This window comes from Methylorubrum suomiense, assembly GCF_022179765.1.
GTDB classification, from domain to species: Bacteria; Pseudomonadota; Alphaproteobacteria; order Rhizobiales; family Beijerinckiaceae; genus Methylobacterium; species Methylobacterium suomiense.
In genome coordinates, this window is record NZ_BPRE01000006.1 from 281,360 (window position 1) to 336,197 (window position 54,838).

Annotated in this window: 54 protein-coding genes and 1 pseudogene (2 of these 55 cut by a window edge); 21 read left to right on the forward strand and 34 right to left on the reverse strand. The window is 70.3% G+C overall.

The genetic code is table 11. The annotated features are described in order from the left end of the window. From MFF26_RS11865 to MFF26_RS11875, 3 genes are all read left to right on the forward strand, one after another. A protein-coding gene (locus tag MFF26_RS11865; RefSeq protein WP_238308016.1) for an ATP-binding protein crosses the window boundary here: on the forward strand, positions 1 to 666 show its 3' portion. 1,443 nt of this gene lie to the left of the window's left edge; 666 of the gene's 2,109 nt are visible here — the last part of the coding sequence; the start codon falls outside the window, past its left edge; its stop codon occupies positions 664 to 666. A 233-nt stretch (positions 667 to 899) separates the two neighbouring features. After that, the gene (locus tag MFF26_RS11870; protein ID WP_137828693.1) at positions 900 to 1,103 is read left to right on the forward strand and encodes a DUF3311 domain-containing protein; all 204 of its coding nucleotides are present in this window, start codon (positions 900 to 902) and stop codon (positions 1,101 to 1,103) included. After that, positions 1,100 to 2,563: a sodium:solute symporter family protein gene (locus tag MFF26_RS11875; protein ID WP_137828694.1), complete on the forward strand. Its 1,464-nt coding sequence runs from the start codon at positions 1,100 to 1,102 to the stop codon at positions 2,561 to 2,563. Before MFF26_RS11870 ends, MFF26_RS11875 begins: the two co-directional genes overlap by 4 nt. Positions 2,564 to 2,676: 113 nt before the next feature. Here MFF26_RS11875 and MFF26_RS11880 read toward each other — a convergent pair whose 3' ends face one another. Both MFF26_RS11880 and MFF26_RS11885 read right to left on the reverse strand, forming a co-directional pair. Beyond that, on the reverse strand, positions 2,677 to 2,814 hold the full coding sequence (locus MFF26_RS11880; protein WP_171015435.1) for a hypothetical protein: 138 nt from the start codon (positions 2,812 to 2,814) through the stop codon (positions 2,677 to 2,679). A gap of 108 nt (positions 2,815 to 2,922) precedes the next feature. Then, the gene (locus tag MFF26_RS11885) at positions 2,923 to 3,918 is read right to left on the reverse strand and encodes a tyrosine recombinase XerC (protein ID WP_137828695.1); all 996 of its coding nucleotides are present in this window, start codon (positions 3,916 to 3,918) and stop codon (positions 2,923 to 2,925) included. A 103-nt stretch (positions 3,919 to 4,021) separates the two neighbouring features. Between MFF26_RS11885 and MFF26_RS11890 the strand changes: the two genes are divergently transcribed. After that, on the forward strand, positions 4,022 to 4,417 hold the full coding sequence (locus MFF26_RS11890; protein ID WP_137828696.1) for a VOC family protein: 396 nt from the start codon (positions 4,022 to 4,024) through the stop codon (positions 4,415 to 4,417). Between the two features lie 176 nt (positions 4,418 to 4,593). Here MFF26_RS11890 and MFF26_RS11895 read toward each other — a convergent pair whose 3' ends face one another. Continuing rightward, a complete protein-coding gene (locus MFF26_RS11895; protein WP_137828698.1) occupies positions 4,594 to 4,971 on the reverse strand; it encodes a hypothetical protein in 378 nt (125 codons plus the stop codon). A 64-nt stretch (positions 4,972 to 5,035) separates the two neighbouring features. Continuing rightward, positions 5,036 to 7,519, reverse strand: coding sequence for an ATP-dependent helicase HrpB (gene hrpB, locus MFF26_RS11900; protein ID WP_238308017.1), 2,484 nt, complete (start codon positions 7,517 to 7,519; stop codon positions 5,036 to 5,038). A 210-nt stretch (positions 7,520 to 7,729) separates the two neighbouring features. Between hrpB and MFF26_RS11905 the strand changes: the two genes are divergently transcribed. Together MFF26_RS11905 and mutS are read left to right on the forward strand one after the other, a co-directional pair. Next, positions 7,730 to 8,029, forward strand: a complete 300-nt coding sequence (locus MFF26_RS11905) for a hypothetical protein (RefSeq protein WP_137830937.1) — start codon at positions 7,730 to 7,732, stop codon at positions 8,027 to 8,029. A 288-nt stretch (positions 8,030 to 8,317) separates the two neighbouring features. Then, a complete protein-coding gene (gene mutS / locus MFF26_RS11910) occupies positions 8,318 to 11,014 on the forward strand; it encodes a DNA mismatch repair protein MutS (RefSeq protein WP_238308018.1) in 2,697 nt (898 codons plus the stop codon). Positions 11,015 to 11,122: 108 nt separating this feature from the next. Here mutS and MFF26_RS11915 read toward each other — a convergent pair whose 3' ends face one another. Next, complete coding sequence (locus MFF26_RS11915) at positions 11,123 to 11,572, reverse strand: response regulator (protein WP_238308019.1); 450 nt, start codon at positions 11,570 to 11,572, stop codon at positions 11,123 to 11,125. Between the two features lie 85 nt (positions 11,573 to 11,657). Continuing rightward, positions 11,658 to 12,761 (reverse strand): histidine kinase dimerization/phosphoacceptor domain -containing protein, encoded by a 1,104-nt coding sequence (locus tag MFF26_RS11920; RefSeq protein WP_137830940.1) that lies wholly within the window; start codon positions 12,759 to 12,761, stop codon positions 11,658 to 11,660. A 322-nt stretch (positions 12,762 to 13,083) separates the two neighbouring features. On the opposite strand from MFF26_RS11920, the gene MFF26_RS11925 reads away from it, so the two are divergent. Then, entirely contained in the window at positions 13,084 to 14,391 is a 1,308-nt protein-coding gene (locus MFF26_RS11925; RefSeq protein WP_238308020.1) for an AmpG family muropeptide MFS transporter, read from the forward strand. A gap of 219 nt (positions 14,392 to 14,610) precedes the next feature. Continuing rightward, positions 14,611 to 15,537 (forward strand): EcsC family protein, encoded by a 927-nt coding sequence (locus MFF26_RS11930; RefSeq protein WP_137830941.1) that lies wholly within the window; start codon positions 14,611 to 14,613, stop codon positions 15,535 to 15,537. A 3-nt stretch (positions 15,538 to 15,540) separates the two neighbouring features. Here MFF26_RS11930 and MFF26_RS11935 read toward each other — a convergent pair whose 3' ends face one another. Continuing rightward, complete coding sequence (locus tag MFF26_RS11935; protein ID WP_137830942.1) at positions 15,541 to 15,855, reverse strand: cupin domain-containing protein; 315 nt, start codon at positions 15,853 to 15,855, stop codon at positions 15,541 to 15,543. A gap of 53 nt (positions 15,856 to 15,908) precedes the next feature. Beyond that, a complete protein-coding gene (locus MFF26_RS11940) occupies positions 15,909 to 17,111 on the reverse strand; it encodes a hypothetical protein (RefSeq protein ID WP_137830943.1) in 1,203 nt (400 codons plus the stop codon). 80 nt (positions 17,112 to 17,191) lie between these two features. Between MFF26_RS11940 and MFF26_RS11945 the strand changes: the two genes are divergently transcribed. The 4 genes from MFF26_RS11945 to MFF26_RS11960 all read left to right on the forward strand — a co-directional run bounded on the left by MFF26_RS11945 (position 17,192) and on the right by MFF26_RS11960 (position 21,289). Then, entirely contained in the window at positions 17,192 to 17,797 is a 606-nt protein-coding gene (locus MFF26_RS11945) for an NnrU family protein (RefSeq protein ID WP_137830944.1), read from the forward strand. 118 nt (positions 17,798 to 17,915) lie between these two features. Next, positions 17,916 to 18,629, forward strand: coding sequence for a tetratricopeptide repeat protein (locus MFF26_RS11950; protein WP_137830945.1), 714 nt, complete (start codon positions 17,916 to 17,918; stop codon positions 18,627 to 18,629). 168 nt (positions 18,630 to 18,797) lie between these two features. After that, a complete protein-coding gene (gene der, locus MFF26_RS11955) occupies positions 18,798 to 20,141 on the forward strand; it encodes a ribosome biogenesis GTPase Der (RefSeq protein ID WP_137830946.1) in 1,344 nt (447 codons plus the stop codon). 230 nt (positions 20,142 to 20,371) lie between these two features. Then, positions 20,372 to 21,289, forward strand: a complete 918-nt coding sequence (locus tag MFF26_RS11960) for a sulfite exporter TauE/SafE family protein (protein WP_137830947.1) — start codon at positions 20,372 to 20,374, stop codon at positions 21,287 to 21,289. A gap of 171 nt (positions 21,290 to 21,460) precedes the next feature. Here the strand turns inward: MFF26_RS11960 and MFF26_RS11965 are convergent, their stop codons facing one another. The 5 genes from MFF26_RS11965 to MFF26_RS11985 all read right to left on the reverse strand — a co-directional run bounded on the left by MFF26_RS11965 (position 21,461) and on the right by MFF26_RS11985 (position 26,339). Next, the gene (locus MFF26_RS11965) at positions 21,461 to 22,600 is read right to left on the reverse strand and encodes a carboxylate-amine ligase (protein ID WP_137830948.1); all 1,140 of its coding nucleotides are present in this window, start codon (positions 22,598 to 22,600) and stop codon (positions 21,461 to 21,463) included. A gap of 168 nt (positions 22,601 to 22,768) precedes the next feature. Continuing rightward, on the reverse strand, positions 22,769 to 23,179 hold the full coding sequence (locus MFF26_RS11970; protein WP_137830949.1) for a dihydrofolate reductase: 411 nt from the start codon (positions 23,177 to 23,179) through the stop codon (positions 22,769 to 22,771). A gap of 179 nt (positions 23,180 to 23,358) precedes the next feature. Then, positions 23,359 to 24,102 (reverse strand): SDR family NAD(P)-dependent oxidoreductase, encoded by a 744-nt coding sequence (locus MFF26_RS11975; protein WP_137830950.1) that lies wholly within the window; start codon positions 24,100 to 24,102, stop codon positions 23,359 to 23,361. A 5-nt stretch (positions 24,103 to 24,107) separates the two neighbouring features. Beyond that, the gene (gene purF / locus MFF26_RS11980) at positions 24,108 to 25,583 is read right to left on the reverse strand and encodes an amidophosphoribosyltransferase (protein ID WP_137830951.1); all 1,476 of its coding nucleotides are present in this window, start codon (positions 25,581 to 25,583) and stop codon (positions 24,108 to 24,110) included. A gap of 153 nt (positions 25,584 to 25,736) precedes the next feature. Beyond that, positions 25,737 to 26,339: a CvpA family protein gene (locus tag MFF26_RS11985; protein WP_137830952.1), complete on the reverse strand. Its 603-nt coding sequence runs from the start codon at positions 26,337 to 26,339 to the stop codon at positions 25,737 to 25,739. A gap of 151 nt (positions 26,340 to 26,490) precedes the next feature. Between MFF26_RS11985 and MFF26_RS11990 the strand changes: the two genes are divergently transcribed. Together MFF26_RS11990 and MFF26_RS11995 are read left to right on the forward strand one after the other, a co-directional pair. Then, entirely contained in the window at positions 26,491 to 27,186 is a 696-nt protein-coding gene (locus MFF26_RS11990; protein WP_137830953.1) for a queuosine precursor transporter, read from the forward strand. A 254-nt stretch (positions 27,187 to 27,440) separates the two neighbouring features. Further along, the gene (locus tag MFF26_RS11995; RefSeq protein ID WP_238308021.1) at positions 27,441 to 28,766 is read left to right on the forward strand and encodes a hypothetical protein; all 1,326 of its coding nucleotides are present in this window, start codon (positions 27,441 to 27,443) and stop codon (positions 28,764 to 28,766) included. Positions 28,767 to 28,785: 19 nt separating this feature from the next. Here the strand turns inward: MFF26_RS11995 and radA are convergent, their stop codons facing one another. The 8 genes from radA to rpsF form a co-directional block, all read right to left on the reverse strand. Further along, positions 28,786 to 30,216 carry a DNA repair protein RadA gene (radA, locus tag MFF26_RS12000; protein ID WP_137830954.1) on the reverse strand — a complete coding sequence of 477 codons (1,431 nt, stop codon included), beginning with the start codon at positions 30,214 to 30,216 and terminating at the stop codon, positions 28,786 to 28,788. A 175-nt stretch (positions 30,217 to 30,391) separates the two neighbouring features. Further along, positions 30,392 to 31,480, reverse strand: coding sequence for an alanine racemase (alr, locus tag MFF26_RS12005; protein WP_171015542.1), 1,089 nt, complete (start codon positions 31,478 to 31,480; stop codon positions 30,392 to 30,394). Next, on the reverse strand, positions 31,480 to 32,292 hold the full coding sequence (locus MFF26_RS12010; protein ID WP_137830955.1) for a DUF29 family protein: 813 nt from the start codon (positions 32,290 to 32,292) through the stop codon (positions 31,480 to 31,482). Before MFF26_RS12010 ends, alr begins: the two co-directional genes overlap by 1 nt. 35 nt (positions 32,293 to 32,327) lie before the next feature. Further along, entirely contained in the window at positions 32,328 to 33,815 is a 1,488-nt protein-coding gene (locus MFF26_RS12015; protein ID WP_137830956.1) for a replicative DNA helicase, read from the reverse strand. Positions 33,816 to 34,279: 464 nt separating this feature from the next. Beyond that, a complete protein-coding gene (rplI, locus tag MFF26_RS12020; protein WP_137830957.1) occupies positions 34,280 to 34,852 on the reverse strand; it encodes a 50S ribosomal protein L9 in 573 nt (190 codons plus the stop codon). Positions 34,853 to 34,888: 36 nt separating this feature from the next. Beyond that, on the reverse strand, positions 34,889 to 35,911 hold the full coding sequence (locus tag MFF26_RS12025; protein WP_137830958.1) for a DUF2232 domain-containing protein: 1,023 nt from the start codon (positions 35,909 to 35,911) through the stop codon (positions 34,889 to 34,891). A gap of 134 nt (positions 35,912 to 36,045) precedes the next feature. Then, entirely contained in the window at positions 36,046 to 36,300 is a 255-nt protein-coding gene (gene rpsR, locus MFF26_RS12030; RefSeq protein ID WP_091948993.1) for a 30S ribosomal protein S18, read from the reverse strand. A gap of 2 nt (positions 36,301 to 36,302) precedes the next feature. After that, the gene (rpsF, locus tag MFF26_RS12035; protein ID WP_137830959.1) at positions 36,303 to 36,758 is read right to left on the reverse strand and encodes a 30S ribosomal protein S6; all 456 of its coding nucleotides are present in this window, start codon (positions 36,756 to 36,758) and stop codon (positions 36,303 to 36,305) included. Positions 36,759 to 37,140: 382 nt separating this feature from the next. On the opposite strand from rpsF, the gene MFF26_RS12040 reads away from it, so the two are divergent. Continuing rightward, entirely contained in the window at positions 37,141 to 37,380 is a 240-nt protein-coding gene (locus MFF26_RS12040; RefSeq protein ID WP_137830960.1) for a hypothetical protein, read from the forward strand. Between the two features lie 389 nt (positions 37,381 to 37,769). Here the strand turns inward: MFF26_RS12040 and MFF26_RS12045 are convergent, their stop codons facing one another. Both MFF26_RS12045 and MFF26_RS12050 read right to left on the reverse strand, forming a co-directional pair. Next, complete coding sequence (locus tag MFF26_RS12045) at positions 37,770 to 38,144, reverse strand: PH domain-containing protein (RefSeq protein ID WP_137830961.1); 375 nt, start codon at positions 38,142 to 38,144, stop codon at positions 37,770 to 37,772. Between the two features lie 126 nt (positions 38,145 to 38,270). After that, on the reverse strand, positions 38,271 to 38,954 hold the full coding sequence (locus tag MFF26_RS12050) for an ABC transporter ATP-binding protein (RefSeq protein WP_238308022.1): 684 nt from the start codon (positions 38,952 to 38,954) through the stop codon (positions 38,271 to 38,273). Positions 38,955 to 39,173: 219 nt separating this feature from the next. Between MFF26_RS12050 and MFF26_RS12055 the strand changes: the two genes are divergently transcribed. Both MFF26_RS12055 and thpR read left to right on the forward strand, forming a co-directional pair. Continuing rightward, positions 39,174 to 39,809, forward strand: coding sequence for an arylesterase (locus MFF26_RS12055; protein WP_137830963.1), 636 nt, complete (start codon positions 39,174 to 39,176; stop codon positions 39,807 to 39,809). A gap of 4 nt (positions 39,810 to 39,813) precedes the next feature. Further along, positions 39,814 to 40,395, forward strand: coding sequence for an RNA 2',3'-cyclic phosphodiesterase (thpR, locus tag MFF26_RS12060; protein WP_137830964.1), 582 nt, complete (start codon positions 39,814 to 39,816; stop codon positions 40,393 to 40,395). Between the two features lie 112 nt (positions 40,396 to 40,507). Here the strand turns inward: thpR and MFF26_RS12065 are convergent, their stop codons facing one another. The 6 genes from MFF26_RS12065 to MFF26_RS12090 form a co-directional block, all read right to left on the reverse strand. Then, a complete protein-coding gene (locus MFF26_RS12065) occupies positions 40,508 to 42,703 on the reverse strand; it encodes a PAS domain-containing sensor histidine kinase (RefSeq protein ID WP_137830965.1) in 2,196 nt (731 codons plus the stop codon). A 286-nt stretch (positions 42,704 to 42,989) separates the two neighbouring features. Further along, positions 42,990 to 43,838, reverse strand: a complete 849-nt coding sequence (locus MFF26_RS12070; protein WP_137830966.1) for a metallophosphoesterase family protein — start codon at positions 43,836 to 43,838, stop codon at positions 42,990 to 42,992. Further along, on the reverse strand, positions 43,835 to 44,773 hold the full coding sequence (locus MFF26_RS12075) for a diacylglycerol/lipid kinase family protein (protein ID WP_137830967.1): 939 nt from the start codon (positions 44,771 to 44,773) through the stop codon (positions 43,835 to 43,837). Before MFF26_RS12075 ends, MFF26_RS12070 begins: the two co-directional genes overlap by 4 nt. 74 nt (positions 44,774 to 44,847) lie before the next feature. Continuing rightward, on the reverse strand, positions 44,848 to 45,351 hold the full coding sequence (locus MFF26_RS12080) for a DUF3016 domain-containing protein (RefSeq protein WP_137830968.1): 504 nt from the start codon (positions 45,349 to 45,351) through the stop codon (positions 44,848 to 44,850). Continuing rightward, positions 45,348 to 45,563, reverse strand: a complete 216-nt coding sequence (locus MFF26_RS12085; protein WP_110351010.1) for a hypothetical protein — start codon at positions 45,561 to 45,563, stop codon at positions 45,348 to 45,350. Before MFF26_RS12085 ends, MFF26_RS12080 begins: the two co-directional genes overlap by 4 nt. Positions 45,564 to 45,732: 169 nt before the next feature. After that, positions 45,733 to 46,290 carry a ComEA family DNA-binding protein gene (locus MFF26_RS12090; RefSeq protein WP_238308023.1) on the reverse strand — a complete coding sequence of 186 codons (558 nt, stop codon included), beginning with the start codon at positions 46,288 to 46,290 and terminating at the stop codon, positions 45,733 to 45,735. Between the two features lie 301 nt (positions 46,291 to 46,591). Here MFF26_RS12090 and MFF26_RS12095 point away from each other — a divergent pair, with 301 nt between their 5' ends. After that, complete coding sequence (locus MFF26_RS12095) at positions 46,592 to 47,785, forward strand: patatin-like phospholipase family protein (protein WP_171015609.1); 1,194 nt, start codon at positions 46,592 to 46,594, stop codon at positions 47,783 to 47,785. Between the two features lie 16 nt (positions 47,786 to 47,801). On the opposite strand, the gene MFF26_RS12100 is transcribed toward MFF26_RS12095, so the two are convergent. From MFF26_RS12100 to MFF26_RS12120, 5 genes are all read right to left on the reverse strand, one after another. Beyond that, entirely contained in the window at positions 47,802 to 48,038 is a 237-nt protein-coding gene (locus MFF26_RS12100; protein ID WP_137831648.1) for a hypothetical protein, read from the reverse strand. A gap of 1,125 nt (positions 48,039 to 49,163) precedes the next feature. Further along, the gene (locus MFF26_RS12105) at positions 49,164 to 49,292 is read right to left on the reverse strand and encodes a TFIIS helical bundle-like domain containing protein (protein WP_137831649.1); all 129 of its coding nucleotides are present in this window, start codon (positions 49,290 to 49,292) and stop codon (positions 49,164 to 49,166) included. A gap of 71 nt (positions 49,293 to 49,363) precedes the next feature. Further along, positions 49,364 to 50,527: an MFS transporter gene (locus tag MFF26_RS12110; RefSeq protein ID WP_137831650.1), complete on the reverse strand. Its 1,164-nt coding sequence runs from the start codon at positions 50,525 to 50,527 to the stop codon at positions 49,364 to 49,366. 66 nt (positions 50,528 to 50,593) lie between these two features. Beyond that, positions 50,594 to 51,592, reverse strand: coding sequence for a l-ornithine N(alpha)-acyltransferase (olsB, locus tag MFF26_RS12115; protein ID WP_137831651.1), 999 nt, complete (start codon positions 51,590 to 51,592; stop codon positions 50,594 to 50,596). Positions 51,593 to 51,812: 220 nt separating this feature from the next. Next, complete coding sequence (locus tag MFF26_RS12120; RefSeq protein ID WP_137831652.1) at positions 51,813 to 52,205, reverse strand: DUF2267 domain-containing protein; 393 nt, start codon at positions 52,203 to 52,205, stop codon at positions 51,813 to 51,815. Positions 52,206 to 52,421: 216 nt separating this feature from the next. Here MFF26_RS12120 and MFF26_RS12125 point away from each other — a divergent pair, with 216 nt between their 5' ends. From MFF26_RS12125 to rpmA, 3 genes and pseudogenes are all read left to right on the forward strand, one after another. Continuing rightward, positions 52,422 to 53,966: a helicase HerA-like domain-containing protein gene (locus MFF26_RS12125; RefSeq protein ID WP_137831653.1), complete on the forward strand. Its 1,545-nt coding sequence runs from the start codon at positions 52,422 to 52,424 to the stop codon at positions 53,964 to 53,966. 331 nt (positions 53,967 to 54,297) lie between these two features. Further along, positions 54,298 to 54,606, forward strand: a pseudogene (gene rplU, locus MFF26_RS12130) (50S ribosomal protein L21); the annotation flags it as partial. Between the two features lie 121 nt (positions 54,607 to 54,727). Continuing rightward, positions 54,728 to 54,838, forward strand: partial view of a 50S ribosomal protein L27 gene (rpmA, locus tag MFF26_RS12135; protein WP_137831655.1) — the beginning only. Its footprint extends 156 nt past the window's final position; only the first 111 of its 267 coding nucleotides appear in the window; its start codon is at positions 54,728 to 54,730; the stop codon falls past the right edge of the window.

Sequence of the window (54,838 nt, forward strand, 5' to 3'; positions counted from 1 at the left end):
CGCTGCGGCGTGCGCGCCCGCCTGATCCTGCTCTCGCCCTTCGACCGGCGCGAATTCGGCGCGGTGAACGCGGCGGGTTTCGACGGCTACCTGATCAAGCCGGTGCGCGCCCGCTCCCTGTTCGACCGCCTGCTGGAGCCGGGAGCGCCCCCCGCGGAAGCCCCTGCGACCGCCGGATCTCCCCCCCGACCGGTCGCCCTCGTCCGCACCGACGCTCCGGTCGCGAGCATCGGCCATAGCATCGGCCAAGGCATTGTCTCGGCCTCCGCCGCGGGCGCGGGCGCGGGCCGCCGGGTGCTGCTCGCCGAGGACAATCCGATCAACGCGCTGCTGGCGACCAAGGCCCTGGAGCGACTCGGGGCGCAGGTGACGCTCGCCCGCGACGGCATGGAAGCGCTGGCGCTCGCGGCCGCCGAGGCGCCTTTCGACCTCGCGCTGATCGACATCCGCATGCCCGGCCTCGACGGTCTGGAGACCGCCCGGCGCCTCCGCGCCCGCGAGGTGGAGACCGGAGCCGAGCCTCTCCACCTCGTGGCGCTCACGGCCAATACCGGCCGCGAGGACATGGAGGCGGCCCATGCGGCGGGCTTCGACGGCTTTCTCGCCAAGCCGCTGAACCTGCGCGCACTGCCGGGGCTTCTGGAGGGGCGCAAGGCGGCGGCCTGACGCCCACCGGGGGCGCCGAGCCACGGTGAATCCGCGTGGACGCTCCGCGAGATGCCGCGTGGCGCTTGGGGAAACAGAAGATCCTTCCTCTCGCCCTGGCGCGGTTTCTGCCTCATGGTCCCGCCGGGAGCCGATGGGGAGAGCATGACGCGACACGCCTTGGGGGGCATCTCGGGAGATGCCGCGCGACCCGTGCGGGGATCCGTCCCCTCCGAGCCGGGGAGGGTCGGCCCGTGACGTCTCTGCGATGGCTCGCCCTGCTGCCGCCCGCGGGCATGCTGCTCGGCCCCTACTTCCTCAACCGGGTCGAGCCGATGGTGCTCGGCATGCCGCTGCTGCTCGCCTGGCTCGTCGCCTGCACGGTGGCGACCTCGGCCATCATGGCGCTGATCTACCTCACCGATCCGGCCAACCGCGATTCCGGGGACGGCGCATGAATGCGGCGCTTCCCGTCATCGCCCTCGCCTTCGCGGTGGCCCTCGGCCTCGGCCTCTGGGCCCGCGCCGGCCACGACATGGACATGGAGCAGTGGAGCGTCGGCAAGCGCGGCTTCGGCACCGTGCTGGTCTTCCTGCTGATGGCGGGTGAGATCTACACCACCTTCACCTTCCTCGGCGGCTCGGGCTGGGCCTACGGCAAGGGCGGGCCGACCTACTACATCCTCTGCTACCTCACGCTGATCTACGTAATCTCCTACTGGCTGCTTCCGCCGGCCTGGGCCTTCGCCAAGCGGCACAACCTGTTCTCGCAGCCCGATTATTTCGCCGCCCGCTACGACAGCAAGCCGCTCGGCTTCCTCGTCGCCCTGGTCGGCCTCGTGGCTCTGGTTCCCTACATGGTGCTCCAGCTCAAAGGGCTCGGCATCATCGTCTCGACCGCCTCCTACGGCGCGATCCCGCCGACGCTGGCGATCTGGATCGGGGCGGCGGCGGTCACCGTCTACGTGATGGTGTCGGGCATCCGCGGCTCGGCCTGGACCGCGGTGGTCAAGGACATCCTCATCCTCGCCGTGGTGGTCTTCCTGGGCCTGTACCTGCCCTACCATTATTACGGCGGCATCGGCCCGATGTTTACGGCGATCGATCAGGCCAAGCCCGGCTTCCTCGCCCTGCCCGAGCGGGGCCAGAGCGCGACGTGGTTCGCCTCGACCACGGTGCTGACGGCGCTCGGCGGCTGGATGTTTCCGCACATCTTCGCCTCGATCTACACCGCGAGCGACGCGCGCACCTTCCGGCGCAACGCGGTGTTCCTGCCGCTCTACCAGCTGATGCTGCTGTTCGTGTTCTTCGCCGGGTTCAGTGCGGTGCTGCAGGTGCCGGGCCTGACCGGCCCCGACGTCGACCTGTCGCTGTTCAAGATCGCGCTCGAGACCTTCCCGCCGTGGTTCGTCGGGGTCATCGGTGCCACCGGGGTGCTGACCGCCCTGGTGCCGGGCTCGATGATCCTGATCGCGGGGGCGACCCTCATCGCCCAGAACCTCTACCGGCCGCTGGCCAAGGACGCCACCGATGCCTCGACCGGGCGCCTCGCCAAGATCATGGCGCCGGTGCTCGCCCTCGCCTGCGTCGGTTTCACCCTCTACGGCGGCGAGACGATCGTGCAGCTGCTGCTGATCGGCTACGCCGTCGTCACGCAGCTGTTTCCGGCCTTCTTCTTCAGCCTGTGGCGCGAGAACCCGCTGACGAAGGCCGGCGCCATCGCGGGAATTCTCGCGGGCGTCGCCGTCGTCTCCGTGACGGTGGTCGGCGGCTACACGCTGGCGAAGCTGTTTCCGGGTCTGCCGGGGCCGATCCAGGATCTCAACGCGGGCGTCGTGGCCCTCGCGCTGAACCTCGCGGTCGCCTTCGCGGTGAGTCTGGCGGGCCGGGGGGCGCGGACCGCAGCCCGGTCCGCTTGATGGCGACGAAAGCCCGCCCCCTCATCCTGCCGGCAGGACGAGGGGGGGAAGGGCCGTCGAACGGTCGCCGCGCCGGGTGCGCGGCTGCGCCGGACGATCCGGCGCGGAGGATGTCAGGCCCGCGCGGTACGTCCGCGGGCGAGGGCGCCCTTGAGGGCGGTGACGGGGAGAAGCACCGTCTTCACGACGGCCGTGACGGCCAGGACGGCGAGGACCGGCAGGATCGCCACGCAGATTCCGCTGACGCGCATCGGTTGTTTCCTTGAGCGACTCGGGCGGCCTCGACCGCCGGCTGGAGCACAGTCCGCCACTCAATCGCGGCAAGACCAAGGTGAATTCGGTCCGTGAATGCGACAGCCTCACGGGTTTGTCGTGCTGGCCAACCGTCCGGCACGGGGATGGGCCGCGTCGAAGGCACTCATCAGGCGCGCCGCATCGACCTTCGTGTAGAGCTGCGTCGTCGAGAGCGAGGCATGGCCAAGCAATTCCTGGATCGCGCGCAGTTCCCCCTGGCGGGCCAGGAGATGGGTCGCGAAGGAATGTCGCAGGGCATGCGGCGTCGCGCTCTCCGGCAGGCCGAGGGCGCCGCGCAGGCCCGCGACGGCGTATTGCACGATCCGCGGCGAGAGCGGGCCGCCCTTCGTCCCGACGAAGAGCGGGCCCTCCGGATCGAGCGGGTGCGGGCAGAGGGCGAGATAATCGGCCACGGCCGCCGACACGGCCGGCAGCACCGGCACGTCGCGGACCTTGCCGCCCTTGCCGGTCACCCGCACCGCGTCGATCCCCGGCACCGGCGCGTCGCGGGCGGACAATCCCAGGGCCTCGGAGATGCGCAGGCCCGAACCGTAGAGGAGGGCGATCACCGCCGCGTCGCGGGCCAGCACCCAGGGCTCCCGCGTCGCATCGGGGCGGGTCTCGGGCAAGGTCATCGCCACGGCGGCGGTCACCGGCAGCGGACGCGGCAGGCGCCGCTCGACCTTGGGCTGGCGCACCGCGCCGAGCGCCGCGATGCTGCCGTGCCTCTCCCGCTCGAGATGGCGGGCGAAGGAGCGAAGCCCCGCGAGCATCCGCATCAGGGAGCGTCCGGAGATGTCGTCGGCACGCCGGGCCGCCATGAAGGTGCGCAGGTCCCGCGGCTTGAGGGCGATGAGGATCGGTATGGTCGGCGTGCCCGAGCGGGCGTCGAGATGGGTCAGGAACTGGCGCAGATCGCGCTCATAGGCCTCGACGGTGTTGGCGGCCATGCGCCGTTCCTGGGCCAGCGCCCGGCGCCAGCTCTCGGCGGCGGCGCGGAGCGCGGCGTCGCCGGGGAGAAGGAGCGGATCGGCATCGGCCTGTCGGGCGCTCGGGGACATGCGGCGAGCAAGCACCGCTTATGGTTGACGATCGGTTAAACCCCCTTTTCCCGAGGACGGACTGCGCCATCTGGCCGCCCATCATCCCCGAAAGAGAGCCCCGATGGCCAAGCCCGTTCACAGCATGATCCGCGTCCGCGACGAGGCGCGCTCGCGCGACTACTATTCCCGCGCCTTCGGCCTGGAACCCGCCGACCGCTTCGATTTCCCGGACTTCACCCTGCTCTACCTGCGCGACCCGGCCTCGCCGTTCGAGCTGGAGCTGACGGTCAACAAGGATCGCTCCGAGCCCTACAATCTCGGCGACGGCTACGGCCACATCGCCTTCGTGGTGGACGACGTCGAGGCCGAGCACGCCCGCTTCACGCGTGAGGGCTTTCCGGCCACCGACCTCAAGACGCTCAAGCACGGCGACACCCCGCTCGCGACCTTCTTCTTCGCCACCGACCCGGACGGCTACAAGATCGAGGTGATCCAGAAGGGCGGTCGCTTCGCCTGAGCGGGGACGCCCTCATCCAACCCATCCCCCTCATCCTGAGGTGGCGGCGCGAAGCGTCGCCCTCAAAGGAGGGCTCCAGAAGTCTCGGCGATCTCCGGAGGCCTCCCTCGAGGCCGCTGCGCGGCACCTCAGGATGAGGATGAGGGCGAGACGTAAACCGAAGATGGTGCCGTGCCTTACGGCGCCGTCTTCTCGAAACGCTCGAAGGCCGCGATGCCCTTCTCGCAGGCTGCGGGCGAGGGGGCCGGCAAGCTGGTTTCCAGGCGCATGGCGTCGTCGAGGGAGAGCAGGTAGCGCTCGTCGGTGAGGGCGCGGCCGACCGCCGCCTGCATCCGAGTCCGGCCGGCGGTGATCGCCGCATCGACCCGCTCGCGCGGTACGCCGCAGGCGAGCGCGCGCCCGAAGACCTTGCCGTGCCGCTCGCCCTCGGCCTGCGGGATCACCAGGGGCCTGCCCTGCGGCAATTCCTGGGGCTTGTCCTGAGGCCTCTCCTGCGCCGCGGCCGAAGCCGACCACAGCAGCGGGGCCAGACACAACGCCGCGCGCATCCGCATCACCACACGTCCTCCCTTTTGATGTCGTCGTAGCCGGCCCGGGGCGGCGCCGTCACGTCCCGGATCAGGCGCCTCTGGGCTTCGCCCGCCGGGTCGGCGCCTCGGCCAGGGGATCCTCCGGCCAGGGATGGCGGGGATAGCGCCCGCGCATCTCCGAGCGCACCGCGCTCCAGGAGCCGCGCCAGAAACCCGGCAGGTCGCGGGTGATCTGGATCGGGCGTTGGGCCGGCGAGAGCAGGTGCAGGACCAGCGGCACCCGCCCGCCGCCGAGCGCGGGATGCCGGTCGAGGCCGAACAGCTCCTGCACGCGGACCGCCAGCAACGGCTCGGGGCCGGATTCGTAATCGACCGGGATGCGCGAGCCCGTCGGCACCTCGACATGGCTCGGCGCCTCCTGCTCCAACCGGGCGCGCAGGGGCCAGGGGAGCAGCGCGTGCAGCGCCTGGCCGAGATCGTCGGCGGTGATCGCCGCGAGGGTGGTGCGCCCGACGATCCCCGGCGCAAGCCAATCCTCGATGGATGCCTCCAGCGCCTCGTCCGAGAGGTCGGGCCATTCCGCGCCTTGCGCCGCGCGCAGGAAGCGCACGCGGGCGCGCCACTGCGCCAGCGCCGGCGTCCAGGGCAGGCGCTCGAGGCCGAGCCCGGCGACGCCGCGGGCCAGAGCGCGCGCGGCATCCGCGTCGGCCGGGACGGGAAGCGTCCGCTCGTCGAGGCTGAGGGCGCCGAGGCGGCGACTCTCCCGCGCTCGCAAGCCCCGCGCCTGCGGATCGAAGGCGACGCTGCGCACGGTCGCGATGGCTCCGGCGAACAGCGTGTCGATGGCCTGCGGCGCGATGGCGGCGGCGGCGAGGATGCGGGCGTTGGCGGCGGTGCCGGTCAGGTCCGCCACCACGAGGAAGGTCTCGCGGGCGAGGGCGCTCGCCGGGTCGAGGAGCCCGGCCCGGCCATTCGCCATCAGCACCGCGCCCTCGCGACCGCGCGCCCTGGCGACCCGGTCGGGATAGGCGAGCGCTAGGAGCGCGCCGGGCTCGGCCAGGATCGGATCGGGTTCGAGAGGGGGCGTCCCGGCGGCGCGCTCGGCCTGGCGCGCCCAACCCTCGGCGAGACGGCGCATGTCGGCGGCCCGCCCGCCGCGGTCGCGCCCGAACCGGTCGAGGCGCTCCGACAGATCGACGGCATCGCCCCCGAGGCCGCGCTCCACCAGCACGGCGGCGAGGTCGGCGGCCCTGCGGGCATGCCCGGCCTCGGCGGCGCGGGCCACCATCCGGGCGAGCCGCGGCGGCAGCGGCAGCGCCCGCAGGGTCCGTCCGGTGGCGGTGAGCCGCCCATCGGCATCCAGCGCACCGAGATCGGCGAGCAGGGCGCGGGCCTCCGCCAAGGCGGGCGCGGGCGGCGGATCGAGGAAGGGCAGGGCGGTCGGGTCGGCGAGCCCCCAGGCGGCGCAGTCGAGGACGAGACCGGCGAGGTCGGCCGACAGGATCTCGGGGCGGGCGAAGGGCTCCAGCGCCGCGGTCGCGGCCTCGGGCCAGAGGCGCCAGCAAATCCCCGGCTCGGTCCGCCCGGCACGGCCCCTCCGCTGGTCGACCGAGGCGCGGGAGGCCCGCGCCGTGACGAGGCGGGTCATGCCGTTGCCGGGCTCGTAGACCGGCACGCGGGCGAGCCCGGAATCGACGACGATGCGCACGCCCTCGATGGTCAGCGAGGTTTCGGCGATCGAGGTCGCGAGCACCACCTTGCGCCGGCCCGGCGCCGCCGGGGCGACCGCCCGATCCTGCTCGCCCTGAGTCAGGGCACCGTAGAGGGGTGCGAGATCGGTGTTTTCGGGCAGGCGCCCGTCCAGCCGCTCCGCGGTCCGTCGGATCTCGGCCTGCCCCGGCAGGAAGGCGAGCAGGGAGCCCGGATCGGCCCGGAGCGCCCGCAGGATCGCGCCGGCCATCGCGTCCTCGATGCGCTCGTTGGCGGCCCGATCGAGATGACGGGTCTCGACCGGATAGGCCCGGCCCTCGGATTCGATCACCGGGGCATCGCCGAGGAGCCGCGCCACCCGCGCGCCGTCGAGGGTCGCGGACATCGCCAGGATGCGCAGGTCCTCGCGGAGCGCGCCCTGCGCATCGAGGGCGAAGCCGAGGCCGAGATCGGCATCGAGGGATCGCTCGTGGAACTCGTCGAACAGCACCGCGCCGATGCCGGCAAGTTCCGGATCGTCGAGGATCATGCGGGTGAACACGCCCTCGGTGACGACCTCGATGCGGGTGCGGGGCGAAACCTTCGAACCCAGCCGCACCCGGAGGCCCACCGTGTCGCCGACCCGCTCGCCCAACGTCTTCGCCATCCGCTCGGCCGCGCCGCGCGCGGCGAGGCGGCGGGGCTCCAGGAGGATGATCTTCCGGTCCCCGAGCCAAGGCTGGTCGAGCAGGGCGAGCGGCACCCGGGTGGTCTTGCCGGCGCCGGGCGGAGCGACGAGCACGGCGGCGTTCCGCGCCGCCAGGGCCGCGCGCAGGGCGGGGAGGGCGGCCTCGATCGGAAGAGGGGCGGGGTCGGTCGACATCGACGGGGAGGTGACCCGGTTCGGCTCGGCGCGCAACCCATTGTCACCGCACGCACAAGGACCGCGGAACAATCCGTTTAACCCCTGATCATCCTTATCAAACATTTTTTACTGGATTTCGTCCCAGTTTGCGGAACGGCCGCGCTCACGCCGACTTGAGGGCTCGACGTGCCGCACGGGCACGGACGAACCACGGACGGACGAGAGACTATGCGGATTGCCCTCACCCTCGCAGCCGGTGCGCTGCTCTGCGGCCTCGGCGCCGGCTCGGTCTCGGCCGCTCCGGCCATGCCCGCCCCCGGAATCGTCGCGGGCGACGCGGTCGAGACCGTGGTGTATGGCGGCCGGCACCATCATCGCGGCTATCACCGCCACCATCGCACCACCAAGATGGAGCGCCGGATGCGCCGTGAAAACACGATGCGCTACGGCAACCCGAACGCCCGCAACCCGGAGCGTCCCGGCTACCAGCAGCAGCTCGGCAACACCACCAACGGCCCGCGCTACTGAGCGGTTTCGGGGATCGGTGTCCGCACGGACGACGATCCCACGAGACGACGGATCGGACAGCCCGCCCGGCTTCGCGCCCGGCGGGTTTTTTCATGCGCGGGGCCGTTGCCTTGCGCCGCCTGGGGAGAGCGCACACTTGTCCACGGTGTTCGCTTTCCGTCTCCGGTGCCGCGATGCGGTGGGGCTGCTAGCCTCCTCCCCATGCGTTCCAGTCCCCAGCGTCCCAAAGCCCTCGAACGTCGCGCGAGCCCGGCGGATTCGGTGACCTCCTCGCCCGTCACTTCCCCCATGACCTCGCCGCTCGACACGCCCGGCGCCACGCCGATGATGGCGCAGTACATCGAGATCAAGGCCGCCAATCCGGACTGCCTGCTGTTCTACCGGATGGGCGACTTCTACGAGCTGTTCTTCGAGGACGCCGAGATCGCCTCGCGGGCGCTCGGCATCGTGCTGACGAAGCGCGGCAAGCATGGCGGCGCCGACATCCCGATGTGCGGTGTGCCGGTGGAGCGCTCCGACGATTACCTCCACCGCCTGATCGCGCTCGGCCACCGCGTCGCGGTCTGCCAGCAGACCGAGGATCCGGCGGAGGCCAAGAAGCGGGGCCCCAAATCGGTGGTGCGGCGCGAGGTGACCCGCCTCGTCACGCCGGGCACCCTGACGGAGGATCGCCTGCTCGATCCGGCCCGCGCCAATCTCCTGCTCGCCATCGGCCGCCGCAAGGTCTCGGACGCCCGCGAGGCCTACGGCCTCGCCGCCATCGACATCTCGACGGGGCGCTTCGCATTGAGCGAGGTCGAGGGCGCGGAACTGGCGGCGGCCATCGCCCGGCACGAGCCGCGGGAGATCGTGCTGTCGGAGGCGATCCATGCCGACCCGGCCCTGGCGCGGCTGTGGCGCGACACGCGCGCGGCGGTGGTGCCGCTGGCGGCGGCCGAGCTGGAGCCGGCCTCCGCCGAGCGGCGCATCCGCGAGCAGTTCGGCGTCAAGACGCTCGACGGCTTCGGCAGTTTCTCCCGCGCCGAGATCGCGGCGGCGGGCGCGGCCCTCCTCTACATCGAGCGCACGCAGTTCGGCGCGAAGGTGCCGCTCTCGGCGCCGTCCCGCGAGGCGTCCGGGGCGACGCTCGCCATCGACGCGGCGACGCGGGCCAATCTCGAACTCACCCGCACGCTGTCGGGCGAGCGCAAGGGCAGCCTGCTCGACGCCATCGACCGCACCGTCTCGGCGGGCGGTGCGCGGCTGCTCGCCGAGCACCTCGCCGGCCCGCTGACGAGCCTGCAGAAGATCGCGCGGCGGCACGATGCGGTGGCCTTCCTGGTCGAGGACGGTTCCCTGCGGGCGCAGTTGCGCGACGCGCTCAAGGCCGCACCGGACCTCGCCCGCGCCCTGTCGCGCCTCGGCCTCGGCCGCGCCGGCCCGCGCGACCTCGCCGCGCTCCGCGGCGGGCTGGATGCGGCGCTCGCCATCGCCGAGGGCCTCGGCGGGGCCGAGCTGCCCGAGGGCCTCGCCCGCCTCGTGCAGCGCCTCGACGCTGCCGACCGGGATCTCGCCACCGAACTCGGGGCCGCGCTCGCCGACGACCTGCCGCTCCACCGGCGCGACGGCAATTTCGTGCGCGAAGGCTACCATCCGGAGATCGACGAGGCCCGGCTGCTCGGCCAGGACTCGCGGAAGGTCATCGCGGCCCTGCAGGCGCGCTACGCCGAGGCCACCGGCTGCCGGACCCTGCGGATCAAGCACAACAACGTGCTCGGCTACTACATCGAGGTACCGCAGGCGGTGGGCGAGGCCTGCCTCAAGGGCCTGATGCGGGAATTCGTGCATCGCCAGACCATGGTCGATGCCATGCGCTTCACCAGCGTCGAGCTGGGCGAGCTGGAATCGAAGATCGCGGGCGCCTCCGACCGGGTTCTGGCGCTCGAAGCGCAGGTGTTCGACGGGCTGAGCCAAAGGGTGATGGAGCAGGCGGATCGGATCGCCGACATCGCCGACGCGCTCTCGGCGCTGGACGTGGCGGCAAGCCACGCCGAACTCGCGGTCGAGCTCGATTGGACCCGTCCGCAGCTCGACGAGAGCCTCGCCTTCGCGATCCAAGGCGGGCGCCATCCGGTGGTGGAGGCGGCCCTGCGCAAGGCGGGCGAGGCCTTCATCGCCAATGCCTGCGACCTCTCGGGCGAGGAGGCCGGGCGCATCCGCCTCGTCACCGGCCCGAACATGGGCGGCAAGTCGACCTTCCTGCGCCAGAACGCGCTCGTCGCCGTGCTGGCGCAGATGGGCGCCTTCGTGCCGGCCCGCGCCGCCCATCTCGGCCTGGTCGATCGGCTGTTCTCCCGCGTCGGCGCGGCGGACGACCTCGCGCGGGGCCATTCGACCTTCATGGTCGAGATGGTCGAGACCGCCGCGATCCTCAATCAGGCGACGCGCCGCTCGCTGGTCGTGCTCGACGAGATCGGGCGGGGCACCGCGACCTTCGACGGCCTGTCCATCGCCTGGGCCTGCCTGGAGCACCTGCACGAGAAGAACGGCTGCCGGGCGCTGTTCGCCACCCATTTCCACGAGCTGACCGCCCTGTCGAAGCGCCTGCCCCGCCTCGACAACGCCACGCTGAAGGTCGCCGAGCATCGCGGCGACGTGGTGTTCCTGCACGAGGTGGTTCCGGGCGTGGCCGAGCGCTCCTACGGCCTTCAGGTCGCCCGCCTCGCCGGATTGCCGGCGAGCGTCGTGGCGCGGGCCGGCACGATCCTCAAGGGCCTGGAAACCTCCGAGCGCGAGCGACCGGCCCGCGCCCGGATCGACGATCTGCCGCTCTTCGCGAGCCTCAGCGAGATCGCTCCGCCCCCGCCGGAGCCCGCGGCGCCGGAGCCCGACGACACGCTGGGGCGTCTCCTCGACACCATCGACCCCGACAGCCTCACCCCGCGGGAAGCGCTCGATGCGCTCTACCGGCTGAAGGCGGAGCGCACGGGGGGCAGCCGAGGATAACCCGCCTCCGTTGGTACGTTGGAACCCTCCCCCGACGCCGCCGCTTCGGGGCTGTCACCTCGGATTGACGGTGAAACGCGAGGGGCGTGCCCCGATCGCCGGGCCGATCTACCCGGCGGCCCCCGGCGCCAGACAGAACCCGTCGAGCGTCTCCGTCGACGGGACGTGGCCGGAGCGGAAGCGGGCGACGTAGTCCAGGGCGCTCGCCACGGTGCGCTCGGAATAGGGCTTGGCGATCACCCCGACGGCGCCGGCGAAATCCGGCGGGATCCGCTTGGCGTTCGCCGTCATGAAGACGACGGTGGTGCGCGGGTCGGCGCTGAGCGCCCGCGCCACCTCGACACCGGTCGGTCCGTCGGTCAGGTGGATGTCGACCAGAGCCACGTCCGGCGCCGTGCTCCGGCCGAGGGCGATGGCCTCCGCCGAAGCGCCCGCGACGCCGACGCTGACATGGCCGAGATCCTCCAGGAGGCATTCGAGTTCGAGGGCGATCAGCACCTCATCCTCGACCACGAGGATGCGCAGGGCCTCGCAGGAGGCCGGCTTCACCTCGGGCATCCCGCGCCTCCGTCCGACCCGTCTCGCGGCCCCGTCGACCCGCCTTCGTTCCATGCCACGAAGCGGCCGCCCGCGATACGGTGGGTCACGGCAAGCTGTTCCCCACGAGCGGTATCCGGATCGCGACCCGGGTCCCGGGACGCCCCTCCGACCACGCGATCGTGCCGCGCAGCTGCCGCACCACCATCTCGACCAGCATCCGCCCGAAGCCCGCCGGGTTGGGATGGGCCGCCGCCATCCCGATCCCGTCATCCTCGACGGCAAGCTCCATCCCGTCATCGGCGCGCCGCGCGCTCACCCGCACCCGGCCGGTCCGCGCGTCGGGAAAGCCGTGGCGGAGCGCGTTGCTGGCGAGTTCGTGCAGCATCAGGGCGAGCGGCGCCGCCATGGACGCGGGCAAGGCCAGCGCTTCCACCTCCGTCTCGACCCGCGCGCCGCAGGCTTCGTGCCCGGCGGCGATGTCGGCGATCAGGTCGTCGGTGAAGTCACGGAAATCGAAGCGGGCCGCGTCGCCCTCGGAATAGAGCATGCGGTGGGCGGTCGAGAGGGCACCGATGCGGTCGGCCATCGCCTGGAGCGCGTCGCGCGCCTCGCCCTCGGGGGTCCGGCGCGCCTTCAGCAGCATCAGCGAGGAAATGACCTGGAGGTTGTTCTTGACCCGGTGATCGACCTCGTGGAGCAGCGCCGTCTTCTGCTCCAGGGCCGAGCGCAGGTCGGCGGTGCGCTCGCCCACTTCCCGCTCCAGCGCACCGTTGGCGTCGCGCATGGCGATCTCGAGCCGGTGCTTGTGGGTCATGTCGGCCTGGGCCGAGAAGAAGTAGAGGATCGTGCCATCGGCATCGCGGACCGGGTTGACGGTCATGCCGTTCCAGAACGACGTGCCGTCCTTGCGATAATTGAGCAGCTCGCACTCGAACGAACGGCCCTGCGTGATCGCCTCGCGCAGGGCGTCCAGCGTGGAGCGGTCGGTGAGCGGGCCCTGGAGCCGGCGGCAATTGTGCCCGTAGAGCTCGTCGCGGTCATAGCCGGTCAGGGCCATGAAGGCGCCGTTGACCCAGACGACCGGATTGTCCGCCCGCCGGGGATCGGTCACGACCATCGGCGTCGGGCTCGCCTCGAAGGCTGCCGCGAAGACATCGACCGTGAAACCGGGCGGGAACGCCGTCACCTCTGTGGGAAAGCCCGTCATCCTCACGCCGACACAGGTGGGCCGCGTCGATGCAGCCCGCGAACCAGGGAATTTCGACTCCGCCTGCGGGCGGCCGGTCTACCCCCCCAACGGGTCCGGCACGCTCCCGTTCCGGCGACATCTTCACGCTTCCGTCAAGCTTGCCTATCCCGAGGGCGGCAAGGATGCCATGGGCAAAGAGTTCCAAACTCGCGCGCCCGCCGCAAGGGGGCGAGCCCATCGGGCTGTGGCCGGCGGCCCTCAGCCCGCCGCGATTCCTGCGCATAGGCCCGGTGGAACGGCGAAGGGGTGGGTGATGGCGGCAGCGAAGGGCCGGAGGGGCTTGCGGCCCCGGGACGTGGTGGAGGATCCCCGCCTCCTCCTGATGCTGGCGCTCGGCTTCGGCTGCGGCCTGCCGATCCTGCTGGTGTTCTCGACCCTCTCCGCATGGCTCGCCACGGCCGGGATCCAGCGGGCCAGCATCGGCCTCCTGTCCTACGTCTCCTTCGCCTACTCGCTGAAGTTCATCTGGGCGCCGGTGATCGACCGGGTCGATCTGCCGGTGCTCGCGCGGCTCCTCGGGCGGCGGCGGGCCTGGATGCTGCTGGCGCAGATCGGGGTGATCGCCGGCCTCATCGGCATGAGCTTCGGCGCGCCGAACGAGGATCTGTTCTTCATCGTGGTCTGCGCGCTCGTGACCGCCTTCGCGTCGGCCACGCAGGACATCGTCGTCGACGGCTGGCGCATCGACGCGGCCCCCACGGAACGTCAGGGGCTGATGCTCGGCAGCTACCAGCTCGGCTACGCCATCGCCCGGGCCTTCGCCGGCGCCGGCGCCCTCTACATCGCCCAAGGATACGGGTGGCAGATGGCCTACGAGGCCATGGCCCTGCTGATGCTCGTCGGCATCGTCGGCTGCCTCGCCGCGCCGCGCCAGGACCCGGTGGATCAGGCGGCGGGGCCGCGCGGCGTCGGCGAGACCCTGCGGATCGCCGTGGTCGAGCCCTTCGGCGACCTCATCCGCCGCAAGGGCGCACGCCTGATCCTGATCCTGTCGCTGATCATGCTCTACCGGCTGCCCGACATCATCTCCGGGGTGATGGCGCAGCCCTTCTACATCGAGCAGGGCTTCTCCCTGGTCGAGATCGCCAACGTCACCAAGGTCTACGGCGTGATCGTCGGCCTCGCCGGGGCGCTCGCCGGAGGCTGGGCGGTGATGCGCTTCGGCATCCAGGCCTCGCTGCTGTTCGGCGGGATCGTCGCGGCGGCCTCGAACCTGATGTTCGCGTGGCTCGCCGTCAGCGGGCACGATACGGCGCTCTTCGTCGCCAGCATCTCGATCGACAACTTCTCGGGCAACTTCGCCGGCACGGCCCTCATCGCCTACATGTCGGGCCTGACCTCGCCGGCCTTCGTGGCGACGCAATACGCGCTCCTCTCCTCGCTCTACGCCCTGCCGGGCAAGTTCATCGGCGGCTTCTCCGGCTTCATGGTGGACGCGCTCGGCTACCCCCAATTTTTCGTCGCCTCCGCACTGATCGGCATTCCGGTGGCGCTGCTCTGCCTCGCGCTGGCCGCCCTCGGCGAGGGGCGGGAGGAAGCCGCAGCCGCCCCCCCGCCGGAAGAGGAAGCCGTGGCGGCCAAGGCTTGACGCCGTCACGCGTTTTCGCGCTCCCGGCAGGAGGGGGACGGCGGGGGCGAACACGCGTCGGCGCCCGAGCCCGTCCGGCCGATCCGGGCCATGTCCGTCGATCGTTCCGGAACCTTCCCGGCGGCCTCCGTTTTGCTCCTGCCTACGGGCGGGCGACCCCGTCCGGACGAGGCGTTCCAAACGACACGGTCTCAACGACACTGCCAGGAGATCCTTGACGTGAACTCAATCGCGCTGAGCGGCGAGACCCTGCCGGTTCCGGTCGCCCCCACCGCCGTCCCCCCCCTGTCGGAGGCCGATCGCGCGGCTCTGCGCCGGGCGGTCGACGTGCTGGAGCGCCCGGGGCTCGCGGCGCGGCTCTCGGCGGCGGCGGGGGCGCCGCTCGACATGATCGGCCGGGCGCTCCCGGCCCCCGTCACCGAGGCGGTGGGCCGTTCGACGGAGGCCGCGATGCGGACGGCCCTGCGGATCGCGCTGGCCACCCTGCCGGACAAGGACGTGGCCCCGGCGGGCTCCGCCGTGGAGCGGATCGAGGAGGGGACGGGCCGCGGGCTCAGCCGCCTCATCGGCTCCAGCGAGACGCGCCACAAAGCCCTCGCCGCCGTCTCCGGGGCGCTGGGCGGCGCCTTCGGGCTCGCGACGGTGGCGATCGAACTGCCGCTCTCGACCACGATCATGCTGCGCTCCATCGCCGAGATCGCCCGGGAGGAGGGTGAAGATCTGAGCGATCCGGAGGGCGCGCTGGCCTGCGTGCAGGTCTTCGCGCTGGGCGGACGCAACGGCAGCGAGACGGCGCTCGCGGAGAGCGGCTATTTCGCGGTGCGGGCGGCGCTGGCCAAGACCATGGCCGAGGCGACCCGCTACGCCGCCCAGCGTTCCCTGCTCGATGCGGGCGCGCCGCCGCTGGTACGGCTCACTGCGCAGATCGCCTCCCGCTTCGGCATCGTCGTCTCGCAGAAGGTCGCCGCCCAGGCGGTGCCCGTGATCGGCGCGCTCGGGGGGGCGGCCGTCAACACCGCCTTCATGAACCATTTCCAGGGCATGGCGCGCGCCCACTTCACCGTGCGGCGACTGGAACGCGCCCATGGCAAGGAGACGGTGCGAGCCGCCTATCTGGAGGAGAAGGCGGCGCTCGGCATCGCCTGAGCGTCAGACCGGCAGATTCGACTCGACCAGCACCGTCTCGGTCTCGAACTGGGCGGCGTGCCAAGTGCCCGCGGGGAAGTGGAACAGGCTGCCCGCCGCGAAGGCGACGCGGCCCTGATCGGTCTCCAGCGTGCCCGACCCTTCGATCACCTGCACGAACTGCTCGTGGTCGTGGCTGTGGCGCGGCGCCTCCGTGCCAGCGGGGATCGTCACCCGCACGAGGCTCGCGCCCTTGCCCTCAAGGCTGCGCTTGCCCACCCCCGACGGGGCACGCGTCTCCGGCAGATCGGTCCAGGGCAGGCAGTGGCGGGCGGTCATCCTGGGCTCCTCGAGGGGCTCCGACATCGCCCGCGAGGTAGGCGCAGACGGCCTCAGGGCCAGACCTTGACGGCCACCGGCCGGCGCACGAGGTCGCGATCCGAGGTGACCGTGCAGCCCTCGACCCGGAGCGTCGCGTAGGTGAGGAGCGCCCGCTCGCCCACATCGTCGAAATTGCGGCCCGTCGCCTCCGGATCGAGGAGCGAGGGATAGGCGACGAGCCGTGGGCCCGCCTTGCAGGGATCGTCGTAGAGCGTGGCCGAGGCCATCAGGAGACGGGGCACGTCCCAGGTCAGGAGGTCGCGCGAGGCCGTCCAGTAGAAGCCCGATTCCGCGAAGGTCCCGCCCTTGGCCGCCATGAACACCGCGATCCAGGCCCCCGTGCCGCGCTGGCGCACCAGGGCTCCGACCGGGCCGGGGAACGGCCCGACCGGCCGGCAGGAATCGGCCAGCTTCGGCACCTTGCGGTAGGGATCCGGGAAGGCGGCGGTGAAGCCGGTGCCGGTCCAGGCCCGCCAGCGGCCGGGATCGGCGGGATCGTCCGAGCGGAACAGGCACACCCCGGCGGGCTGGTCGCTGCCGGGCCGGTCCCAGCCGGTGGTCGAGGCCAGGAAGTAGCGCCAGCGCCCGTCGCCGACGATGTTGGAGGGGTTGAAGAAGCCCCGGTGACGGCCCTGGCCCTCCTCCTGCCGGAACGGTGCCCCGGCCACCACCGCGGGCGGGCTCGACCGGGCGAACTGCGCGCCGCCGTCTCGGGAGGCGGCGGCGGTGATCGTGTTGTACCAGCACTCCATGTAGACCTTCGAGCGGCAGCGGCCCTCGTGCTCGTTGGCCTGGAACTCGTGATGGACCAGGGCCGCCACGCGGGTGCCGTCCTCGGTCCAGGTGGCGGTGATCCAGGAACGGTCGTCGTAGAGCGCCGGATCGCTCTTGCCCCCGGAATCGAGCACCACCCGGCAATCGATCTTGAGATGATCGAGATCGGGCCCGCGCAGGGCGCGGTTGCGGTAATGCAGGCCGAAGACGGCGAGGCCGCCCGTTGCGTCACGGAAGGCCCGGATCGGCGCGTCGGGTACGTCGGCCCCGTCGCAGGCATCGCGCGTCGCGGAGAAGATCACGCGCTCGGGCCCCGTCACGGTCAGGGCCGAGAGGGGTGGTTCGGCGGCAAGGCTCCCGCAGGGCCAAAGCCCCCCGAGCGGCACGAGGCCGCACAGGAGCGTGAGCGCCGCGCGGGACGGGCGGGTCAGCCTGGACATCGCCGCAGCTTTACGTTTTGAACCGTTATAAGAAGCTTGTCCCGGTCCTCGGGCGCTCGCGTCGTCCACAGGTCGCCCCCATGCTCGTCCTGATCCTCGGCCTCGTGCTGTTCCTCGGCACGCATGCCTTCTCCATGGCCAGGGCCAAGCGGGCCGAGGTGATCGGGCGCCTGGGCGAGCAGCGATACAAGCTCGGCTACACCCTGCTCTCGATCCTCGGCCTCGCGCTCACCGCCTATGGCTACGGGCTCTACCGGCAGGAGGGAATGATCCCGGTCTGGTCGCCGCCGGTCTTCACCCGCCATCTCGCGGTGCTGCTGACGCTGTTCGCCTTTATCAGCCTGGCGGCCACCTACCTCCCCGGCCATCTTCGCACGCGGCTGAAGCATCCGATGCTGCTCGCCGTGAAGATCTGGGCCACGGCGCATCTCCTGGCCAACGGCGATCTCGGCTCGATGCTGCTGTTCGGCGCCTTCCTGGCCTGGGCGGTGGCCGCCCGCATCAGCGCCAAGCGGCGCGCTCTGACGGCGGGGCAGGTGGCGGCGCAGCATGGCGGGCAGGCCGCGCCGGCCGGCTGGCGCAACGACGCCATCGCCGTGGTGGTCGGCCTCGTGGCGTGGTTCGTGTTCGGGAAGTATCTGCACCCGCTGCTGATCGGCGTCGCGGCCTGGCCCGGGCAGGCCTGAGGCGGCGGCCCGCGGCCCGCGTCTTTCGAACATCGCCAAACCCGAGGGGCTGTGCTAGGCGCGGGCTCGACGACGACAGGCGAGGCGAGGGCGGCCCGCGAGGGGCGCTTGGATTGAGATGGCCGAGAACAACGAGTTCTTCCGCGAGGTCGACGAGGATTACCGCCGCGATCGGTTCATCCAGATCTGGAAGCGCTACAACGCCCTGATCATCGCGGGCGCGATCCTGCTGGTGGCCGGCGTCGGTGGCTGGAACTACTGGCGCCATGCCGAGCTAGTGCGCGCCGAGACGACCTCCGCGCGCTTCGACACCGCCAACCGCCTCGCCAAGGATGGCAAGACGGCGGAGGCCGAGCGCGACTTCGCCGCGATCCAGGCCGACGGCCCGGCGGGCTACGCCCTGCTCGCCCGCTTCCGCAACGCCGCCGAGACGGGCAAGCGCGACGCCGCCGCAGGGGCCGCCGCCTACGATGCCCTCGCCGCCGACAAGGGCGCGGGCGATGCCTTGCGCGACCTCGCCCGCCTGCGCGCCGCCCTGCTGCGGCTCGACGGATCGGAGGCGGATGCCGCGCTCTCCCAGCTTCAGGGCATGGCGAGCCCGACCGGCACGTTCCGCCACACCGCCCGCGAGATGCTGGGCCTGACGGCTTTGCGCAAGGGCGATATCGAGGGCGCCGGCCGCTGGTTCGACCAGATCGCGGGCGACAACGACACGCCCCAGGGCCTGCGCCAGCGCGTCGAGATCTACGCCGCCCTCGTCGCGGGGGGGGCGGTCACGGTCACCGAGGCCAAGCCCGAGAACGCCGCGCCGCTCCCGCCGATCACCCGCTGACGCCTTCCACCATCGCGCGAGCGGAGCAATCCGGCCGCGCGACCATTCCGGAACGAGGCGACGCCGCGATCGGCTTCGCCCCCCTCGGGCGATGTTCGCTCGCACCGGAATGTCCTATCCTCACGAAGACCCGCGCGTCCCCTCGGCCGCGCCCAGAGACGTAACATCATGGACCTGCCGACCGTCGCGATCGTCGGACGCCCGAATGTCGGCAAGTCGACCCTGTTCAACCGGCTCGTCGGGCGCAAGCTCGCCCTGGTGGATGACCGCCCCGGCGTGACCCGCGACCGCCGCGAGGGTGACGGCTCCATCGGCGACGTCACCTTCCGGATCATCGACACCGCGGGGCTGGAGGAGGCGGATGCCGATTCCCTGCTCGGCCGGATGCGCGCGCAGACCGAGGCGGCGATCCTCGAATCCGACGCGGTCCTGTTCGTCATCGATGCCCGCGCCGGCGTGCTGCCCGCCGACCGTCCCTTCGCCGAACTGGTGCGCCGGGCCGGCATCCCCGTCATCCTCATCGCCAACAAGGCCGAGGGCGGGGCCGGCATGGCCGGCGCCTACGAGGCATTCTCCCTGGGGCTCGGCGATCCCATCCCCTTCTCCGCCGAGCATGGCGAGGGCCTGGGCAGCCTGCAGGACGCCCTGCGCGAGGTGCTGCCCGAGCCCGACGACGAGGAGGACGAGGGCGGGGAGGGCGGCAAGGGCCTGCGCGTCGCCATCGTCGGCCGCCCGAATGCCGGCAAGTCGACCCTGATCAACCGGATGATCGGCGAGGACCGCCTGCTCGTCGGCCCCGAGGCCGGCATCACCCGCGACTCGATCTCCCTCGACTGGGAGTGGCGCGGGCGCAAGATCAAGCTCCACGACACCGCCGGCATGCGGCGGCGCGCCCGCATCGACGACAAGCTGGAGAAGCTCGCGGTCTCGGACGGGTTGCGCGCGGTGCGCTTCGCCGAGGTGGTGGTGGTGCTCCTCGACGCGACGATCCCCTTCGAGAAGCAGGATCTGACCATCGTCGATCTGGTCGAGAGCGAGGGGCGCTCCCTGGTGATCGGCCTCAACAAGTGGGATCTCGTCGCCGACCAGCCGGGCCTGCTCAAGACCCTGCGGGAGGATTGCACCCGATTGCTGCCGCAGGTGCGCGGGGTCTCCGTCGTGTCGCTGTCGGGTCTCGGGGGCGAGGGCATCGACAAGCTGATGCAGGCGGTGGTGGACGCCTCCGAGGTCTGGAGCCGACGCGTCTCGACCGCCCGGATCAACGCGTGGCTCACCGACGCCCTCCAGCGCAACCCGCCGCCCGCCGTGTCGGGCCGGCGCATCAAGATCCGCTACGGCACCCAGGTGAAGAGCCGCCCGCCGCATTTCGCCCTGTTCGGCAACCAGCTCGACGCCCTGCCGAAATCCTACACCCGCTACCTCGTCAACGGCATCCGCGAGGCCTTCGACCTCCCCGGCACGCCGATCCGGCTGTCGCTGCGCACGACCAAAAATCCGTTCGAGAAGAGCTGAACGTCGCCCTTCTCTCCCCCTCCGCCCGGGAGGGCTTTGGGTGCGCGTGCCAAGGGAACTTCCTCTTGTCGAAACGGGATTGCGGCCGCTTCGCCAAAAATATCAATCTCCTCAAGACCCGTTCGATAGATCAACTTTCTTCGCATCCCAGAATCATTGGGATACGGCTCTCTTGCTCGGGCGTTCCCGACCCTTAGCTTCCCGGCTCCTCTCGAACGGGTGGTTTTCGGATGGCAGGAACGTCCTCGGCCGTGGCCGCACGGCTGACCAAGCTCGGTGAACCGCGCGCCCTCGCGGTCGCGGGTCTCGGCGGGCTCGCCGTGGTGGCGGTGGCGCTCCTCCTGGTGCGGTACGTGCCGGCGGATCAGGGCCGTGCGGCCCTGCACGCCCTGGCCGAAGGCCTGTCGAGTCGCGGCTTCTGGAGCGCGGCCGCCGTCGGCCTCGCGGCCCAGACCGTCGACGGGGCGCTGGGCATGGCCTACGGCATCACCTCGACGACCTTCCTGCTCTCGACCGGGGTGCCGCCGGCCGCGGCCTCGGCCTCGGTCCATGTCGCCGAAATCTTCACCACCGCCTTTTCCGGCGCCGCACATTGGCGCCTCGGCAACGTGAACGGCCAGCTGTTCCGCCGCCTGCTCATCCCCGGCGTGATCGGCGCGATGGCGGGCGCCTATGTCCTCACCGCCATCGACGGCGACGCGATCAAGCCGTTCGTCTCGGTCTACCTGCTCGGGATGGGCCTCTACGTCCTCGCCAAGGCCTTTCGAACCATCCGGCCGCGCCGGGAGCCGCCGAAGGCGGTCGTGCCGCTGGCGCTCACCGGCGGCTTCGTCGATGCGGTCGGCGGGGGCGGCTGGGGGCCGGTGGTGACGACCTCGCTGGTCGGCAGCGGCCAGGAACCGCGCACCGCCATCGGCTCGGTCAATGCCGCGGAATTCTTCGTGGCCGTGGCGAGCGGCCTGTCACTGACCCTGCTCGGCGGCCTGACCCACTGGACCACCATCGCCGGTCTCGTCGTCGGCGGCCTGTTCGCCGCCCCCATCGCCGCGACGCTGGTGCGCGTGTTGCCGGCGCGCGTGATGATGGCGGTGGTGGGCGCGCTGATCGCCTCGCTCAGCGCCTACAGCCTCGCGAAGCTCGTGACCTGAGACGCTGTTCGACCGGCGCCTCCATCAAACCACCTCATCCTGAGGTGCCGCGCCAGCGGCCTCGGCTGAGCGTCTCAGGACGAGGCTGGGGATTTGGCGGCAGGCGAGGGGGCGCATCGATCCGGCTTCGAGAGTGCCAGTGGACCTGACTTCGAGGGGAAGGCTCCTTGCCTAACCCGCCCGCGTCGTCTCGGCGAGCCAGTCCACCACCGCGTCGAGCGCTTGGCGGTTGCTGGTCTCGCCGCCCCGGGCCGCCTCGAAGGCGGCAATCTGGCGCTCGGCGCTGGTGCCCTCGGCGACGATCCGACGGGCATCAGCGACCTCCTCCGTGCAGCCGAGCGCCTCCGCATCCTCCGCGATCAGCGAGAGCAGCGTGTCGAGGGACGCGGCGAAGGGGAAGGCCTCTTCCGACGCCTCGTCGATCAGCTCCGCCTCGGTGCCGCTCCGCTGGGCCCGCCACAGGTTCTCGGCGGCGATGGCGCGGGACACGCCGGTGAGCCCCGCATGGATATCCGGCCGCCGCTCGACGAGGCGCACGAGGCACCGGAACAGGGCCGCGATGACGATGGCGTCGGCAAGCCGCGTGCAGGAATCGGCGATGCGCAGTTCGAGGGTCGGGAACTTGATCGAGGGCCGCAACGACCACCACAGGAAGCTCGCATCCTGGATCGAGCCGGCCTTGGTCATGATGCGCACGTAGCGCTCGTAGGCGGCGGCATCCCCCATCAGTTCGGGTAGGCCGGTGCGGGGCAATTCGCCGAAGGCGCTGAGGCGATAGGCGGAGAGCCCGGTCGGCTTGCCCTGCCAGAACGGCGAGGAGACCGAGAGCGCGAACAGCAGCGGCTGGAACGGCAGCAGCCGGTCCATCAGCCCGACGCGGGCCTCCGGATCGGCCACCTCGACATGGACATGCATGCCGCAGATCAGGCTGCGCCGCCCGGCGAGGCCGACATCGCGCAGGATGCCGCGGTAGCGGTCGCCCTTGGTCGGCAGTTGGCGCGCCCAGTCGGCGATGGGATGGGTGCCGGCGGCGAAGACGAGAAGGCCGTGCTCGGCCCCGATCTCGGCCAGTTGCCGACGCTGTTTCAGCAACGCGGCATGGGCCTCGGGGAATTCGGTCGAGGGCGGGGTGCAGACCTCGACCTGACATTGGAGGAGCTCGCGGCCGATCTCGGGCAGGCGCTCGCCGGCCTCGACATGGAACGGTTTGACGGACCGCCGGGGCGTGCCGCGCGTCTCCGCATCGGCGAGGAAATACTCCTCCTCGATCCCGAACCGGTACGGGACTTCCGAGGATTTCCGGGCACTCATCCGCCGTCTCCGAACCATGGCCGCGGACCGCGCGGGTGCCCTAATATGGTGCGGAAGGCGCGAGCGTTCCCTTGGGCGCGTTCGACGCAGCATCGAGCCCGGACATGCGCCGGGCGATCCGGTCCGAGATTCGCCTCTCCGAACGGGATGGTTCGATCCGGCGGGCGCTTACGCCGTCCGCAGCGGCCCACCGACCAGCCAGGCCGGATCGAACCAGCGATCCGCCTCACCGTCATAGGGCAGGCGGGTGACGTCCCAGTGCTGGATGTACTTCGCGTAGACGTTCCACACCGCGATGCCGCCGCCGACGAAGATGCGCCGGCCCGGATAGCGCTTGAGCACGTCCTCCGGATTCTCGTGCGAGCGGATCACGTCGATGGTGCGGTCCTTGAACGCGAATTCGGGCACCGAGGCCACCGTCTTCGGGCCGGCGATCAGCACGTGGCCCATGGTCAGCGCGAAGAACCGCGTCACGTCCTCCACGAAGAGCGGATCGGTGTTGCCCTCCCAGGGCAACTGCCCGTTCAGGCCGAGCTGGCCCCGCTGGCCGATGGCGCAGATGCAGCGGACGTCGATCATCGCGAACCTCGAAGAGAAACCGGAAGCGATGATCCCACATCATCGTCTTCTGCCCGCGCGACGGCGCGGCGGCGGTCATCCGCCGGACGCGTCGGTTTCGGTCGAAGACCGGGACCGACGCAATAGGGAACAGCGGGCTCCGCCCGAATCCCGCCGGGGCCTGAGGCCCCGGCCCCCCGTCACTCGGGGGCGCGGAAATTCAGAACCCGATCGCTCGGGAAATCGTAGAGGCGGCCGGTCTCGTTCCATGCGGGGGACGAGAGGCGCACGAAGTGGGGCGCCAGTTCCTCGGGCGTGCGCAGGGTCTCCGGATCCTCGCCCGGCATGGCGGAGCGGCGCATCGCCGTGCGCAGGGGCCCCGGATTGACCAGCATTGCCCGGATCGGTGTCGTCTCGGTCTCGGAGGCGTAAGTGCGCACCATCGCTTCCAAGGCCGCCTTGGTGACCGCGTAGGGCCCCCAATAGGCCCGCGCCTTGTGGGCGGCGCCCGAACTCACGAAGATCGCCCGGCCGGCATCGGACCGTTGCAGCAGCGGATCGAGCGAGCGGAGCAGGCGCCAATTGGCGGTCACGTTCACGTCGAGGGTTTGCTGCCACACCTTCGGGGTGATGTGGGCGAGCGGCATCAGCGCGCCGAGCACGCCGGCATTGCCGAGCAGAATGTCGAGCTTGCCGAAGCGCTCGTTGAGCGCCGCGCCGAGCCGGTCGATGGCGTCCCAGTCGGTCAGGTTCAGCGGCACCAGCGTCGCGGAGGAGCCCGCCGCGCGGATCGCGTCGTCGACCTCCTCCAGGGCGCCCTGGGTGCGGGCCACCGCGACGACATGCGCACCGGCCTCGGCCAATGCCAGGGCGGCCGCCCGACCGATGCCGCGCGAGGCGCCGGTGACGACCGCGACGCGGCCGTCGAGGACCTTGTCGGCCATCTTGCTCAATCCGCCTCGGCCAGCATCGCCAGCCGCTTCGGCCCGGCGATGGCGAGATCCGTCAGCGCCGTCGGGTACTGACCGGTGAAGCAATGGTCGGTGTATTGTGGGCAGGCCTCGTCGCGGGCGTCCTCGCCCATCGCCCGGTAGAGACCGGGGATCGACAGGAAGGCGAGCGAATCGGCGCCGATATAGCGGCGCATGCCCTCGAGATCGTGGGTCGCGGCGAGCAGCTTCTCGCGCTCGGGCGTGTCGATCCCGTAGAAATCCGGGAAGGTGATCGGCGGCGAGGCGATGCGGAAATGCACCTCGCGGGCGCCCGCATCCCGCATCATCTTGACGATCTTCACGGAGGTGGTGCCGCGCACGAGGCTGTCGTCGACGAGCACGATGCGCTTGCCCTCGATCGCCGCGCGGTTGGCGGAATGCTTCATGCGCACGCCGAGTTCGCGCACCGTCTGGGTCGGCTGGATGAAGGTGCGGCCGACATAATGGTTGCGGATGATGCCCATCTCGAAGGGCAGGCCGGCCTCCTGGGCGAAGCCGAGCGCCGCCGGCACGCCGGAATCCGGCACCGGCACGACGATGTCGGCCTGCGGCGCCGCCTCGCGGGCGAGCTCGCGGCCGATGGCCTTGCGCACGGCGTAGACGCTCTTGCCGTTCACCACCGAATCCGGCCGGGCGAAGTAGATGTACTCGAAGATGCACGGGCGCATCGGCCGCTTCTCGGCAAAGCGGATCGACTCGATCCCTTCCTCCGAGATCACGATCACCTCGCCGTTCTCCACGTCGCGGATGAAGCGGGCGCCGATGATGTCCAGCGCGCAGGTCTCGGAAGTCAGGATGTAGCGCCCGTCGAGTTCGCCGAGAACGAGGGGGCGGATGCCCATCGGGTCGCGGGCGCCGATCAGCTTCTTGTTGGTCAGCGCGACGATGGCGTAGGCGCCCTCGATCCGCTGCAGCGCGTCGATGAAGCGCTCGACGATGCGGGGTTTGCGCGAGCGGGCGGCCAGATGCAGGATCACCTCGGTGTCGGAGGTGGATTGCGTGATGGCGCCGTCCTGCACCAGTTCCCGGCGAATCGAGAGGGCGTTGGTCAGGTTGCCGTTATGCGCGACGGAGAGCCCGCCGCCGGCGAGTTCGGCGAAGAGCGGCTGGACGTTGCGCAGGATGGTGCCGCCGGTGGTCGAGTAGCGCACATGGCCGATGGCCGAGCGGCCGGCGAGGCGCTCGATCGTGCCGCGATCGGAGAAATTGTCGCCGACCAGGCCCTGGCGGCGCTCGGAGTGGAACACGCCGTCGTCGTAGGAGACGATGCCGGCGGCTTCCTGGCCGCGGTGCTGCAGGGCGTGGAGCCCGAGCGCCACGATGGCCGAGGCGTCGTCGTGCCCGTAGATGCCGAAGACGCCGCATTCCTCGCGAAGCGTGTCGCCGTCGATGTCCCAGTCGTGGGCATCGGCGCTCGCGCTGACTGCTGACATGTCGCTCTCGAAATCCTGGCGGCGCGGGCGGCTTGCGCGGCCCCGCATCCGGCACGGCGGGAACGGTCGGGACCGGACCGTTCGGGTCCGGGACCGTCGTGAAACCGTTACCTATGCGGGGATCGCACCGCAACCAAGAGCCATTCCAGCATATCAGCGTTTCGGCGCAGGCGCCGTCGGGCCCGCATCGCTGCGGCGCTGGGCCGGCAGATCGGTCTCGGGCGGGGGCTCCTCGGCGGGGGCATCCTTGGGTTTGCGCAGCTGCTTCAGGAAGCCTTCCGGATTGTCGGGAAGCTGCGCCACCAGCGCCTCACCCGAGCTCTCGAGCAACGGCTTGCTCTTCGCCTGGGCGGCCCAATCGGGCACCTTGCCCTGGACGAGCCAGGCCAGGAACACCCAGCCGATCACGCAGATCAGGAAGCCCCGGCCCGCCCCGAAGACGAAGCCGAGCGAGCGGTCGACCGCGCCGATGCGCGAATCGAGCACGAGATCGGACACCTTCACGGTGACCAGGGAGACGACGATCAGGGTGCCGATGAAGATCGCGCCGATCGAGGCGACGAGCGCCACGGTGTCGCTGGAGACGTGCTGCTTGACGGTCGGCAGCAGCATCGGATGCAATGTCCAGGCAAGGGCGGCCGCCGCCACCCAGGCGATGATGGCGAGTACCTCGCGGGTCACGCCGCGCACGGCGGCGAGCAGCGCGGATACCAGCACGATGCCGAGCACCACGAGGTCGAGGACGGAGAACGGCATCTGTGGATACGCTGGTCCGGGGCGGAAGACGAAGGCACGGCCGCGACGGCTCCCCCGGACCGCGCGCCCTCAGTCGTTTGTACCGATATACCCCGGCCGCACACGGTCGTCACCTTCGCTCCGGGTGCCCTCGCGCGGGGATCGCTAGGACGTGGATCTTCCCTCCGCCCCGCCCGTCACCCCGCCCCGTTTCCTGGTGCCGATCGCCGGTCTGTTCAGCGGGGTCCTGATCATCTCGCTGATCCTGGCGGGCAAGATCGCCGAAATCGGCGGTGTCACCTTCACGGCGGCCGTGATCGTCTTCCCGCTCTCCTACCTGTTCGGCGACGTCCTGACCGAGGTCTACGGCTACGCGAGCGCCCGCAAGGTCGTCTGGGCGGGCTTTGCCGTGCAGGTGATCTGGATCGTCAGCTACGGGATCGCCGCGGCCCTGCCGCCGGCGCCGTTCTGGACGCATCAGCAGGCCTTCGAGACGATCCTGGGTGCGACGCCGCGCCTCGCACTCGCTGGCATGGGCGCCTACCTCGTCGGCGAATTCCTCAACGCCTACGTGCTGGCCCGCCTCAAGCTGGCGCTGGCGGGCCGCTTCGTGGCTTTTCGTCTCATCGCCTCGACGGTGGTGGGACAGGCGGTCGATTCGGCCCTGTTCCTGACCTTGGCCTTCGCCGGCACCCTGCCTCCCGCCGAGCTGGTGCGGCTCGGGGTCTCGGTCTGGCTGCTCAAGGTCGGTTGGGAGATCCTGGCGCTGCCGCTCAGCCTGCCGCTGATCGCCTGGCTCAAACGGGAGGAGGGCCTCGACGCCGACGACCGGGGGACGGATTTCAACCCGTTCCGGCTGCGCGCGTGACGAGGCCGCGCGCCGTTCCGGTCCTGGAGCATCGGCCTTTTGCCGGAAGCCGGCTCTCACCTTTCGGGCCGATCCTCCAGGCCGTTCCCGTGATAACCCGGTCTCTCCGCGATCATGGGGCGACGATGCCGATTTCGAACGACACCCTCCGAACCGGTCCCGGGTTCTCGCTCCGCGGATGGCGCGGCCTCGGCCCTGCCGCGCTGGCCTTGTCGCTCGCATCGCTTCCGCTGCGCGCGGAACCGTTCAGGCCCGTGCCGCGGGGCGACGGCGCCCCCCTCGAGGTGCTCGACGGTCCCATCCCCGGCCGGATCCGCGACGGCCTCGCGATCCTGACGCCGGGGGGCATCGTGATGTCGAAAGGCCTGTCGCCCTTCGACGCGTCGATGGCCGGCATCAAGAATCCCGACGCCATCATGCTCGGCGTCGGCAACCGGATCTCGTTCTGCCCGGCCCTGTCCTGCATCCGGGGGCCGGCCGACGGGCGGATCGATCCGGCCTTCTTCGATCACCAGCGCACCTCCCTGCTGATCTCGGCCCGGACGAAGCTCGACAATGCCGCCGAGGAGCAGACCCTCGCGGTCACGACAACGATCGGCACCGGCCGGCAGAAGGCCTGGGCTGCCAGAACGCCGTTCGGCCTCGGCGACAACGTCTCGAACGGCAACGCCACCTACCGGGTCGTCCAGGCCGGAACCTCGGGACCCCGGAATCCGCTGCCCCCGTCGCGTCCCGCCTCGGCGCCGTTCACGGTCACCGACGGATCGGTCACGTGGCTCTGGATCAACGATGCGCACATCGCCGCGAAGGTGGGCAGCTACTTCGAGACCGAGGTGGTCGAGGGGGCGGGCGCTGCCTGGAACGCGGCGTTCAACTATCACCTGCTCACGCCGCCGATCGTGGGCGGATTCTATCCCAACGTGGAGTTCGATTACGGCAACGATTCCGGCCGCGACTGTCCGCTCGGCATCGATTGCACCAACCTGCGGGTGGCCGCGAGCGGCAAGTCCATCACGACGAACCTCGCCATCGTCGGCAACGAGACGGCGGCGAACGGGTATTCGACCCTCTGGGGAATGCGCCTGAACGGGGACGGGCTCGCCTCGCAATCGGCCATCGAGGTCGACGCGGCCTCGCCCGTCGGGATCGGCTTCGGCCTGTCCGGGCTGGGGGGACAGTCGCACGCGATCGCGACCATTCAGGACAGCTCCACGGGTCCCGTTTCCTACCTCGTCTCCGGCGCCCACACGACGGCGAGCTTCCTCGACGATTCGTCCGCCCCGGTCTCGCTCAGCATCGGTGGCGCGAAGTCGGTGGCCGGCATCCGCGAAGGCTCGCGGAGCCCGACCGGCATCGCCCTGCAGGGCAGCTACGGCGTGGCGCAGATCAGCGGGAACGGCTGGTCGGTCGATCCGCGCGGGCGCATCACCACCCGGGGCGGCGTGGTGGAGAGCGCGCCCGCAACACCCGCCAGCAGCGCGGCTCCCTGCACCGTCGGCGAGCGCGCCTGGGACGCGCAATTCGAGTATCGCTGCGTGGCGGCCAACCGGTGGAAGCGGGCGGCCCTGCAGGATTTCTGATCCGCGGGCGCCCCGCCCCCTACATCTCGTCGTCGTGGCGCACGGCCCGCGGCCGCCCGCCCCCCCGCCGCGGCGCGCCGGAGGCGATGCCGGCGACGAGATCGGCGATGTGGCGGAGCGCATCGGTCGGCAGCGCCCGGTCGCCGGTCTCGCTGCGCCCCTGCGGCGTCACCGCCTTGCCGAAGCCGAGCTTGAGCGCCTCCTTCAACCGGGCCGGCGCCTGCGAGACCGGACGCACCGCCCCCGACAATCCGAGTTCGCCGAAGAACACCGAGTCGGAGGGCAAAGCCGCCCCCGACAGCGAGGAGACGAGGGCGGCGGCAACCGCGAGGTCGGCGGCGGGCTCGGAGATGCGCAGGCCCCCCGCGACGTTGAGATAGACGTCGTGGCCGCCGAGGCGGATGCCGCCATGGGCCTCCAGCACCGCCAGCACCATCGACAGGCGGTTGGGATCCCAGCCGACCACGGCGCGGCGCGGCATGCCCAGCGACGAGGGCGCCACCAGCGCCTGGATCTCGACGAGGAGGGGCCGCGTGCCCTCCATCCCGGCGAAGACCGCCGTGCCCGGCGCGGCGTGATCGCGACCGGCCAGGAAGAGGGCGGAGGGGTTGGGCACCTCGGCGAGCCCCGCATCGGTCATCTCGAACACGCCGATCTCGTCGGTCGGGCCGAAGCGGTTCTTGACCGCGCGCAGGATGCGGAAATGGTGCCCCTGGTCGCCCTCGAACGAGGCGACCGCATCGACCATGTGCTCGACCACCCGCGGTCCCGCGATCTGCCCGTCCTTGGTGACGTGGCCGACGAGGATCACCGCCGTGCCGGTCGTCTTGGCGAAGCGGATCAGGGCCTGGGCGGACGAGCGCACCTGCGTGACCGTGCCGGGGGCCGATTCCACCGTCTCGGTCCACATGGTCTGGATCGAGTCGATGATGGTGAGCGCGGGCGGGTGTCCCTGCGACAGCGTCTCGACGATGTCCTCGACATTGGTCTGGGCCGCCAGCTCCACCGGATATTGGGCGAGCCCCAGCCGCTCGGCCCGCAGGCGCACCTGCCCGACCGCCTCCTCGCCGGAGATGTAGGCGACGCGCGCGCCGGTCTTGGCCATGGCGGCGGAGGCCTGCATCAGCAGGGTCGATTTGCCGATGCCGGGATCGCCGCCCAGCAGGATCACCGAGCCGCGCACGAAGCCGCCGCCGGTGACGCGGTCCAGTTCATTGATGCCGGAGGCCGTGCGCGGCGCTTCCTTGGCCTCGCCGGTCAGCCCTTCGAGGGGAAACACCCGGCCCCGCGCCCGCGACGGACGGGTCGCGGCGGGCCCGGATTGCGGGCCGGCGGCGGCGGCCTCCTCCTGGATCGTATTCCAGCCGTTGCAGGCCTCGCAGCGCCCGCGCCAGCGATTGTAGACCGCCCCGCAGGACTGGCAGACGAAGGTCTGTTGGATCTTGGCCATACGGGGCTCGAGGCAGGGGGCGCGCCGGATCTCCCACCCATTCCCCCTCATCCTGAGGTGCCGCGTAGCGGCCTCGAAGGAGAGCTCCCGTTCGCGCGCGATCCCTGGAGCCCTCCTTCGAGGCTCAGCCTTCGGCCGAGCACCTCAGGACGAGGGGGTGGGTGGGAGAGATCGATCACTCTACATAATTACGAACATAACGAGAACCCAGCCCGGTCAGGATCTCGTAGCCGATCGTGCCCGCCGTCTGTCCGACCGTATCGATGTCGAGCCGATCGCCGATCAGCGTCGCCGTGCCGCCCCGGCGGGCGGCGGGCGCGTCGGTGACGTCGAGGATGATCAGATCCATCGAGATCAAGCCGAGGATCGGGCAGGGCACGCCGCCGACGAGCGCACGGCCCCGGCCGCTCGCCGCGCGGGGATAGCCGTCGGCGTAGCCGAGGGAGAGGGTGGCGAGGCGGCGCGGGCCGGGGGCGGTCCAGCGGGCATTGTAGCCGCAGGTCTCGCCGGCCTCGACATGGCGGATCTGGAGGATCGTCGCCTCCAGCCGCACCACGGGCCGCATCGGGTTCGGACGGCCCGGCTCCGGATTGCCGCCGAACAGGGCATAGCCCGGGCGCAGCAGGTCGTAGCGCGTATCGCCCGCGAGCCAGGTGCCCGACGAGTTGGCGAGCGAGGCGCGCGCACTCGGGAATGCCGCACGAAGACGAGCGAAGTCGGCGGCCTGCCGGACGTTGATCGGGTCGGCGGGACACTCGGCACTGACGAGGTGGCTCATCACGAGGTCGATGCCGGCTTGGCCGATCACCGGATCGCCCGCGAGCTCCAGCGCCTGCGCCACGGACAATCCGAGCCGGTTCATGCCGGTATCGACGTGGAGCGCCGCCGGAAGGCGCCCGTCCGAGACGGCGGCCCATTCGGCCAGTTCCTCCCGGTCGCCGAGAACCGGGCGCAGGGCGTGCCCGGCGAAGGCCGCCCCCGCGCCGGGGGGCAGACCGTTGAGGACGTAGATCGCCGCCTCCGGCAGGAGCTTTCGCGCGGCGATCCCCTCGGACAGGTGGGCGACGAAGACGGTGCGGCAGCCGGCCCTGGCCAAAGCGGGGGCGACCGCCGCCAGGCCGCAGCCATAGGCATCGGCCTTCACCACGGCGCCGCACTCGGCGTGCGGGGCCCGGGCTGCCAGCGCGCGCCAGTTCGCGACCAACGCCGCGAGATCGACCGTCAGGCGCGCGCCGTGACCGGGGGACAGGTCCGAGGCGATGATTAGGCCTCCCCGCCCGGGAGCGGCCAGGGCACTGGCCGAGTCATGACGACATCGAAAGTGTAGGGGCACTCGGCGGGGAAGATGCTCTCGTCGAGGCCGGTCTCTCCGGCCGCATCGATGCGGGCACGACGATACGCCTTGGCAACGGCACCGGGCACCCTGCGGGAGAGACTCGGATGGCGCTCCAGAACGTCCTCGATGTCGAGACGGCCATTGCGAATCGATAGATGCCAGCTCCTGCTGCGCCGCTCCGGCTGATACTCCCACTTCAGAAGATGCATCAGCGTGATCCGCAGCGCGCTCTCCATTCGGTTGTAGATCGCGCCGCCCAAGTCCTCGATCTCCTCGGCCAGATTGAGCGCGTCGAGGGCGGAGAACTGCCCGCGCCGCAGGGCGAGGGCCTGCTCGTAGGCCCAGGCATAGAGATCCCGGTCAAGATGATCGGAACCCGAACGGGCGTGAGCAGCCTCGGCGAGCCGACGCGCGAGGGGCTCTGCGAACGCCGAAGAAGGAGCCTCTGAAGCAAGTGCGATGAGATAGCGATTGGCTGGACCACCGTCCGGCGCGACATCGCTGACCTTTGGCAAGACCGACACGGGCGAGACGGGGCGCCCCTCTTCAAGGAGGCGGCCCACAACCTCGAACACGCCGCGATGAAGGTTCTGGGTCCAATCCTCGTCGCGCAGGATCGCCGCGATCCGACCATGGGTCGTCGGATCGGCCAGCATCAGGCCCACAAGCAACCGCTCGGCCTCGAAAACCTCGTTGAGCGTCGGCGGCGCGGGCGGGCGCGCCTGCGTTGCGAGAGCCACGGGCTGCTCCGATCGATCAGGACCGAATGATCCTATCACATCTGCTCGGGCATCCGATCACTCTGCGCCAGGTTCGAGAACCGGGTGATGTTGGCGTCGAATTGCAGCTCCACCGTGCCGGTCGGGCCGTGGCGCTGCTTGCCGAGGATGACCTCGGCCTTGCCGTGGACGCGCTGCATCTCCTGTTCCCAGGCGAAGAACTCCTCCGTGCCCTCGCGCGGCTTCTTGTTGCCGACGTAGTATTCCTCGCGGAACACGAACATCACGACGTCGGCGTCCTGCTCGATCGAGCCGGATTCGCGCAGGTCGGAGAGCTGGGGCCGCTTGTCGTCGCGGTTCTCGACCTGACGGGAGAGCTGGGACAGGCCGATGATTGGCACCGCCAGCTCCTTGGCGAGCGCCTTCATGCCGGTGGTGATCTCGGTCATCTCCTGCACGCGGTTGTCGCTCTTCTTGCCGGAGCCGGAGAGCAGCTGGAGATAATCGATGATCAGCAGGTCGAGGCCCTTCTGCCGCTTGAGCCGCCGGGCGCGGGCCGCGAGCTGGGCGATGGAGATGCCGCCGGTCTGGTCGATGTAGAACGGGATGGTCTGCATGTCCCGCGCGGCGTCGGTGATCTTGTAGAAGTCCTCGGGCCGGATGTCGCCGCGGCGGATCTTGTAGGAGGGCACGCCGGATTGCTCGGCGATGATGCGGGTGGCGAGCTGCTCGGCCGACATTTCCAGCGAGAAGAAGCCGACGATGCCGCCGTTGACGGTCTGCATCGTGCCGTCGGGCTGCTTCTCGCCGCGATAGGCCTTGGCGATGTTGAAGGCGATGTTGGTCACGAGCGAGGTCTTGCCCATGGCCGGGCGTCCCGCGAGGATGATGAGATCCGACGGCTGCAGGCCGCCCATCTTGGCGTCGAGATCGGTCAGCCCCGTGGAAATGCCCGAGAGCTTGCCGTCGCGCTGGTAGGCCTTGGCCGCCATGTCGATGGCCGCCGTGAGCGCGTCGGAGAATTTCTGGAAGCCGCCGTCATACTTGCCGGATTCGGCGAGCTCGTAGAGACGGCGCTCGGTCGCCTCGATCTGGTCGCGGGGCCGCGACTCGACCGGGGCCTCGTAGGCGCCGTTGACCATGTCCTCGCCGATGGTGATGAGGCGGCGGCGGATGGCGAGATCGTAGATGGTGCGGCCGTACTCGCCCGCGTTGATGACGGTTGTGGCTTCCGCCGCGAGGCGGGCGAGGTACTGCATCGGCGTGACGCCGCCGAGATCCGCGTCGCCCAGATAGGTCTTGAGCGTGATCGGCGTGGCGAGCTTGCCGGCCTTGATCAGCGTAATCGCGACCTCGAAGATCTGGCGGTGGACCGCCTCCATGAAATGCTCGGGGAGCAGGAAGTCCGAGACGCGGTAATAGGCGTCGTTGTTGACCATGATCGCGCCGAGCAGGGCCTGCTCGGCGTCGATGTTGTGCGGCGGCACCCGGTACTCGGCCTGGACCGCTTCGAGCTTGGCCGCGAGGGCGTTGGGCAGGGCCATGGCGTCTCACGCTCCGTTGCCGCGGCCGCGATCGGCCGCTGGTTTCCATGCCCGCCGGACCATGCGCCGGGGTGGTGAATTTTTCTTGAGAATCATCTCGGATCTCGGATCCAAGACGATTCTCTCGATCTCTGTGCCGCATCGGCCTGTCCGAAAGCCGGTCCCCACCTTTCGGGCCGATGCTCTAAGCCACCGCCTGCGAGACGACTGCAGCACACGTGCCACGGTCCCTCAAACGCACGACGCCCGCGGCTCCCGGTGAGGGAATCGCGGGCGCCATGCTGGAACGAATTGAGAACAAGTCAACGCCGAAGCCCGGCGCATCCCCGTTCTCCACCGCCGAACGCATCGGTTTCGAAAGGACAGGTCCTTTCGTGGGTTCAGGTCAGAACCCTGGCTTGAAGGGGGACCGGGGCTCCGCCCCGATCCCCCGCCAAAGGAATGATCCTTCTGGAAACCCGAACTTAGCCGCGGTCGTCGGCGCCTTCGCCGGCATCGGCGAGGGCCTGGCCGACTTCGAGGCCGAGATCGTCGAGGTTGAACTGCTCGCGCTCGGTGACCGACTCGCCGCGGGCCTGACGCTCGGCCTCTTCCGGCGAACGGGCGACGTTGACGGTGACGTTCACCTCGACCTCGGGGTGCAGCGTGACCGGCACGGTATGCAGGCCCAGGGTCTTGATCGGCTGGTTGAGCACGAACTGGCCGCGCTCGACCGAGAAGCCCTCCTTGGTGACGACATCGGCGAGATCGCGGGTCGAGACCGAGCCGTAGAGCACGCCGGTCTCGCCGGACTGGCGGATCAGCACGAAGCTCTGGCCATCGAGCTTCTCGGCGACGGTCTGGGCCTCGTTGCGACGCTCGAGGTTGCGGGCCTCGAGCTGGGCGCGCTGGGTCTCGAAGTGCTTCTTGTTGTTCTCGGTCGCGCGCAGGGCCTTGCCGCGGGCGAGCAGGAAGTTGCGGGCGTAGCCGGGACGCACGTTCACGGTCTCGCCCATCTGGCCGAGCTTGGCGACGCGTTCGAGCAGGATGACTTCCATCTGACTTCTCCTTGAGTGGGTTGGAAGCTGGGGGTCTCAGGCGCCGCTGCGGGGTTGCGGGCGGCGCCGGTCGAGGGCGGTGTCGGCGATGCCGAACAGGACGAGCGCCAGCATGGCGATGCCCTGGGTCAGCAGCAGCACGACGTAGAGGCCGATCAGCAGGCCGAGCCGGCCCGGCCGGCCGCGGCTGCGATCGTGAAAGGCGGCGAGCCCTTGGAGGGCGAAGGCGGCGGAGAGCGCGCCGATCAGGGCGATGCCGAGCACGCCGACGAAGCCCGGCGCCAGCGACAGCGCCAGGGCGCCGACGAGGACGAGAAGCACGCTTCGCGGCATCGCGGTCGCAGGGATGTCCGGCCAGGGGCGGGGCAGGCGCCCGGAGATCTGGACGATGCGGGCAGCGGCCCAGAGGTAGAAAGTGAAGAGCACCGCGAGGCCCTGCGCGGCCAGGGCCGGGGCGAGGGTGGCCAGCGCGTCGGCGACCTCGCCGGCGAGATCGTCCGCGGCGGGCGGCGCGGCGTCCGGCGCCTCGGTTTTCGGCGCGTCCGACTTCGCGGCATCCCCTTCCGCGGCGTGGCCCTGGGCGGGCGGCGGAAGGCGCCCGCGCTGAACCTGCACCTGCACGACCCGCCGGCTCATCTGCCCGATCTGGGTACGGAAGGTGTCGTAATCGGGCGAGGCGATGACCGCGATGGCCACGAAGGCGAGGGCGGCGGTACCCGCGACCCAGGCCAGCAGGCGGCCGGTCGGATACCATTCGAGGGTGCCGTCCCGTCCCGGCCGGCCGAGCATCGCCAGATAGGCGAGCCACCAGGCGGGGATCGCCAGATAGGCCGCGAAGGCCAGCCCGAGATAAGGAGAGACGATGAGGGCGAGCGCGACGGCGCCGCTCGCCACGGCGGCGAGCCCGGCCCGATGGCTCCAGCCCAGGCCGACGATCAGGATCGGCAGGGGGGCGAGCAGGTAGAGAAGGATGGCGAGCGCGCTGGCCTTCAGGAGGAGGCCGAACAGGAGCGCGGCCACGAGGCCGGCGCCGACGCCGATACCGATGTCCTTGCCCATCAAAACCAGTCCGCTGTCCCGCTGCGTCAAGCAGGGTTAGAGGCGCATTCCGGCGCCCCAACGATCGGACGGCCCGCCAATCGGGTCGCCCTCACGAGATCGACCGGCCCGCCTGAGCGGGCCGGCGAAGAGTCCTACTTGATGACGTAGGGCAGCAGGCCGAGGAAGCGGGAGCGCTTGATCGCCTGGGCAAGCTCGCGCTGCTTCTTGGCCGAGACCGCCGTGATGCGCGACGGCACGATCTTGCCGCGCTCCGACACGTAGCGGGAGAGCAGCTTCACGTCCTTGTAGTCGATCTTCGGAGCATTCGCGCCCGAGAAGGGGCAGGTCTTGCGCCGACGGAAGAACGGACGACGGCCACCGCCGCCGCCACCAGCACCGAAAGCCATGATCAGTTCTCCCCGCCGAAGTTGCGCTCGGGCCGGTCGCCGCGATCGCCACGGTCACCGCCGAAGCCGCCGCCGAAATCGTCGTCGCGACGACGCGGACGGTCGCCGCGGTCACGATCCTTGCGGTCGTCGCGGTCACGCTTCTGCATCATCGCGGAAGGCTCGGCCTCCAGCTGCTCGACGCGGACGGTCATGAAGCGCAGCACGTCCTCGGAGATCTGCATCTGGCGCTCCATCTCGGCCAGGGCGGCCGGAGGGGCGGAGATGTTGAGGAGCGTGAAATGCGCCTTGCGGTTCTTCTTGATGCGGTAGGCGAGGGACTTGACGCCCCAGGACTCGATCTTCTCGATCGTGCCGCCGCCCGCCTCGATGACACCCTTGTAGGTCTCGACCATGGTCTCGACCTGCTGGGACGTCACGTCCTGGCGCGCCAGGAAGACGTGCTCGTAGAGAGGCATTTTCGGGCCTTATCCAACGACAAAGGAGGCCCGCACCGCGGGTTCAGCGGAGTCGGGCCGGCTCAACTCGCATCCTCTCGGCGCCAAGCCCTTCGAGCCGTTGTGATGGCCCGAGCGGTTGATCGAAGGCGGAGACACGGGACGACGGGTCTTTTTGGAAGAACCCTGTGCCCAAAGAGAATGTCTCTTCATGGCACCGTCCGTTCAGCCCCCGGCCGGAGCGGATACGAAGGCCGGGCCTTTAGGGGGTTTTTGGCGCGAGGGCAAGAGCGAGCAGCTGGATCGAGATAAGGTAGGACAAAACCCGCTCGGCAACCGACGGTAACAACCACTTCATCGATACTCGTTAGGCTCGACGAACCCCACCTGACGGGCGGATTCGATGGCGGCACCCGATCTCAAGTCGTTGGCGAAACAGATTTCTGCGGACGTTCTATCCGCCATGTCCATTGGCTTGACTGCGCCAATCACCATGATGATCCGCCACGAGCCCGGATCGAACATCTACTGCCTTGTTTGGGATGCAAGCAAGATCTACGCTTCGATGGTCGGCATATCGATATTTCTTGCTATTCTTATCGTCGGCCGCTTGCAAAAATGGAGAAATTTACAGAAATTATGAGTATTACTAAAATATATATTTCGATTATATCGAATTCATAGTGATATCATTATACTTTTATGCCACGTCATCGTTTCAATAAATCCAGCATCCCATCCTTTAGAATGATGTCTCAGCTCATAGATGCAACGCATTTGATCAATTGCGAAGGTGGTTTGTATCGTGCGAAGTCGGGCTGCCAGCCTTTCGAAACATCGGGTTCGGCTTCAAGCACCCCTCCGGGCTCGCCTTCACCCCCCTCTGCATTTGAGATGCCGATACATGGGTTCGCGCTTTGCCACGGACGGGCGGCGCGGAACTGATCTCGCTCCCGCCGAAACTTCCGCCGGGCAAGCGGCGAGGCAAGGCGCATGAAAACTCTGATCGCCAGGCCCCGCTCTCAGGGCTGTCTATTTCAGCGAGCCGGCGATCGCCTGCTGAATTCCCAAAATATCGGCGCCGCGCTTGAGCGTGCGCTGGATCGGGTCGGGCCGCCCCGAAACCCAGATCTTCAGCTCGGAATCCATGTCGAAGCTGCCCGCCGTCTCCACCGAGAAGGAGGTGATGGCGCGGTAGGGGACCGTCAGGTACTCGACCTTGCGGCCGGTGACGCCCTGGCGGTCGACGAGGATCAGGCGGCGATCGGTGAAGACTATGAGGTCGCGGATGACCTTGAAGGCGACGCGCACGCTCTCGCCCGGTGCGAGCACGCCCGCGAGCTGCTGATCGACCTCGCCGGCCGCGAGATCGCTGCCATGCCCGAGCAACCCGTCGAGTAGACCCATCGTCGTCACCTCCCTGTGGCGCCCGGCGGATCCGACCGCGGGCGATCCGCCGGGATGTGGGAACGGCTGCGCTCGCGCGCGAGGGGTATGGCGCGCCGCGGCGCGAGCGGCGAGCGATCCTCGCCTTCACACCGCGGCCGGCTGCTCGATCCGGCCGGCGCGCAGGGACACGGTGCGGTCGCACAGGCGAGCGAGGCCGGGATCGTGGGTGACGAGGACGAGCGTCGCCCCGCGGTCGCGCTTCAGGCCGAACAGGAGCTCGACGATCTGGCGACCGGTGGCCTCGTCGAGATTGCCTGTGGGCTCGTCGGCCACCAGGATCGCCGGATCGGGGGCGAGCGCCCGGGCGATGGCGACGCGCTGCTGCTCGCCGCCGGAGAGCTGCGCCGGGTAGTGGCGCAGGCGATGGCCGAGCCCCACCGCCTCCAGCTCCGCCGCCGCCCGCCCATGCGGGTCGGGCGCATTCGCCAATTCCAGCGGCAGGGCCACGTTCTCCAGGGCGGTCATGGTCGGCACGAGGTGGAAGGCCTGGAACACGATGCCGATGTTGCGCCCGCGGAAACGGGCCAGGCCGTCCTCGTCGAGGCCGGAGAGATCGGTATCCGCGATGGTGACGCGGCCGGAATCCGGCCGTTCGAGCCCGGCCATCACCGTGAGCAGCGTCGACTTGCCCGAGCCCGAGGGGCCGACGAGCCCGACCGCCTCGCCCCGCTCGACATCCAGCGAGATGCCGCGCAACACGTGGACCCGGGCGGGGCCGCGGCCGAGACTCAACTCGATCTGCGACAGGGAGACGGCCTTGTTCGACATCGGAGAGGGACCGATCTTGGATCGAGGACGGACGGGACCGAACGGGGGACGGCGGCCTTGCGCAGCGCGAACGACACCCGGAACGCGGCGGGCAGGGGCTTTCCGTCCCGGCTCGGCCGGGTTCTGTTTTCGGGGCGGCTTGTCCCACGGACGCGCCGGGCGCGCGAGACCGTGCGCGGGCTCGATATGGGGGGCCTGCGGGGCTTACGAAGGGTCGCCATGATGGTCTTGCTCGCCGCAGCCGCGCTCGGTGCCCCGGCCGCCCGGGCGGCCGAGCCGCCGCTCAAGCTCGTCGCGCTGGGCGACAGCCTCACGGCGGGCTACCGCCTGCCCGCCGACGCGGCCTTTCCCGCCGTGCTGGAGCGGGCGCTGAAGGCGAAGGGCCGCGCCGTCGAGATCGCCAATGCGGGCGTCTCCGGCGACACCACCACGGGCGGGCTCGACCGGCTCGACTGGTCCGTGCCCGACGGGACAGACGGCGTGATCCTCGAACTCGGCGCCAACGACATGCTGCGCGGGACCGACCCGGCGGTCGCCCGCAAGGCGCTGGAGACCATCGTGGCTCGGTTGAAGGAGCGCGGGATCCCGGTCCTGCTCGCCGGAATGCTGGCCGCGCCGAATCTCGGCACCGACTACCGCGCCCGGTTCGACGCGATCTATCCCGATCTCGCCAAGGCGCACGGCCTCGTCCTCTACCCCTTCTTCCTCGAAGGCGTGACGGGCAACCGCGCCCACACCATGGAGGACGGGCTGCACCCGAACGCCAAGGGCGTCGAGACGGTGGTGGCCGGCATCCTGCCCACGGTCGAGACCTTCCTGGATCGGCTGAAGCCGCGCGGAAACGGAGGACGCTGAGGCGATGCCGCGCCTGTTCACCGGTCTCGAGATCCCGTCCGGGATCGCCGAGCGCCTGACCCTGTTCCGCGGCGGCCTGCCCGGTGCCCGCTGGGTCGAGCCATCGGATTACCACATCACCCTGCGCTTCCTCGGCGAGGTCGACGGCAGGCTCGCGGCCGACCTCGACGCGGGCCTCGCCGAGGCCCGCGCCCGCGCCCCCCTGACCGTGACCCTCGACGGGCTGGCCAGCTTCGGCGGCGACCGGCCGCGGGCGGTCATCGCCTCGGTGCGGCTCACGCCGGACCTCGCCGACCTCAAGGAGGAGCACGAGCGTATCGCTCGCCGGGCCGGCGCGGAGCCGGAAAGCCGACGCTTCACGCCGCACGTGACGCTCGCCCGGCTCAACCGCGAGGCGGATGCCGGGGCGGTGGCGCGCTATCTCACCGAGGCGGGCGTGTTTGCGCCCCTCACCTTCACGGCCGAGCGGGCGGCGCTCTACTCGGCCCGCACCTCGCGGGGCGGCGGACCCTACCTGGTCGAGGCGGCCTATCCCTTCGGGCTCGGCGACGGGCTCGGCGACGGGCTGGACGAGGATGAGGATTGACATCCGATCGAGCGGGTCAGGCGCGGGACCGTTTTCGACGCCTCGCAGGCCCGACTAAGGTTCGCTCCGCAGGTGTCCCATGGGGTAGGAACGAAGACCGCCCCCGCCCGAATCAAACGACCGGCAACTCGATCCGGCACCGCACGCCGTCCGGCTCGAAGGCGTAATCCGTACGTCCGCCGAGGGCGTAGGCGAGCGCCTGCTCGATCAGTTCCCGGCCATAGCCACGCCGCGTGACGGTCTCCGGCGACACGGCCACGCCGGTTTCGATCCAGTTCAGAGCCAAGTGCCGGCCGCCGTCTGCTCCGATCAATTCCCAGGTCACGGAGAGGCGGCCGGTCTCGTCCTTCAGGGCGCCGTACTTGACCGCGTTGGTGGTCAGTTCGTGCAGGGCCAGGGCAAAATTCTGCACCTGTTGCGAGGTCAGCAACACGGCCGGTCCGTCGATGACGATGCGGTCGGGGGCGTTGTCGGCGTGTGCAGCGAGTTCTGCGCGCACCAGCGCCTCGACCGCGACGCTGTCGGACCCGCTCTGGCTCAGCAGGGATTGAGCCCGGCTCAGCGCCTTCAGCCGGACGAGGAAGCTCTCGGCGGACGAGCCCCGGCCCACGGTCCGGTTGGCCATCGAGGTGACGACACCGAGCAGGTTGCGCGATCGGTGCTGCAACTCGTTGACCAGAACCTCGAGGCGCGCCTGCAGCATGCGCCGTTCGTTGACATCGATGTTGACGCCCGCCCATTTGCGGACCGTTCCATCATGGCGCGTGATCGGCACGACGCGAACGTTCGACCAGCGCCAGGACGCGGTCGCTGCGTGCCATAAGCGATATTCGGCATCGACCGGGCGCCCCGCGGCGACCGCCGCGCGCCACTTGCTCTCGGTCGCCGCCCGGTCATCGACGTGGATGGCGTCGAGCCAGCCAGTGCCTCGCCATTCGTCCAGGCACTGACCGGTGAAGGCGCGCCAGCCCGGACTGTCGGCAACGATGGACCCATCCGGCTCCGCCTCCCAACTGAACTGACCGAACCCCTCGACCAGCCCCCGGAACCGTTCCTCGCTCTCACGCAGCCGCTCCTCTCCGAGCCGTTCGGCCGTGACATCGAAGCTGACGCCATTGATGATCCAAGGCCGCTCCGACTCGGCACGGCCCCGCCAGCGCACCCAGCGTCCGCTGGTCGGGCCGCTGACAACCGCGAGCTGGCCATCGAACTCCTCGCCCACCGCGATGGCCCGCATGACCATCTCGGCCATCTCCGTCTGCCCCTGCGGGGACATCCGGTCCGTGAAATCGGTAAAGCTGCGCGGGCTCTCGGAGGGCGGGAAACCCCACAGCTCCATGAATGCGGCATCGCCCCAAGTGAGCTTGTTGTTCAGGTCCGAGCGCCACGTGCCCATTCGGCCGCCTGTGATCGCGACGCGGCGCAGCTCTTCGCTCTCACGAAGCGCGATCTCGGCTTGCTTGCGGGCATCGATGTCGATGTTGACCCCGGCCCATTTCTCGACTCGACCACTCGCGTTCACCACGGGAGCGGCGCGAACGTTCGTCCAGCGCCACGTGCCATCGGGTGCGCGTAAGCGGAATTCGGCATCCATGAGGTCGCGCGCCGCGACCGCCTCTCGCCATTGCCGCTCGGCATGGACCCGGTCGTCGGGATGGATCGCGTCGAGCCAGCCGTAGCCGAGCCACTCCGTCAGCGTCTGGCCGGTATAGGCCCGCCAACTCGGACTGTCGGCGACGACGACGCCCTCGGCATCGGTCTCCCACTCGGCCTGTGCCCAGCCCCGGATCAGGAGGCGATGCCGCGCCTCGCTCGTGCGAAGGGCCTGCTCCGCCCAGCGCTGTGCCGTGGTCTCCTTCAGGCTCCAGAGGACGCCGGCGACCGCCCCGGTCTCGTCGCGGACCGGCGCATAATCCACATCGAACCAAGCCTCCCCCAACTGACCCTGCCGGAGCACGGGATAGGGCTGGCCCAGCAACCGCACCGATCGCCCGGCCATGCCGACCACGATATCGGCCTCGAAGACGTCACGCGCTCGGGCGAAGGTCTCGTAGGCCGACCGTCCCAGCGCCAGGGTGCGATGCTCCCGAAGCAGTTCGGTGAAACGATCGTTGTAGAGAAGGATCGCGTCCGGCCCCCAGACGAGGCTCGTCATGCTCGGCGACGCGAGCATGAGATCGACGATGGTCTTCAGGCTCTGCGGCCAGCGCAGGATCGGTCCTAGGGACGTCGATGCCCAGTCGAACGAGCGGATCCGCTCGGCCATCTCGCCGCCGCCGCAGGGCCAAGGAGTGCCGACCTGTGCCATCGCTCCACGGATAGGACGAGGCAACACGGGTCAATTGACCTAGGTAAGTTTCCCTCCAATTCGCTCGCCGAGCAGGAGGTCTGCTTGCTGCCCGGCCGGAGTCAGCTGCCGACCACCCTCGGCAGCGCTGCATAGGATCGACCGGATCGTGTTGTGACCCCAAGGCGGATCACCCGTCCCACCGACCCGATCCCGTCAGCCCGAGGTGCCGCGCTCGGCGAGCCCTCCGTGGAGGCCCCGCCGACGCTGGATCCCGGAACGAGGAAGCCGGCAAGGACAGCAATTCTCAGGATGCGGCCGGAGGGGGCGCGGCCTCCTCGGCATCCGCCCAGCCGGTGCCGGTCCAGACCCGCACGGTGACGATCGCCCGCCCATCCTCGATGCGGATGCGGTTATACGCGTTCGGCTCGTTACCCCGCAGCCGCGTCGAGGTGGCCGAGCCGGCCTGGACGGCGAGCAGGCGGGTGCCGTGGGCGCGGGCGGTGCCGCGGTCGACGGCCTCCGAGTCCGGCTCGGCCCCGGTCTCGGGCGCCTCGACGAAGCGCGCATAGTGGCGGTGGAGATGGCCGGCGAGCGTCAGGCCGACGCCGTGGCGGCGGAAGGCGTCGAGCGCCTCGTCCGCCCGGCCGACGAGGCGGGCCTCCGCGTCCCAGGGCGGCGGCATGAACGGGTGGTGGCCGACCACGATGCGGAAGACCTGCCCGGGCAGGGCCGCGAGCCGCGCCTCGGTGCGGGCGATCTGGGAGCGGGTGATCTTGCCCTGCGACCAGTCGGTCTCCGGGGCCCAGGTCCGCACGGTGTTGAGACAGATGACCCCGATCTCGTCGTCGAGGAAGGTCGGCTCGGTCTCGGCGTGGATGAAGTTCCGGTAGCGGCGGAACGGGTGGAAGAAGCGCGAGAACAGCTTGAAATGGGCGATGTCGTGGTTGCCCGGCACCGCCACCCAGGGCGCCGAGAGCCGGGCCAGGAAGGCGCGGGCCTCGGCATATTCCCGGCGCCTCGCGCGCATGGTGAAGTCGCCCGAGGCGATGATCAGGTCGGGCGGGGCGCGGTTCAGTTCGTCCACGAGCCCCTCGACCACGGCCGGGTCGGTGCGCCCGAAATGCAGGTCGGAGATATGCGCGATCCGCCTCACGGCCGGTTCTCCTCAGGGGTCATGGTCGGCACCGTGTCGGTCATTTCGGCGGGCACGATCACGGTGAGCGCACGGGGCCGCAGCCGGTAGCGCAGAGGCGAGGCGATCAATCGGATTTCTCCATCGTTCATCACCCGTAACGCTCGACGGCCCGCCGAGATCGCCAATCCCGAGGCCTCGTGCCGTTCCAGGCCCGGCACGCCGCGCCAGGTCCCGGTGGCGAAGCCGAGGGCCAGCCGCGCGAGGCGCCACGGTGGCAGTCGGCGAGCGATGTAGAGCGTGAGCCGCCCGCCATCGACCCGTTCCCGTTCGAGGATTTTGCCGGGCGCCTCCGCGTAATCGTTGTTGACGACGCAGAGCAGCCGCAGCCGCACCCGCTCGCGCCGCCCGCCGAGGGTGATCGTGCTGCGCAGGCGCGGATAGGGGCCGAGATGGCGCAGGGTCGCGAGGGCCAGGCGCAGGAGCCCGAGCGGGCCGAGGCGCCGCCCGCGTCGCCCCTCGCGGTGGCGGGCCATGCGCGCCGGCATGCCGATGACCGAATTGATGAGGAAGACCGCTCCGTTGACCTCGCCGACATCGACGGCGCGGGGCCGGCCCGTCCGCAGCAGGGCGATCGCCGCGTCGAGATCGCGCGGGATGCCGAGATCCTTAGCAAGCAGGTTCATGGTGCCGAGCGGCAGGATCGCGAGCGCCACGCCGGTGCCCGCCAGGATTCCGGCGGCGCAGTTGAGCGTGCCGTCCCCGCCCGCCACGGCAACGACGGTGACGCCCTCGGACCGGGCGGCGCGCGTCAGGCGTTCGGGCAGGGGCAGGTCCGGATCGGGCTCGGGCGCGAGGTCGAGTCCCGCGGCGGCGAGCCGGGCGCGGATCGCCTCGGGGCTGAGCCCATCGTGGAACGAGCCCGACGCGGCGTTGGCGACGAGGGCGATGCGCATGGGGGAGGGGGTCCGGACGAGAGCGACGCCCGGACATGGCACAGGCCGTTCTCGGCCCTGTGACGGTGCGCTCTTCAGCCCCGCGGCGGTCGGCGCTCGACGATGCGCGCCTGGAACCAATCCCGCAGCACTTCGCGCTCGTAGTAGAAGGTCTGCCCGGACGAGGAGCGGGCATAGCGCATCAGGAAGTTCAGGTCCGAGACCGTCTCCTCCGCCGCGAGCAGTGTGCGCCGGCCCTCCCGCAGGACGTAGGCCAAGCGGAAGCGCGGCGGGGTGACGTCGTTGACCACCCGGAGACCGAAGGGAACATTCGCCCCCGGCTGGTCGAACCCGGCAAGGTCGATGTCGAGCACGTCGATGTCGAGGCTCTGGCCCGGCCCCAGCACCCGGTTGCCCAGGCCCTCGAATAGGCGGCGCATCTCGGCCAGCGTCACCCGCAGGGACAGGCCGGACCCGAAGCGGTTCTCGGCATCGGTGTAGCGCTCGGGCGCGACGAAGCGGACCTGGACCTGCGCCAGGGCCGGAACCGGCGCGGCGAGCATCGCCGCGACGGCCACGGCTCCGAGCCATCGCCTCATTGCTGCGAGCGCTTGATGATCGCCTGCAGCGCCCGGGCCACCGGCTCGGTGATGGTGCGCCGGTACTTGCGGTGGACCAACTGACCGTTGTGGTAGATGTCCTGCTCGACGTAGAGCCGCTCGCCGTCCCAGCGCACGATGTTGTCGGATTCCGTCGTCTCCTCGACACCCAGATCCTGGCGGAGGATCGGTGCGCCGGATGTCGTTTGCATGGAACGCCTCGCGTCGGGGTCTCGACCCTGTCGTCTTTAAGCCCTGCGGCGGCGGGGCACCAGTCGGGACGGACGCCTCTCCGAACAGCGAAGCCGCGTTGACGCTGTCCGCTGTCGCCGTCGCGGCTCGGCCGCCGCATCGAGCCGACCGCAGCGGCGGTCGGACCGGTCAGCGCACGGTCACCTGATCCTTGATGCGCTGATAGGTGGCGCGGTTGAGCACGCGCTTCGACAGGAGTTGATCGACCGAGGCGTAGGGCCGGTGCCCGATGATCGCCCGGCCGATCGCGCCGCCGCCCTTGAGCCCGTTCAGTTCGGCCAGCGTCGCGGTGTTGAGATCGATCAGGGCCACGGCGGGCGGCGGGGCGTTCTCGGCCGCCACCTCCGCCGGATCGGGCGCGGCGGTGGGCGGCGAGGGGAGCGTCGCGGGGGCGGCCGGTGCGACGGGAACCGGCTCGCGGCGGGGCAGGGGGGTGACCGGGGCGGGCGGCGCCTCGGCCGAAGCGGGTGGTGCGGGCGCGACCGGCGCGGGCTCCGCGGGTTCCGGCGGCGGAACGGGCCGGCTCGCCTCGGACCGCGGCGCAGGGGCCACGGGCGGGGACATATCGGTGGACACGGCCGATCCGGGGGTGCCGCTCCGCGTCCAGACGAATTGGACGATCCCCGCGATACCCGCCGCCGCCACCAGGACGAGGAGGACGCGCAGGATCGTCGAGCCGCTGAGCATCCGAGCCCTCCTCCTCCGATCCCGGACGTTCGGCCCGGCGGGAACCGGCGCGACCCGCCGTGTCGCGCTTCTTCAACAAGCTTAGGACGTTCCGCCGCGACGGACATACGCCGGAGGCCCAGAAAAGCCGGCTGTGCACAGGCCGCTTGCGCACAATCGAGGCGACGGCCCTCGCCGGAACGCTGTGATCCGCCCGCACCACAGCCCAAGGGGTTGCGCGCGTGACGTGCGGGAACGCGATACGGCCAAGCTCGTTCTGTGATAAGCTGAGCCGTTCGCCCGGGCTCATGGGATCCGACCGATGTCTCCTCGTTCCCGCTGGTCCCGCCTGATCGCGGCCGTGCTCGTTGCGGGCCAGGCCGCCGCCTGCTCCTCGCTGCCGCGCACCGCCTACACGAAGGCCGAGGCCGAGGCGGCGTCCGTGCCGGGGATGGTCGGCGTGCGGGCCTATGCCGACGCCTCCGCGGCGGAATTCGTCACGATGGCGGCCTCACCCGAGCGCAAGCGGCAGGCCTTCAGCTACCTCGCCCTCTCGGGCGGCGGCGGCGACGGCGCCTACGGCGCGGGGGTGCTCAACGGCTGGACGGCATCGGGCACGCGGCCGGACTTCACCATCGTCTCAGGCGTCTCGACCGGCGCGCTGATCGCCCCGTTCGCCTTCCTCGGACCGGCCTACGATCCCTATCTCACCGACATCTACACCAGCGGCATCGCCGGTTCGCTGGTGCAGAGCCCGAGCCTCGCCAACGTGCTGTTCGGCTCGGGCCTGTTCGGCGACGGACGCCTGCGCGACCTGATCGCCCGCTACGTGACGCCGGACCTCCTGCGCGCGGTGGCGGAGGAGCATGCCAAGGGGCGGCGCCTGCTCGTGGTGACGACGAATCTCGACTCGCAGCGCGCCGTCATCTGGAACATGGGGGCCATCGCGGCGAGCGGGGCGCCCAACGCCGTCTCGCTGTTCACCGACGTGCTGACGGCCTCGGCGAGCATCCCGGCGGTGTTCCCGCCGCAACTCCTCGACGTGCAGGCGGAAGGCCGCGCCTTTCAAGAGATGCATGTGGACGGCTCGGTGGTGACGCCGGTCTTCACTCTCCCGCAATCGTTCCTCGTGCGCGACGGGCGCATCAAGAGCGCCGGCAAGGCCGACATCTTCGTCGTCATCAACGGGCGGCTGGAGCCCGAATTCGACGTGACCCGGAACAACACGCTCTCGATCGTCGAGAAGTCGTTCACGACGGCGAGCCGGGCGCGCTCCCGCGCCACCCTGGTGGCGACCGACGCCTTCGCGAGCCGCAACGGCATCGGCTTCAACCTGACCTATATCGACGAGCGCGCGCCCCAGGCCAGCACGGCCCGCGGCTTCGACACCGGCTACATGCGCAGCCTCTACCAGTTCGGCTACGAGACCGGCCGTACCGGCCGGTTCTGGCACCGGGACGTCCCGGCCGCCCCCCTCGTGAAGGACGTGGTGCAGGAGGCGGTGGCCGGGCGCTGAGGACGCGGGAACCGCGTCAGAGCGCCATCGTCAGCGGCTCGAGGCTGAGGCGCACCGCGCCGTCCCGGCGGCCGGTCTCGGCGGCGGCGTAGCGGATGGCCGCCTCACGGCTGCGGAACAGGCCGCCGCCGAGGCCGTGGCATTCCAGAGCGACCCAGCGCCCCCGACAATCCTGCCCGACGACGTAGCTCAACGCGATGCGGGCCGGGGGAGGCTCGACGAGCGTCGGGGCGGCGGAAAGCGATACGGACATGATCGTGCGGGGGTGACGCGGTCGGGGAAGCGGACCGCGTCGGGAATGTGCGGGCGCGGCCATGAGGATTCGAGCGGTGGCGCGGCCCCGCCGTATCAGGAAGTCATAAGGTGGAGCGACGTGCTCGACCCGGCATGGCACGCGTGCCCGTGGAATTGACATGGCGCGAATCAGGACGCCATATATCAACTAAAGATTGTATTTTCTGACTCATTGATGCGCTCGGACAGACTGATGTCGAGCAATCGACCGACTGATATCGACATCTCCACTCGATGGCCCGTGAGACGGCACATGACCACTGCCATTCAGCATTTGGGACAGTAAAACGTATCGATGGACACCAGATCATGCGCTTGATGATTGCCTTACTCGCATTGATCAGCGTTAGCGTCTGCGCCCAAGCCGGTGAGATCGATCTGAATTGGAGAAATCACTACTTTCTCTGCTTGGACACGCCCCACACACAGGTCGAGCCTTACCTTCCCAAGCAAAAGCTGGAGGCCGTACCTGCTCTGCCCGATTGTATCGCTCCGAGCCCGTCCCTGCCTGCGGAGATGATTTTCATCCAGAGTGGAGCGTATTTCTGATCCGGCAATCCGCATCCACGGCAGCCGAAGGCGGAAGGCGGCGCCGTGTGTCGCGGTGTGAGCAGCGGCCTTACGCCCGGTATTGTCGCTCAAGTTTTGGAGCCGACGGTGACGGCTCACCCACCCGTTCAGAGAACGTACCGGATGTCAGGGGAAGAACAGCTGTCCTTCGTGGGGCGGATGCATGTCCTCGGCAGTGCAGGACTCTTGCGCCGCTCCGAGCGCGACGAGGCAGCCCATGAGAGCCGGCCTTCGGTCACCGTGCAGGAACGGACCCGGTGCCGGTTCGTACCACTGAGCGGGAATCATCGACCGCAGCGCTTCGCGACACCGTCGAGCCGGGTCGGCCCGCGAGAGGGACAAGCCTTCCTCGAAGCGCTTATGCCACGTTCAATCGACTCGCTCGAACGCAGCTGGAGAACTCGCGGCTCCCAGCAGCTCTTCGGGCCAAGCTCGATGCCTCCAGACGCAGAGGTACGCCGGCGGGTGCAGTTCGAAGGCTCGAACCACACCCGTCCGGCGCGAGGTCGAACGGCTATTTGCGAAGGATCTTGGTCACCAGACGACCGATCGAATTGCTCGATCCGGCGTTGCGGTCGTCGCGCACGACCGGGCGGTCCTCGGTGCCGAGGATCTTGGTGACGAGGCGGCCGATCAGGCTCATGGCGGGCTCCGCGTGCGAGGGGGAACGGTGCAGCTTCTGCCGTTAACGGTCCGCCCCGCCGCGGCGTTCCGTCAGGCCGGTCGCCGCCACAGGCTCGTCGCCACCGGGAGTGCGAAGGCCACGAACAGGAGGGCGAGCGCCCAGGCGAAGCCGTGGGGCGGGGCGAGGTCCATGCCGCCGCCGACGAGGGGAGGCCCGAGCATCAGCCCGACATTGTAGAGCATCACGAAGGCGGCGTTGGCGCCCGCGAGATCGGGCCCCCGCAGGGATGCCCCGAGATGGGCGAGGCCGACGGTGTAGAGCGTGCCGGCGATGCCGCCCCAGGCGAAGATCAGCGCCGCGAGCGCGGCGAAGGAGCCGGAGGCGGCGGGGATCAGGGCGGCGCCGAGCGCCCCCAGGAGGCTCGCACCGAGCATCACCGCGCGGCGGTCGACCCGGTCGGCGAGGAGCCCCACGGGGATCTGGAACAGCACGTTGCCCAGGGCCGCCGCGCTGACCAGGCCGGCCGCGGCCCGGGCGTCGAGGCCGATCCGCAGGCCGTAGAGCGGGAGGATCGCGAAGGCGCCCGCCTCGACGGCGCCGTAGAGTGCGGCGGCGAGCACCGCCACGGGGGCCAGCCGCAGATAGGTCGCGAGCCGGCCGCCCTCGCCATGGGCCAGAGCCGGCGAGAGCGTGCGGGCCAGGGCGAGCGGCAGCAGCCCGAGGAAGAACAGGCCGGCACCGGCGAGATAGGGGGCGAAGCCCTCCGTTCCGAGCAGGGTCAGGAGGGCCGGCCCGACGGCGAAGCCGAGGGCCAGCACCGTGGCGTAGATGCCCATCACGAGGCCGCGCCGCTCCGGCGGCGCCGCATCGTTGATCCAGAACTCCGACAGCACGAACAAGGCCCCGAGCGTCGTCGAGAAGACGAAGCGCAGGGGGAACCACAGGGCGAGATGCGGCAGCAGCTTGAAGGCGACGAGGCAGAGGCCGCCGAGCCCGATCGCCAGCGCCAGCAGGCGCACCACGCCGAGCTTGGCCGCGAGCCGCGGCACGAACGGCACGGTCAGGATCGCGGCCAGACCCGCCACCGCCGTGTTGAGGCCGATGACGACGCTCGAGGCGCCCATCCGCTCCATCTCGAGCGAGAGCAGCGGAATCGACAGGCCGAGCCCGATGCCCACCACCGCGACGCAGGCGATGGCCGCGGACATCGCGCCGAGGCGATCACGGTCGGAGGGAGCAACGAGGATGGACATGCGACTTCGGGCGAGGGGAGGACGCCTGCCTGAGCAGCCTTCCTCCCCGCCGGCAACCCGGGTCGATCAGGCGGCGTGCCGATCCGCACCCGCGCCGAAATGGCCGATGTAGCGCGCCGCGATCGCCGAGACCGGCAGCACCACGAACACGTCGGTGGTGCCGAACTGCCGGTCGATCACCGCGCCGTCGCCGAAGGTGGCGCCGACCCGCAGATACCCCTTCATCAGCGGGGGCAGGCTCGCGAGGGCGGCCTTGGGATCGACGGCCTCGCGGGCGAGCCGATCCATCGGCACGTAGCGCTCCGGCAGCGCACGGGCCCGCCACGCCTCGGGGGCGCGGGCGTGGTGGTGGAGGAAGCTCAGGGGCAGCGCGAGGCGGTCCGGATCGGTGCCCTCCAGGCTCGCGCAGCCGAGCATCGCGTCGATGCGGTGATGCAGCACATAGGCCCAGATGCCGTGCCACAGCAGTTCGACCGTGCGCTTGGTGCGGTAGGGCTTGAGCACGCAGGAGCGGCCGAGTTCCAGGAAACGTTTGTCCGGATGACGCTCGATGAGCGGGGCGAGGTCGTATTCGCCCGCCGAGTAGAAGCCGAAATGCGCCTCGGCCCGGGCCTGGCGCAGCAGGCGGTAGGTACCGACCACCTTGGGGCGGGGCTTGCGGAAGGGCTTCGCCTCGGTCGCGGCGTGATCGATCACGAGGAGATGGTCGCAGACCGCGTCGTAGGCGTCGATGTCCCGGCGCTTGAGCGCGGCGAAGCCCGTCGGCACCGCCGACATCTCCTCGTAGAACACGCCGAAGCGGAGGCGCTGGGCCCGGCGGATCTCGGATTTGGTGGTGGCGAGCCGCACCTCCAGTTGGCCGATCCGGCCGAGGCAGGGATCGAGCCCCGGCTCGGTCAGCAGCGCCTTGCGGCGGGGCTTCAGCAGGATCGGTGCGCCGCCGGGCAACACGATGTCACCCCCCTCGAAGGTCTGGCGAAAGCGGGCGAAGGGCGCCTGCACCTTCGCCTCCCAGCCGGCCTTCCACGCCGCACCGGCCTCGCGCGGGGAAAAATTCGGCAGCATCGGCACAGATCCGTCCCGTCGAGGCGTGGCGAACGCGTCCGCGGCCCCTTCAACGCGCGGCGACAACACCACGAAGGCCGCACGCTTTTATGACGGAGGAATCGTTTGCCGGACAGGGGCTTGCGCGAGGAAGCGGGGCGCCCCGCGCAAGATCGGGCGATGAAGCCGGCGAAGAAAACCGGCTCACGATTTCAAGCCCTTGCCGAGCGCGTTTCGCGGCTCACACGAACTGGTTCAGGCCGGGGATGGAGGCGACGATCGGGCCCATCGTGTCCTCGCCCACCGTCTCGCGGCCATAGGCGAACAGTTCCTGGCCGAGCGGCTGCATCTGATTCATCGGCACGCCCGCCGAGATCAGTTTCTGGCCGAGCGCCATCACGCCGCCGCCGCCCATCATGCCGCCGAGCATGCCCATCAGCCCGCCCCCGCCGCCCTCGGCGGCGTTCGCCTCGGCGATGGCGGTCTCGGAGCCGGGGAGGGCGGCGAGCAACTGGCTGACCTCGGTCGCCGGCCCCTCCTTCTGCAGGAAGGCCAGGATATGGCCGATCGCGGTCTTGGCGGTCGCCGCGTCGAGTCCCGTGCGGTTGGTGACGCGGGCAATCAGCTCTTCCATGAACCTCGTCCTTCTCGGTGCGAATCGTCTGTCCGATGTGGCCGCCGCGAAATCAAGGGTTGCCCGGGCCATCGCCCCGCTTCCGGCACGGCCTCACGCGCCCGTGGCCGCCTTCCGCGGCCCGAGGTCGTTCGCTCCGCGCGGCCCCCTGGATCATGACGCCCTGCGGCCTTAACCTCGGCCGTCCGGGACAGTCGCAGGTCGGTCGGGGGACATATGAGCGCGGATACGGGCACCATCCTGGTCGGCCGGAGCACGGGCTCGAATCCCAAGCCCGAGGTACTGACGCTGCGGCTGGCCAACCGGCACGGCCTCGTGGCGGGCGCGACCGGCACCGGCAAGACCGTGACGCTCCAGGTATTGGCCGAAGGATTCTCCAATGCGGGCGTCCCGGTCTTCGCCGCCGACATCAAGGGCGACCTGTCCGGGCTCGCCGCCGCGGGCGAGGCCAAGCCCCACTTCGTCAAGCGGGCCGAGGAACTGGGCATCGCTTACGAGCCCGACCGGTTCCCCACCGTGTTCTGGGACCTGTTCGGCGAGCAGGGTCACCCGATCCGCTGCACGATCACCGAGATGGGCCCGCTGCTGCTGGCGCGCCTGCTCGAACTCAACGACACCCAGGAGGGCGTGCTCAACATCGCCTTCCGGGTGGCCGACGAGAACCAGTGGCCGCTCATCGACCTGAAGGATCTGCGCGCGCTCCTCACGTTCCTGTCGGAGAACGCCAAGGCGCTGTCGGCGACCTACGGCAATGTCTCGTCCGCCTCGATCGGCGCGATCCAGCGGGCTCTGCTCGTGCTGGAGAACCAGGGCGCCGACAAGTTCCTGGGCGAACCGGCGCTGAACCTGTCCGATTTCATGCGCACCGACCGGGAGGGGCGGGGCTTCGTCAACATCCTGGCCGCCGACAAGCTGATGCAGCGGCCGCGCCTCTACGCCTCGTTCCTGCTGTGGATGCTCTCGGAGCTGTTCGAGCAGCTGCCCGAGGTGGGCGACCTCGACAAGCCCAAGCTCGTGTTCTTCTTCGACGAGGCGCACCTGCTGTTCAACGACGCGCCGAAAGCCCTCCTCGACGCCGTGGAGCAGGTGGTACGGCTGATCCGCTCCAAGGGCGTCGGCGTCTATTTCGTGACGCAGAACCCGCTCGACGTGCCGGAAACCGTGCTGGGCCAGCTCGGCAACCGGGTGCAGCACGCCCTGCGCGCCTTCACCCCCCGCGACCAGCGCGCCGTGCGCGCCGCCGCCGAGACCTTTCGCCAGAACCCCGGCTTCGACGTGGCCAAAGCCATCACCGAACTCGCCGTCGGCGAGGCTTTGGTGAGCTTTCTGGAGGCCAAGGGCACGCCTTCCATGGTCGAGCGGGCGCTGATCGCCCCGCCGCAGGGCCGGGTGAGCCCGCTGACGCCGGCCGAGCGGGCCGCGATCATCCAGGCGAGCCCCTATCGCGGCAAGTACGACGAGGCGGTCGACAACGAGAGTGCCTACGAGATGCTCGCCAAGCGCAAGGATCTCGACAGCGCCCCGGCGGAAGCCGCCGCTCAGACGGAAGGGGGCCTCGGCGGCATGCTGGGCGGCTGGCTCGGCTCCGTGCTGGGCAGCGGTACCGAGGCGCCCAAGGGCAAGGGCCGGAGCCGCCGCCCGCCGCCGAGCCTCGTCGAGCAGGTTTTGGGGAATGCCGCGCGCTCCATGGCGCGCAAGGTCGGCACCGAGGTGGGCAACGCGATTCTTCGCAATGTGCTCGGGGGGCTGACGAAGAAATAGGGGGCGCCGCGAGCGGGAGGGCGCGGCCTTGTCCGTTCCGCATCCTGGCAGGGCACGGCGGTTTCATTCCCCTGGCAACACCGCGAGGTGAGGGGACGGCCCGCCACATCGGGCGAGCCGCCCTCCCACGCCCTGGCCGGGGACCCGCACCGATTGACAGACCGCCCGATCACACTTTAAGGCAGCCACAACGCGCGGCTTCCTCGACGAAGTCCGCGCGTTTCGCGTTCGCGCCCACGGCCCAGCCGGACGAGGCGCGGATGACCTGAACAAGAAGACGGCCCAGGCCCCTCGCGGCGCCGGAGGCCGGCAGAGAACACGAGAGACAACGATGTTCGCAGTCATCAAGACCGGCGGCAAGCAGTATCGCGTTGCCGCCAACGACGTCATCACCATTGCCACGCTCGAGGGCGAGGCCGGCGCCTCCGTCACCTTCGGCGACGTGCTCCTGTTCGGCGACGGCGAGGCCACCCAGGTCGGCACCCCGCTCCTGTCGGGCATCGGCGTGACCGGCGAGATCGTCCAGCACGGCCGCACCCGCAAGGTCATCGCCTTCAAGAAGCGCCGCCGCCAGAACTCGCGTCGCCGCCGCGGCCACCGTCAGGACTTCACCGTCGTGCGCATCACCGAGATCAGCGCCGGCGGCAAGTCCTCGAAGGCCGAGCCGCGCAAGGCGAAGAAGGCCGAATCGGCCGAGCCGGCACCCGCCGCCGCCGAGTAAGCCCGAACGCTGATTCCCAGAGACATTCCGGAGCAATCCCATGGCACATAAAAAAGCAGGCGGCTCGTCCCGCAACGGCCGCGACTCCGCCGGCCAGCGCCTCGGCGTGAAGAAGTTCGGCTCTGAGGCCGTCATCCCGGGCAACATCATC

Bases quoted from the DNA above. Each gene is read 5' to 3' on its own strand.
- MFF26_RS11875 (WP_137828694.1), top strand. From the start codon at position 1,100: ATGAATGCGGCGCTTCCCGTCATCGCCCTCGCCTTCGCGGTGGCCCTC.
- MFF26_RS11880 (WP_171015435.1), bottom strand. From the start codon at position 2,814: ATGCGCGTCAGCGGAATCTGCGTGGCGATCCTGCCGGTCCTCGCCGTC.
- MFF26_RS11885 (WP_137828695.1), bottom strand. From the start codon at position 3,918: ATGTCCCCGAGCGCCCGACAGGCCGATGCCGATCCGCTCCTTCTCCCC.
- MFF26_RS11890 (WP_137828696.1), top strand. From the start codon at position 4,022: ATGGCCAAGCCCGTTCACAGCATGATCCGCGTCCGCGACGAGGCGCGC.
- MFF26_RS11895 (WP_137828698.1), bottom strand. From the start codon at position 4,971: ATGCGGATGCGCGCGGCGTTGTGTCTGGCCCCGCTGCTGTGGTCGGCT.
- hrpB (WP_238308017.1), bottom strand. From the start codon at position 7,519: ATGTCGACCGACCCCGCCCCTCTTCCGATCGAGGCCGCCCTCCCCGCC.
- MFF26_RS11905 (WP_137830937.1), top strand. From the start codon at position 7,730: ATGCGGATTGCCCTCACCCTCGCAGCCGGTGCGCTGCTCTGCGGCCTC.
- mutS (WP_238308018.1), top strand. From the start codon at position 8,318: ATGACCTCGCCGCTCGACACGCCCGGCGCCACGCCGATGATGGCGCAG.
- MFF26_RS11915 (WP_238308019.1), bottom strand. From the start codon at position 11,572: ATGCCCGAGGTGAAGCCGGCCTCCTGCGAGGCCCTGCGCATCCTCGTG.
- MFF26_RS11920 (WP_137830940.1), bottom strand. From the start codon at position 12,761: ATGACGGGCTTTCCCACAGAGGTGACGGCGTTCCCGCCCGGTTTCACG.
- MFF26_RS11935 (WP_137830942.1), bottom strand. From the start codon at position 15,855: ATGACCGCCCGCCACTGCCTGCCCTGGACCGATCTGCCGGAGACGCGT.
- MFF26_RS11940 (WP_137830943.1), bottom strand. From the start codon at position 17,111: ATGTCCAGGCTGACCCGCCCGTCCCGCGCGGCGCTCACGCTCCTGTGC.
- MFF26_RS11945 (WP_137830944.1), top strand. From the start codon at position 17,192: ATGCTCGTCCTGATCCTCGGCCTCGTGCTGTTCCTCGGCACGCATGCC.
- MFF26_RS11950 (WP_137830945.1), top strand. From the start codon at position 17,916: ATGGCCGAGAACAACGAGTTCTTCCGCGAGGTCGACGAGGATTACCGC.
- der (WP_137830946.1), top strand. From the start codon at position 18,798: ATGGACCTGCCGACCGTCGCGATCGTCGGACGCCCGAATGTCGGCAAG.
- MFF26_RS11960 (WP_137830947.1), top strand. From the start codon at position 20,372: ATGGCAGGAACGTCCTCGGCCGTGGCCGCACGGCTGACCAAGCTCGGT.
- MFF26_RS11965 (WP_137830948.1), bottom strand. From the start codon at position 22,600: ATGAGTGCCCGGAAATCCTCGGAAGTCCCGTACCGGTTCGGGATCGAG.
- MFF26_RS11970 (WP_137830949.1), bottom strand. From the start codon at position 23,179: ATGATCGACGTCCGCTGCATCTGCGCCATCGGCCAGCGGGGCCAGCTC.
- MFF26_RS11975 (WP_137830950.1), bottom strand. From the start codon at position 24,102: ATGGCCGACAAGGTCCTCGACGGCCGCGTCGCGGTCGTCACCGGCGCC.
- purF (WP_137830951.1), bottom strand. From the start codon at position 25,583: ATGTCAGCAGTCAGCGCGAGCGCCGATGCCCACGACTGGGACATCGAC.
- MFF26_RS11985 (WP_137830952.1), bottom strand. From the start codon at position 26,339: ATGCCGTTCTCCGTCCTCGACCTCGTGGTGCTCGGCATCGTGCTGGTA.
- radA (WP_137830954.1), bottom strand. From the start codon at position 30,216: ATGGCCAAGATCCAACAGACCTTCGTCTGCCAGTCCTGCGGGGCGGTC.
- MFF26_RS12015 (WP_137830956.1), bottom strand. From the start codon at position 33,815: ATGGCCCTGCCCAACGCCCTCGCGGCCAAGCTCGAAGCGGTCCAGGCC.
- rplI (WP_137830957.1), bottom strand. From the start codon at position 34,852: ATGGAAGTCATCCTGCTCGAACGCGTCGCCAAGCTCGGCCAGATGGGC.
- MFF26_RS12025 (WP_137830958.1), bottom strand. From the start codon at position 35,911: ATGGGCAAGGACATCGGTATCGGCGTCGGCGCCGGCCTCGTGGCCGCG.
- rpsR (WP_091948993.1), bottom strand. From the start codon at position 36,300: ATGGCTTTCGGTGCTGGTGGCGGCGGCGGTGGCCGTCGTCCGTTCTTC.
- rpsF (WP_137830959.1), bottom strand. From the start codon at position 36,758: ATGCCTCTCTACGAGCACGTCTTCCTGGCGCGCCAGGACGTGACGTCC.
- MFF26_RS12040 (WP_137830960.1), top strand. From the start codon at position 37,141: ATGGCGGCACCCGATCTCAAGTCGTTGGCGAAACAGATTTCTGCGGAC.
- MFF26_RS12045 (WP_137830961.1), bottom strand. From the start codon at position 38,144: ATGGGTCTACTCGACGGGTTGCTCGGGCATGGCAGCGATCTCGCGGCC.
- MFF26_RS12050 (WP_238308022.1), bottom strand. From the start codon at position 38,954: ATGTCGAACAAGGCCGTCTCCCTGTCGCAGATCGAGTTGAGTCTCGGC.
- MFF26_RS12055 (WP_137830963.1), top strand. From the start codon at position 39,174: ATGATGGTCTTGCTCGCCGCAGCCGCGCTCGGTGCCCCGGCCGCCCGG.
- thpR (WP_137830964.1), top strand. From the start codon at position 39,814: ATGCCGCGCCTGTTCACCGGTCTCGAGATCCCGTCCGGGATCGCCGAG.
- MFF26_RS12065 (WP_137830965.1), bottom strand. From the start codon at position 42,703: ATGGCACAGGTCGGCACTCCTTGGCCCTGCGGCGGCGGCGAGATGGCC.
- MFF26_RS12075 (WP_137830967.1), bottom strand. From the start codon at position 44,773: ATGCGCATCGCCCTCGTCGCCAACGCCGCGTCGGGCTCGTTCCACGAT.
- MFF26_RS12080 (WP_137830968.1), bottom strand. From the start codon at position 45,351: ATGAGGCGATGGCTCGGAGCCGTGGCCGTCGCGGCGATGCTCGCCGCG.
- MFF26_RS12085 (WP_110351010.1), bottom strand. From the start codon at position 45,563: ATGCAAACGACATCCGGCGCACCGATCCTCCGCCAGGATCTGGGTGTC.
- MFF26_RS12090 (WP_238308023.1), bottom strand. From the start codon at position 46,290: ATGCTCAGCGGCTCGACGATCCTGCGCGTCCTCCTCGTCCTGGTGGCG.
- MFF26_RS12095 (WP_171015609.1), top strand. From the start codon at position 46,592: ATGTCTCCTCGTTCCCGCTGGTCCCGCCTGATCGCGGCCGTGCTCGTT.
- MFF26_RS12100 (WP_137831648.1), bottom strand. From the start codon at position 48,038: ATGTCCGTATCGCTTTCCGCCGCCCCGACGCTCGTCGAGCCTCCCCCG.
- MFF26_RS12105 (WP_137831649.1), bottom strand. From the start codon at position 49,292: ATGAGCCTGATCGGCCGCCTCGTCACCAAGATCCTCGGCACCGAGGAC.
- MFF26_RS12110 (WP_137831650.1), bottom strand. From the start codon at position 50,527: ATGTCCATCCTCGTTGCTCCCTCCGACCGTGATCGCCTCGGCGCGATG.
- olsB (WP_137831651.1), bottom strand. From the start codon at position 51,592: ATGCTGCCGAATTTTTCCCCGCGCGAGGCCGGTGCGGCGTGGAAGGCC.
- MFF26_RS12120 (WP_137831652.1), bottom strand. From the start codon at position 52,205: ATGGAAGAGCTGATTGCCCGCGTCACCAACCGCACGGGACTCGACGCG.
- MFF26_RS12125 (WP_137831653.1), top strand. From the start codon at position 52,422: ATGAGCGCGGATACGGGCACCATCCTGGTCGGCCGGAGCACGGGCTCG.